The sequence below is a fragment of the Pseudomonas khavaziana genome (genome assembly GCF_036704165.1).
Taxonomy (GTDB): domain Bacteria; phylum Pseudomonadota; class Gammaproteobacteria; order Pseudomonadales; family Pseudomonadaceae; genus Aquipseudomonas; species Aquipseudomonas khavaziana.
The window spans coordinates 56,098-113,768 of the sequence record NZ_CP129946.1 but is presented as its reverse complement, the minus strand read 5'-3'; the positions used below and the strand labels follow the sequence as shown (position 1 = coordinate 113,768).

General features: G+C 60.7%; 49 protein-coding genes and 1 pseudogene (2 of these 50 only partly in view). 23 read left to right on the top strand and 27 right to left on the bottom strand.

Going from position 1 to position 57,671, the window contains the following annotated elements:
- The 7 genes from QYQ93_RS00505 to aspA form a co-directional block, all read right to left on the bottom strand.
- Positions 1–202, bottom strand: partial view of a polyamine ABC transporter substrate-binding protein gene (locus QYQ93_RS00505; RefSeq protein WP_043048152.1) — the start only. 890 nt of this gene lie to the left of the window's left edge; the window shows 202 of its 1,092 coding nt (coding positions 1–202); its start codon is at positions 200–202; the stop codon falls past the left edge of the window.
- Positions 199–1,233, bottom strand: a complete 1,035-nt coding sequence (locus QYQ93_RS00500; protein ID WP_043048150.1) for a histone deacetylase family protein — start codon at positions 1,231–1,233, stop codon at positions 199–201. Before QYQ93_RS00500 ends, QYQ93_RS00505 begins: the two co-directional genes overlap by 4 nt.
- Positions 1,234–1,359: 126 nt before the next feature.
- A complete protein-coding gene (locus QYQ93_RS00495; RefSeq protein ID WP_043048149.1) occupies positions 1,360–2,352 on the bottom strand; it encodes an AraC family transcriptional regulator in 993 nt (330 codons plus the stop codon).
- Between the two features lie 54 nt (positions 2,353–2,406).
- Entirely contained in the window at positions 2,407–6,996 is a 4,590-nt protein-coding gene (locus QYQ93_RS00490; RefSeq protein ID WP_338476021.1) for a hypothetical protein, read from the bottom strand.
- A gap of 93 nt (positions 6,997–7,089) precedes the next feature.
- Positions 7,090–8,073, bottom strand: coding sequence for an asparaginase (locus tag QYQ93_RS00485; RefSeq protein WP_338476020.1), 984 nt, complete (start codon positions 8,071–8,073; stop codon positions 7,090–7,092).
- A 77-nt stretch (positions 8,074–8,150) separates the two neighbouring features.
- Positions 8,151–9,602 carry an alanine/glycine:cation symporter family protein gene (locus tag QYQ93_RS00480; protein ID WP_043048144.1) on the bottom strand — a complete coding sequence of 484 codons (1,452 nt, stop codon included), beginning with the start codon at positions 9,600–9,602 and terminating at the stop codon, positions 8,151–8,153.
- A 415-nt stretch (positions 9,603–10,017) separates the two neighbouring features.
- Positions 10,018–11,442 (bottom strand): aspartate ammonia-lyase, encoded by a 1,425-nt coding sequence (gene aspA, locus QYQ93_RS00475; protein WP_043048143.1) that lies wholly within the window; start codon positions 11,440–11,442, stop codon positions 10,018–10,020.
- A gap of 182 nt (positions 11,443–11,624) precedes the next feature.
- Here aspA and QYQ93_RS00470 point away from each other — a divergent pair, with 182 nt between their 5' ends.
- Positions 11,625–12,533, top strand: a complete 909-nt coding sequence (locus QYQ93_RS00470) for a LysR substrate-binding domain-containing protein (RefSeq protein ID WP_057726084.1) — start codon at positions 11,625–11,627, stop codon at positions 12,531–12,533.
- Between the two features lie 175 nt (positions 12,534–12,708).
- Here QYQ93_RS00470 and QYQ93_RS00465 read toward each other — a convergent pair whose 3' ends face one another.
- The gene (locus QYQ93_RS00465; RefSeq protein WP_338476018.1) at positions 12,709–13,032 is read right to left on the bottom strand and encodes a hypothetical protein; all 324 of its coding nucleotides are present in this window, start codon (positions 13,030–13,032) and stop codon (positions 12,709–12,711) included.
- Here QYQ93_RS00465 and purE point away from each other — a divergent pair.
- The 4 genes from purE to QYQ93_RS00445 all read left to right on the top strand — a co-directional run bounded on the left by purE (position 13,007) and on the right by QYQ93_RS00445 (position 15,561).
- Entirely contained in the window at positions 13,007–13,498 is a 492-nt protein-coding gene (gene purE, locus QYQ93_RS00460; protein ID WP_003176980.1) for a 5-(carboxyamino)imidazole ribonucleotide mutase, read from the top strand. The genes QYQ93_RS00465 and purE overlap by 26 nt on opposite strands.
- A gap of 11 nt (positions 13,499–13,509) precedes the next feature.
- Positions 13,510–14,595: a 5-(carboxyamino)imidazole ribonucleotide synthase gene (locus tag QYQ93_RS00455; protein WP_338476017.1), complete on the top strand. Its 1,086-nt coding sequence runs from the start codon at positions 13,510–13,512 to the stop codon at positions 14,593–14,595.
- Positions 14,596–14,701: 106 nt separating this feature from the next.
- Positions 14,702–14,947 carry a GlsB/YeaQ/YmgE family stress response membrane protein gene (locus tag QYQ93_RS00450; protein ID WP_005792540.1) on the top strand — a complete coding sequence of 82 codons (246 nt, stop codon included), beginning with the start codon at positions 14,702–14,704 and terminating at the stop codon, positions 14,945–14,947.
- A 77-nt stretch (positions 14,948–15,024) separates the two neighbouring features.
- Positions 15,025–15,561 (top strand): DUF3299 domain-containing protein, encoded by a 537-nt coding sequence (locus QYQ93_RS00445; RefSeq protein WP_043048138.1) that lies wholly within the window; start codon positions 15,025–15,027, stop codon positions 15,559–15,561.
- A gap of 119 nt (positions 15,562–15,680) precedes the next feature.
- Here QYQ93_RS00445 and QYQ93_RS00440 read toward each other — a convergent pair whose 3' ends face one another.
- On the bottom strand, positions 15,681–16,580 hold the full coding sequence (locus tag QYQ93_RS00440) for a D-hexose-6-phosphate mutarotase (protein WP_043048137.1): 900 nt from the start codon (positions 16,578–16,580) through the stop codon (positions 15,681–15,683).
- A gap of 58 nt (positions 16,581–16,638) precedes the next feature.
- The gene (locus QYQ93_RS00435) at positions 16,639–17,043 is read right to left on the bottom strand and encodes an acyl-CoA thioesterase (RefSeq protein WP_003176975.1); all 405 of its coding nucleotides are present in this window, start codon (positions 17,041–17,043) and stop codon (positions 16,639–16,641) included.
- A gap of 458 nt (positions 17,044–17,501) precedes the next feature.
- Here QYQ93_RS00435 and QYQ93_RS00430 point away from each other — a divergent pair, with 458 nt between their 5' ends.
- The 10 genes and pseudogenes from QYQ93_RS00430 (at position 17,502) to QYQ93_RS00390 (ending at position 27,982) form a co-directional block, all read left to right on the top strand.
- Positions 17,502–18,791, top strand: a complete 1,290-nt coding sequence (locus QYQ93_RS00430) for an MFS transporter (RefSeq protein ID WP_043048136.1) — start codon at positions 17,502–17,504, stop codon at positions 18,789–18,791.
- Between the two features lie 9 nt (positions 18,792–18,800).
- Positions 18,801–18,899: pseudogene (locus QYQ93_RS28455) on the top strand (N-acetyltransferase); the annotation flags it as partial.
- A gap of 152 nt (positions 18,900–19,051) precedes the next feature.
- Positions 19,052–20,038 carry a phosphate ABC transporter substrate-binding protein PstS gene (locus tag QYQ93_RS00425; RefSeq protein ID WP_043048135.1) on the top strand — a complete coding sequence of 329 codons (987 nt, stop codon included), beginning with the start codon at positions 19,052–19,054 and terminating at the stop codon, positions 20,036–20,038.
- 483 nt (positions 20,039–20,521) lie between these two features.
- Positions 20,522–22,555 (top strand): ABC transporter permease subunit, encoded by a 2,034-nt coding sequence (locus tag QYQ93_RS00420; RefSeq protein WP_338477300.1) that lies wholly within the window; start codon positions 20,522–20,524, stop codon positions 22,553–22,555.
- A 15-nt stretch (positions 22,556–22,570) separates the two neighbouring features.
- Positions 22,571–24,241, top strand: coding sequence for a phosphate ABC transporter permease PstA (gene pstA / locus QYQ93_RS00415; RefSeq protein WP_043048129.1), 1,671 nt, complete (start codon positions 22,571–22,573; stop codon positions 24,239–24,241).
- 176 nt (positions 24,242–24,417) lie between these two features.
- Positions 24,418–25,251 (top strand): phosphate ABC transporter ATP-binding protein PstB, encoded by an 834-nt coding sequence (gene pstB, locus QYQ93_RS00410; RefSeq protein WP_034116465.1) that lies wholly within the window; start codon positions 24,418–24,420, stop codon positions 25,249–25,251.
- A 70-nt stretch (positions 25,252–25,321) separates the two neighbouring features.
- Positions 25,322–26,083: a phosphate signaling complex protein PhoU gene (gene phoU / locus QYQ93_RS00405; RefSeq protein WP_043048127.1), complete on the top strand. Its 762-nt coding sequence runs from the start codon at positions 25,322–25,324 to the stop codon at positions 26,081–26,083.
- A 181-nt stretch (positions 26,084–26,264) separates the two neighbouring features.
- On the top strand, positions 26,265–27,167 hold the full coding sequence (locus QYQ93_RS00400) for a response regulator (RefSeq protein ID WP_043048125.1): 903 nt from the start codon (positions 26,265–26,267) through the stop codon (positions 27,165–27,167).
- Between the two features lie 187 nt (positions 27,168–27,354).
- Positions 27,355–27,678, top strand: a complete 324-nt coding sequence (locus tag QYQ93_RS00395; protein ID WP_043048124.1) for a type II toxin-antitoxin system RelE/ParE family toxin — start codon at positions 27,355–27,357, stop codon at positions 27,676–27,678.
- Between the two features lie 4 nt (positions 27,679–27,682).
- On the top strand, positions 27,683–27,982 hold the full coding sequence (locus tag QYQ93_RS00390) for a helix-turn-helix domain-containing protein (protein ID WP_043048123.1): 300 nt from the start codon (positions 27,683–27,685) through the stop codon (positions 27,980–27,982).
- 63 nt (positions 27,983–28,045) lie between these two features.
- Here QYQ93_RS00390 and QYQ93_RS00385 read toward each other — a convergent pair whose 3' ends face one another.
- From QYQ93_RS00385 to phoB, 3 genes are all read right to left on the bottom strand, one after another.
- Positions 28,046–29,386, bottom strand: a complete 1,341-nt coding sequence (locus QYQ93_RS00385; RefSeq protein WP_043048122.1) for a hemolysin family protein — start codon at positions 29,384–29,386, stop codon at positions 28,046–28,048.
- 268 nt (positions 29,387–29,654) lie between these two features.
- On the bottom strand, positions 29,655–30,941 hold the full coding sequence (gene phoR / locus QYQ93_RS00380; RefSeq protein WP_235387828.1) for a phosphate regulon sensor histidine kinase PhoR: 1,287 nt from the start codon (positions 30,939–30,941) through the stop codon (positions 29,655–29,657).
- Between the two features lie 81 nt (positions 30,942–31,022).
- Positions 31,023–31,712, bottom strand: a complete 690-nt coding sequence (gene phoB / locus QYQ93_RS00375) for a phosphate regulon transcriptional regulator PhoB (RefSeq protein ID WP_016703132.1) — start codon at positions 31,710–31,712, stop codon at positions 31,023–31,025.
- A gap of 154 nt (positions 31,713–31,866) precedes the next feature.
- On the opposite strand from phoB, the gene QYQ93_RS00370 reads away from it, so the two are divergent.
- Entirely contained in the window at positions 31,867–32,244 is a 378-nt protein-coding gene (locus QYQ93_RS00370) for a hypothetical protein (protein WP_043048119.1), read from the top strand.
- 107 nt (positions 32,245–32,351) lie between these two features.
- Here QYQ93_RS00370 and ubiA read toward each other — a convergent pair whose 3' ends face one another.
- Positions 32,352–33,242, bottom strand: a complete 891-nt coding sequence (gene ubiA, locus QYQ93_RS00365) for a 4-hydroxybenzoate octaprenyltransferase (protein ID WP_043048118.1) — start codon at positions 33,240–33,242, stop codon at positions 32,352–32,354.
- Positions 33,242–33,805 carry a chorismate--pyruvate lyase family protein gene (locus QYQ93_RS00360; protein WP_043048117.1) on the bottom strand — a complete coding sequence of 188 codons (564 nt, stop codon included), beginning with the start codon at positions 33,803–33,805 and terminating at the stop codon, positions 33,242–33,244. The genes ubiA and QYQ93_RS00360 overlap by 1 nt, the downstream gene beginning before the upstream one ends.
- 195 nt (positions 33,806–34,000) lie before the next feature.
- On the opposite strand from QYQ93_RS00360, the gene QYQ93_RS00355 reads away from it, so the two are divergent.
- From QYQ93_RS00355 to QYQ93_RS00345, 3 genes are all read left to right on the top strand, one after another.
- Positions 34,001–34,168, top strand: coding sequence for a rubredoxin (locus QYQ93_RS00355; RefSeq protein ID WP_003213373.1), 168 nt, complete (start codon positions 34,001–34,003; stop codon positions 34,166–34,168).
- A gap of 36 nt (positions 34,169–34,204) precedes the next feature.
- A complete protein-coding gene (locus tag QYQ93_RS00350; RefSeq protein ID WP_043048115.1) occupies positions 34,205–35,353 on the top strand; it encodes an NAD(P)/FAD-dependent oxidoreductase in 1,149 nt (382 codons plus the stop codon).
- Positions 35,354–35,542: 189 nt separating this feature from the next.
- Positions 35,543–35,818: an HU family DNA-binding protein gene (locus QYQ93_RS00345; protein ID WP_003195589.1), complete on the top strand. Its 276-nt coding sequence runs from the start codon at positions 35,543–35,545 to the stop codon at positions 35,816–35,818.
- Positions 35,819–35,960: 142 nt separating this feature from the next.
- Here QYQ93_RS00345 and QYQ93_RS00340 read toward each other — a convergent pair whose 3' ends face one another.
- The 12 genes from QYQ93_RS00340 to tssA form a co-directional block, all read right to left on the bottom strand.
- On the bottom strand, positions 35,961–36,407 hold the full coding sequence (locus QYQ93_RS00340; protein ID WP_043048113.1) for a hypothetical protein: 447 nt from the start codon (positions 36,405–36,407) through the stop codon (positions 35,961–35,963).
- Positions 36,408–36,431: 24 nt separating this feature from the next.
- Positions 36,432–40,790 (bottom strand): RHS repeat-associated core domain-containing protein, encoded by a 4,359-nt coding sequence (locus QYQ93_RS00335; RefSeq protein ID WP_338476012.1) that lies wholly within the window; start codon positions 40,788–40,790, stop codon positions 36,432–36,434.
- 14 nt (positions 40,791–40,804) lie between these two features.
- Positions 40,805–41,239, bottom strand: coding sequence for a DcrB-related protein (locus QYQ93_RS00330; RefSeq protein ID WP_043048110.1), 435 nt, complete (start codon positions 41,237–41,239; stop codon positions 40,805–40,807).
- A gap of 15 nt (positions 41,240–41,254) precedes the next feature.
- Positions 41,255–43,201 carry a type VI secretion system Vgr family protein gene (locus QYQ93_RS00325; RefSeq protein ID WP_338476011.1) on the bottom strand — a complete coding sequence of 649 codons (1,947 nt, stop codon included), beginning with the start codon at positions 43,199–43,201 and terminating at the stop codon, positions 41,255–41,257.
- 157 nt (positions 43,202–43,358) lie between these two features.
- Positions 43,359–46,016: a type VI secretion system ATPase TssH gene (gene tssH, locus QYQ93_RS00320; protein ID WP_338476010.1), complete on the bottom strand. Its 2,658-nt coding sequence runs from the start codon at positions 46,014–46,016 to the stop codon at positions 43,359–43,361.
- Positions 46,009–47,052 carry a type VI secretion system baseplate subunit TssG gene (tssG, locus tag QYQ93_RS00315; RefSeq protein ID WP_338476009.1) on the bottom strand — a complete coding sequence of 348 codons (1,044 nt, stop codon included), beginning with the start codon at positions 47,050–47,052 and terminating at the stop codon, positions 46,009–46,011. The genes tssH and tssG overlap by 8 nt, the downstream gene beginning before the upstream one ends.
- Positions 47,016–48,875, bottom strand: coding sequence for a type VI secretion system baseplate subunit TssF (gene tssF / locus QYQ93_RS00310; protein ID WP_043048105.1), 1,860 nt, complete (start codon positions 48,873–48,875; stop codon positions 47,016–47,018). The genes tssG and tssF overlap by 37 nt, the downstream gene beginning before the upstream one ends.
- Positions 48,872–49,387 carry a type VI secretion system baseplate subunit TssE gene (gene tssE / locus QYQ93_RS00305; protein ID WP_338476008.1) on the bottom strand — a complete coding sequence of 172 codons (516 nt, stop codon included), beginning with the start codon at positions 49,385–49,387 and terminating at the stop codon, positions 48,872–48,874. The genes tssF and tssE overlap by 4 nt, the downstream gene beginning before the upstream one ends.
- Positions 49,388–49,465: 78 nt before the next feature.
- The gene (locus QYQ93_RS00300; protein WP_005792512.1) at positions 49,466–49,954 is read right to left on the bottom strand and encodes an Hcp family type VI secretion system effector; all 489 of its coding nucleotides are present in this window, start codon (positions 49,952–49,954) and stop codon (positions 49,466–49,468) included.
- Positions 49,955–50,128: 174 nt separating this feature from the next.
- The gene (gene tssC, locus QYQ93_RS00290) at positions 50,129–51,625 is read right to left on the bottom strand and encodes a type VI secretion system contractile sheath large subunit (protein ID WP_043048103.1); all 1,497 of its coding nucleotides are present in this window, start codon (positions 51,623–51,625) and stop codon (positions 50,129–50,131) included.
- Between the two features lie 2 nt (positions 51,626–51,627).
- Entirely contained in the window at positions 51,628–52,134 is a 507-nt protein-coding gene (gene tssB / locus QYQ93_RS00285) for a type VI secretion system contractile sheath small subunit (RefSeq protein ID WP_003195557.1), read from the bottom strand.
- A gap of 54 nt (positions 52,135–52,188) precedes the next feature.
- The gene (gene tssA, locus QYQ93_RS00280; protein WP_124402345.1) at positions 52,189–53,208 is read right to left on the bottom strand and encodes a type VI secretion system protein TssA; all 1,020 of its coding nucleotides are present in this window, start codon (positions 53,206–53,208) and stop codon (positions 52,189–52,191) included.
- Positions 53,209–53,602: 394 nt separating this feature from the next.
- Between tssA and tagH the strand changes: the two genes are divergently transcribed.
- The 4 genes in view from tagH to QYQ93_RS00260 are tightly spaced (at most 57 nt apart) and all read left to right on the top strand, a layout consistent with a single transcriptional unit that may run on beyond the window.
- Positions 53,603–54,937, top strand: a complete 1,335-nt coding sequence (gene tagH, locus QYQ93_RS00275) for a type VI secretion system-associated FHA domain protein TagH (RefSeq protein WP_043048100.1) — start codon at positions 53,603–53,605, stop codon at positions 54,935–54,937.
- A 57-nt stretch (positions 54,938–54,994) separates the two neighbouring features.
- Entirely contained in the window at positions 54,995–55,504 is a 510-nt protein-coding gene (tssJ, locus tag QYQ93_RS00270) for a type VI secretion system lipoprotein TssJ (protein ID WP_043048099.1), read from the top strand.
- 18 nt (positions 55,505–55,522) lie between these two features.
- On the top strand, positions 55,523–56,857 hold the full coding sequence (gene tssK / locus QYQ93_RS00265; protein WP_338476006.1) for a type VI secretion system baseplate subunit TssK: 1,335 nt from the start codon (positions 55,523–55,525) through the stop codon (positions 56,855–56,857).
- 6 nt (positions 56,858–56,863) lie between these two features.
- Positions 56,864–57,671 carry the 5' portion of a DotU family type VI secretion system protein gene (locus QYQ93_RS00260; protein WP_043048096.1) on the top strand. It continues 482 nt past the right edge of the window, so the window shows 808 of its 1,290 coding nt (coding positions 1–808); its start codon is at positions 56,864–56,866; its stop codon lies off the right edge, out of view.

The window sequence follows — 57,671 nt, the reverse complement described above, 5'->3', positions numbered from 1 at the left end:
TGAGCAGCTTGGCTTCCAGCGCCTCGTTGGTATCGAAGATGTCGTACACCAGCTTGATCTGTGGGTTCTGCGCCTTGAAGTCTTCAAGTGCCTTTGGGGTGATGTAGTCGAACCAGTTGTAGACCTTCAGGGTTTTTTCTTCGGCGTGGGCCGCGCCGCCGAGTACGGCAACACACAGGGCGAATACCTTGAACAGGTTCATTGCACACACTCCTCAAAACCTTCGAGCACATTGACGGCATTGATGCCGATCTCTTCTACGGCGTAGCCGCCTTCCATGACGAACAGCGTGGGTTTGCCCAGGTGCGCAATGCGGGCGCCCATGGCCAGGTAGTCCGGGCTGTCGAGCTTGAATTGTGAAATGGGGTCGTCCTTGAAGGTGTCCACGCCCAGGGACACCACGATCACATCGGCGCCGTAGCGTTCGATCTCCTGGCAGGCTTGTTCCAGCGCCTGGCTCCAGCGCTCCCAGCCTGAACCCGCCGGCAGCGGATAGTTGAAGTTCAAGCCAACCCCGGCGCCTTCCCCCAGCTCGTCGGCATAGCCGAGGAAGAACGGGAATTCCGCCTCCGGGTGCCCATGGATCGAGGCGAACAGCACGTCGCTGCGGGTGTAGAAAATCGATTGGGTGCCGTTGCCGTGGTGGTAATCCACATCGAGGATCGCGACCTTCGTATGGCCCTGGTCGAGAAACGCCTGGGTGGCAATGGCCGCATTGTTGAGGTAGCAATAGCCGCCCATCAAGTCGCTGGCAGCGTGATGGCCCGGTGGCCGACACAGGGCAAAGGCCGAACGCGCACCTTGCTGGATCGCCTCTTGTGCAGTGAGCGCAACCTGGGCGGCACTGTACGCAGCTTGCCAGGTGCCGGCAGTAATCGGTGCGCCGCCGTCGAAACTGTAATAACCCAACTGGCCGTGCAGGCTGGTGGGTAACACCCGGCGCAAGGTGCGCGCAGGCCAGGTGTAGGGCAACAGGTCACCGTCCTGGCCGAACTCGGTCCAGCGTTGCCAGGCGCCTTTGAAAAAATCCAGGTACTCGCGGCTGTGAATGCGTTGCAGCGGCGCCAGGCCGAAGTCCTGCGGCGCCTGCACCGGGCCCAGTTCGCGGTCCTTGACCCGTTGCAGTACGTGGTCGGCTCGCGAGGGCATTTCGAAACAGGGCATCAGCTGCCCATCCATCAGTTCACAACGGCCGTGGTGCAGATGGTGATCGTCCGAGTAGATCGTCAGCATTGTGTTGTTCTCCGCAGGCTGGGTGCAATGCTTGCAGTGTTGCGGCGAGCGGGGCGGTGGAGAACGGCAGGAGCGGCCAAAAGGGGATGAATAGGGCCAATGTTTATGTCCGTTATTCGCCCCCGGTTACGGCCTGAATTGACTGGGCGCCACGCCGCTCCAGCGCACGAAGGCATGTCGGAAACTCGCGGTTTCACTGAAGCCCAGTTGCTCGGCAATCCGGTGGATCGGCAGTTCATCGGCGCCAAGCAGCTGCTTGGCGCGTTCGAAGCGCAGTTCGTCCAACAGCTCCTGATAGCTGCAACCGAGCTCATGCAGGTGGCGGCGCAAGGTGCGCGAGGAACAGTTCATTTGCGCCGCCAACCCATCAACCCCAGGCGCGGCGTCCAACTGTGCACCGAGCAGATGGCGAACCCGGCCCAGCCAGGCCTGGCGCCCGGTGAACTCGGTATTCTGTTTGCGGCAACGCTCGGCCATGGCGCGATGGGTAATGACATCGGCCAGCGGTAGGGGTTGTTCGAGCCAGCGCCGGTCGAATGCAAAGGCGTTGGCCTGGGCGGAAAACTGCAACGAGCAGGCGAAATGCTCGGCATATCGTGCCTGGTAAGCGGGGCTTGGGTAGGCAAAGCGGGCGCCCAGCAACGGCAGGGGCTGGCCGAGTAGATCGGCGCAGATGACTTTCAGCGAAACCAGGCAAAACTCCACGTTGAATTGGGTCAGGGCTGGGTCCTCGCGGTAACCGCCAGCGGTCAACCAGATGCGTTGGCCGTCCGGCTCCAGGCTCAGCTCAAAAAGTGTTCCCAATAGCGCCGGGTAGCGCAGGGCCAGTTGCAAGGCGTCACCGAAGGTGGCACTGGTGAGCAAGGCATAACCGAGCATGCCGTAGGACGACACGTGCATGCGCTGCCCCAATTCCAGGCCCACGTCCTGGCGCAAGGCAACGGCATTGGCACACACGCGCATTTCTTGGTGGGTGGTGATATGAGTGTCGGCGCGTGCCAGGTCGGCTTCGCAAATACCGCTGCCGGCCAGCAGAATGTCATAGCTCACGCCTTCGGCCTTGAAGGTGTCCAGCACCCGCGAGACCGCATTGAGGGTAGTCAGGTGTGAATGCAGCATGGTGGGTTCCAGCCTGGGTTTAACAGGCTGGAGCAAGTTATGTGCCGTGGTCGATCAATTGCGCTCGGGTGGGAAGAAAACGCGCTTGGCCTGGGCCAGGTTAATGGTGCTGCGATAGAAATCGACCTGTTGCTGTGCGTTGAGCCCTTGAACGTCATCGGCCGCCTTGCCTTGCGCTTGCTCTTGCGGGGTCTTCAAGCGAGCGGAGAGAAAGCGGTCGAGCGGGGCATCGGAGGTCGAGTAATGGAAGTGGGCATACCAAAGCACGGTTTGCGTGGACTCATCGGTCAGGGTGTATTCGTCCAGATAATCCTTGGTAGCGCTTTTGAGGCGGCGTCGTTTGGCTGGTTTCTTGATGGTGACCAAGTTGCGGCTGGTAAGCCATTCAACCCTTGAGAACGTGGGTGGCCGTTGCTTGATCATTGTCTGCACCTGCTCGTTGGCCTGCTGGTAAAGGGCTTGCGCGGCATCATTGAGTTTTTTGCCCAATGCGGCGGCGGCGGGCTGCTCGCTTTCCGTGGCGTTGACCTGGGTCAGCGCTTCTTCGATAGCCTTTGCGGCGAGTTCCAGCAGCTGCGCATGTTGATGAAACATATGTTCGATGCCGATCGGGGTGCGGGACGGCTTGCCGGTTTGCGCCGTGGCTCGGGCCTGGAACGCCGGTAGTTGGTCGATCAGCGACTGGCCATGGGCAACGCTGGCTTCGATCGTTGGGGCTGCAGATACGGGCGGGGGAGTGCCAGGCGATAGGTGCTCGACCCAGACACCCGGGGTTTTTTCATGAAAAGTGGCGATGAGTTTATGGGTCAACGGCGACTTGATGTCGACAAGGTCAGTCTCAAGCCCTACCGCAGTCAGGCGTGGCTCGCCGATTAACGTGCCGTTGAAGCGGGTATGGATAAATTTTTTCATCGGCCTTGGCGGTGTCGGCGGCGGTGTCGGCCGGATGCGGGCATCCGCTTGTTCAAAGTGCAGGGGCGCCAGTGCGGCCTTGGCTCGATTGGCAAATGTGCTCAGCATCGTCCGCAGGTTTTCAATGGGCGTATCGAGGGCTTGTTCGGGGTAGTCATCGGAGAAATCCTGCAGGTGTTCGTCAATCAGCTGGAACTGCTCCACCAGGCTCGCCAGGGTTTCAATGCGCTCGTCCAGGCGTGATTTGCTGCGCTCTTTCAGGGCGTCCTGCAAGGTCTCCACCGCAATATCTGCTGTGTCGACAATCTTGCCGATCAGGCTCCAGGCGTCAGGCTCGGTGGTGATTGATTGCGGCTCCAGGCACAGGTTTCGCGCCAGCGTCACTTGCAGGGCCCGCAGATGATCGCTGGTATAGAGCGGCAGTTTGGCTTTGGCTGCTCGAATCAGCTGTGTGCCCGCCCGGGCCAGTTCGCGTAATTCGGTGAAGCGCGTCTGGGTGTAATCCAGGCGCTTGATCATGTCACCGCACAGGTCTGTCATCAGCTGCGCGTCAGTGATGCGGTTGGCCTGGGCCGACGTCGAGGGGGTTTCGATCTGGTCCAGCACCGTTTTGAGTTGCGGGGTGAAACGGATTTGCAGCTCCCGGATGCCTGCCTCGTTGAGGTCCAGTTGCGCCTTCACATAACCGAGGGCCTTTTGCTGGAAATCAGGAACTTGGGTGAAGACGTTCAAGGTCATCAAGTGTTGGCGTACCTCTTCGTATTCCAGGCTGTGGCTGTCGAGTTTGTTCATGTAGGCCTGGCGTTTGGACTGGGTTGAGCTGCCAGAGGCATCCTGCATCGCCTGGAACGCCTGTTGCAGGTCCCGTTGTGCCGCTTTCTTGGTTTGCTCGAAAGTCTTCAGCCTGGTAATCAGCTTCTCGGATTCGGCCTTTGCTTTGTCTGCCGCCTTTTTCTGCTTGCCTTTGCGCCCGCCGCCAGCCAGGCGCAGACGGGCGTCGATAAACCACTCGCCCCGGGCGTTGTGAATAAGCGGCAGGCCCGTGCGGCTGGTCTGCTTGGGATCGACAATGACCAAGGTTTCATCACCGACCAGTTTGACCTCGAACCAGCGTGTGCCCACCGGCGCGTAGTAATGCTGTTCAAGCCGGTAAAGATGTTGGTATGGGCCTTCATCGCTGATGGCGCTTGCCAGGCCCTTGGGTTTTTCGATTTTGAAACTGTCCAGTACCGTCGCCAGGCTGCTGGTTGTGCGTGTGAGTGCGCCTTGGGTGTTGAGTGGCAGGTCATGATCGGCAGGCGGCTGCTCCGTGGTGCGGGTGGAGAGCTGTTCCACGCTGATCGAGGTTTCAGCGCCGACGCGGGGTGTTTCAGCCTCGACCTTGGCAGCACCGGAGCCAGGGCGGGCGCCGGTGGCCACATGCAAGGTGACAGCCATGCCCAGGTTAAGCAGTACATCGGTGAGCGCCGACCATTGCGCCTGTTGCTCACCGTGTTTGTGGGCCTCGACGAAGGTTTGCACCTGGTCGAGGATCTGCCAGATCCAGGCACCGGTATTCGCGACACGGCCCATGAAGGGCAACGCTGCATTGAAGAGCAACCAACCGGCCTGCTTGAGCGTGGCCCAGCGGTTTTCCGCGTTGGACACCGATTGGCGGTCCGCCAGTTCCACCAGTGCCTTGGCGTTGGCATCAAACAGGCTGGTGAACAGGTCACCGTTGAGGGTTTGCTGGCCCAGGCTCATGGGGCCGCTGTAAGTCCATAGCTTGTCCGGTTCCACGAGGAAGTCGGCCACCGCCCAGGGTGACGGCAAGTCACCTGGAAATACATAGTTGGAGTAGTCGGTACGCACGGCGTCGGGCAGCCAGGCGACCACCGAGTCGCGCAGAGTCGGGGATTGTGCGATGGCATACAGCAGGTTCGCCGGTGACGGGTATTGCAACAGCACGGCTTCAAACAGCGGGCGATATAACAGGCAGGGTCCGGTTTCGGGATTTTGCGGGCCGATGATGTACATGTTGCTCACCACATCCTGCTCGTTGCTCTGCCGGCGCTTGGGTACCAAGGCCAGGGGGCGGATGACGATGGCTTGCCCATCGACATAACGGTCGGCGGTTTCTGCCTGCAGGGCGGCCGCCACATAGCGATAGCCACGCTCATCGATTCCACCTTCCTGGCGTATCTTGTGCTGCAAGGCCAGTAGCGGCAGCTGGATGCGCAAGTGCTGGGTGTACAGGGTTTTGCGCCGCGCCGACTCTGCGGTGTCATCAATCAACTTGCTGCGTATCAGCGCCGGGTAGGCACTGCCGATATCGACTTTGGTGATAAGGGATTTCACATAGTCGACGGTCAGCCACTGAGGCAGGGCCTTGCGCGTCTGCATGCGCAGGCTTTGATTACCCACCGGCAGCGCGATCAGGTTTTGCAGGGCCAGTTCAACCAGGCTGAAGGTGCTGGTTTCGATCTGCCCCGGTACCGCGAATGTGCCCCACACCACCTGGCTTTGCACCTGGATGGTCAGGGTGTCGAGTGCCATGTGCGCAGCCTCGGGGTGCTCTTTGATGATCTGCCCCTTGAGCGTGTCACGGGTGTACTGTTGGATGGCGGGAATGTCGTCCTGGTAGGTCTTGCCCTCGTTCTGGCTGTGCAGCGCCGCCAGGTCCTTGAGGTGCCGCGAATAAAAGCCCCGATCTGATGCAGAGGCCTGGGCGAGCCAGTCCGGCAGCACTTGTCGATACCAGCCAAGGTCCGGGCCCTTTGGGCTGACCTGCAAGGTTGTTCCCGTCAGTACGCTCAAGGGTGGTTTCTTCGATGTGGCCGATGTGTCGATGCCAACGGTGGTGAAGGCGTCGATTTGCAGGGTGATCAGGGAGAAGGCCAGCTGCTCGAAAAAGTTGCCGACGGGTTCATACAGGCGCCACTGCAAACGCTCATAGGTAATTGGCTGATACACCAGCGTCGTCAGGTACTCGCCCAATTGGTCCTGGGTAGTGAATTTTTTGTAGCCGTCGAAAGACTGGCAAAGGATGACGTCTTGTCCCTCGGACTGCCCCAACAGTACGGCTATAAATACTTGCGGGGTGTGGCTGGGCTTGCCATCGCTGACCAGATCGACGTCGACCAGGCAGGCCTGGAACTTGCCGCCAGAGCTGCGGCTCGCCGGGTCGGGCGAGTGGTACAAACGGCGGGCCAGCGCACAGTCATCGTCGGTCCAGCCGTCCACCTGCTGTACATTCCAGGTGTTGCGCAATGTGTTGGACAGTTCGTGCCAGTGCGGGCCATTGCCGTTGCTGATGTTCCAGTAATTCACCAGCTGTTCCTTGAGCGCCTCGAACACCACAGGCGCCAGGACATTGATGACGTTAGCGATTTCGACGATGCGCACCGGCAAATGCACCGCCGGTTCGGTGAGTGGCAGGGGGGTGAGAAAATGCTCGCCTTCGATGCACAAGGTCGGTGTCTTGAGCACTGCCTGCCTGGCCAGCAGGGTGCTGAGGGTTTGATAGTGCGGGGGGCTGGAGATGATCTTGTCGTCGACCAGCTCCCACACCGGCGTACCCAGCAGGGTGGTGTCCGGATTGATGTGCAGGTCGGGGTATTTTTCTTCCAGGGATTCGCGCAGCAGTTGGCCGGCCACCTCGGTGATCGAGGGGCCGACACACAGCTGGGTGATCAGTTTAAGAGGTAGGTCTTCGGGTTTGGCAGCCTGCGCGGTGGCGCTTGAAGTGGTCATGGTACATCCCTGTCTTGCCGATGGATGGGAACAACCGGAGGGTCAGTCCCGGGGTTTCCATGCTAGAAAGGCGCAAGACAGGGCAGGGGGTAGTTATCTAGGGAGGGCCTCGGTTCCCAGATCCAGCTCCACCAGGCGGCGGATCTCGTCGTTGGCCAGGCCGGCACCGAGCAGGGCGTGGAGCTTGCCGAACGCCGCTTCACGGGTCATGCCAGCACCCGACAGCACACCCGCGTCGCGCAAGCGGCTACCGGCTTCGTAGACATCCAGTTCCACACCGCCTTCATGGCACTGGGTAATGGCGACCACCACCACATCTCGGGCCTGTGCGCGCTTGAGGCTGGCGAGGAACTCGGGGTTGTCGCTGGGCCCGGTGCCGCTGCCATAGCACTCCAGGATCAGCGCCTGTACCCCGCTGTCGACCAGGCTGTCCACCAGCGCGGCACGCATGCCAGGCACCAGCGGTAATACGCCTACATCTGCCATGGTCTTGGGCTGGCGATAATCCAGCGCGGCCGGCAGTGATTCGGCGCGGGGCTGGTTGCCCATGCGCTGCAAGGCTGCAAACGGATGGCGGCCGAAGCTGCGTACCTTGGCGCAACGGGTCGGCGGTAGCAGTTGGCCGTGGAAATACAGCTGCACTCCGGATGCCAAGCCTTCGCCCAACGCGGTCAAGGCGCCGCTGACGTTTTCCCAGGCATCGCTGTCCGGCACGCCGGCGGGCAACATCGAACCGGTAAACAGCACTGGTGCGGGCAGGCCCAGCAGTTGGAAACTCATGGCTGCCGCGCTGTAGGCCAGGGTGTCGGTGCCGTGCAGGATCAGTACGGCATCGCAGCCCTCGTCCACCGCTTCAACCACGGCGCTGCGCAGACGCTGCCAATAGGCCGGGGTCATGTTGGCGCTATCGATCAGCGGTGACATCTCGCGAAAGCGCCAGGCGGGTATCGACTGATTGGCAAGCTGCTCGCGCATGCGCGCTTCAAAACCCGATGCCGGGGCCAGGCCGTTGGCGCTGGCCTGCATGCCGATGGTGCCACCGGTGTAGAGCACCATCACGTTGTTAGCTGAATGCATTGAAGAATCTCCTGAACGAAAAACGCCGCCGGGCCCAGAGCATGCCCAAGGCCGGGCGGCGTGTCATCTATCTACGCTTAGCGTTGCGCAGGGGCGGTTGATTCAGCAGTGGCTTGCACGGCAGGCTCCGGTTTTACCGGGTTGGCCGGCCACGCCTTGCGGTCCAGGTCCAGGTCAGGGAACTGGCTGGAGTCGAACACCGGGGTCTTGATACCCGCCGCGCGCTGGTTGTCGTAGTCGTTGAGGATGCGCATGGCAATCTTGAACAGGAACGCCAGGGCGAACAGGTTGACGAAGGCCAGCATGGTCATGGTGATGTCGGCGAAGGCGAACACGGTGCTCAGGTTCTCGATGGAACCCCAGAAGATCAGCACCAGCACCAAGGCGCGATAACCCATCAGCACTTTGCGGTTGTTGCCGACCAGAAAGCGCAGGTTGCTCTCGCCCAGGTAGTAGTTGTACATGATCGAGGTGAACACGAACAACGCCAGGGCCACCGAGATGAACATGCGGCCCCAGTCGCCGACCACCGCCGCCAGGGAGTTCTGGGTCAGGGCAATGCCGTCGCCTTCAAAGCCCGGGGTGTAGAAACCGGAGAGCAGGATCAGCAACGCGGTGCAGGTGCAGATGATGAACGTGTCGAGGAACACGCTGAACGCTTGCACCACACCTTGGGCAATCGGGTGTTCCACCGAGGCGACTGCCGCCACGTTAGGCGCACTGCCCAAGCCGGCTTCGTTGGCGAATACGCCGCGCTTCACACCCATGATGATTGCGCTGCCGACCAGGCCACCGAAGGCTTGGTCGAGGCCGAAGGCGCTCTTGACGATGGTCGCGAGCATGGCGGGTACGTGGTCGAATTGCAGCACGATCACGTACAGGGTCACGGCGATGTAGACCAGGGTCTTGACCGGCACCAGCAGGTCGGCGATCGAGGCGATACGCTTGATCCCGCCAATGAACACCAGGCCCAGCAACACCGCCAGTGCAAGGCCGGTGTAAGTGGTGTCGAGGCCGAAGGCATTGTTCAGCGAGTGGGTCACGGCGTGGGCTTGCAGGCCGTTGAAGGCAAAACCGAAGGTCACCAGCAGCAGGAACGCCATGACCATGCCCAGCCAGCGTTTGTGCAGGCCATGCTGGATGTAATACGCCGGGCCGCCACGGTAGGTGCCTTCGGCGTCGGTGCGCTTGTACAGCTGGCCAAGGGAGCACTCGATGAAGCTCGAGGACATGCCCACCAGTGCGGTGACCCACATCCAGAACACGGCGCCCGGGCCACCCAGGGTCACGGCAATACCTACGCCTGCAATGTTACCGGCACCCACGCGGCCCGCCAGGCTGAGCATCAGCGCCTGGAACGAGCTGAGTTGGCCGGCACTGCTCTTGAGGCTGTCTTTAAACACCGAGAACATGTGGAAAAAGTGACGCAGTTGAACGAAACGCGAGCGGATCGTGAAATAACCGCCGAGCCCGACTATGAGCACGATCAGTACTTTCCCTGAGAGGAAGTCGTTGATGACTTCGAGCATGGAGTGTTCCTCGCTGATTTTTCTGATGGCAAACGCAGGACGGTCCGACACGTCGTATGGCACCAGGCAGTGCACGACCGTTCGACCCCAATCCTTTTGCGGGTGTTGTTATTCATGCGGTGTCGCGTGGTACCCGGGCCTCGTTACCGATGGCCGCAGACGCGAGAGGGGCGGCACTATACCTAGGCGAGACTGATCCGTCTGCACGGGCTGATTAAAGGTTTGTAGGAGCGAGCTTGCTCGCGAAGGTCGTTAACGATGAAGTTGGCTGTCTGGATGATTGCGGTCTCCTTACGTTTTTCGCGAGCAAGCTCGCTCCTACAAGCAAAAAAAAGGGCCTGAAGAACGAGCCTTCAGGCCCTCAAAAGGTGAGAGGTGTCTAGTCCCTCAACCTGGTGAGCGGTGCAACAAACGCTTAGGCCTTCAACGGAACCAGGCGTGGGGCAATCATGTTTTCGGGGCGCAGGATGTCGTCGAGCATGGCGTCGTCGAGCAAGCCTTCTTCACGCACCAGTTCCAGCACGCCGCGGCCGCTTTCAAGGGCGATACGCGCGATGCGGGTGGCATTTTCATAGCCGATGTACGGGTTCAGCGCTGTGACCAGGCCGATGGAGTGCTCCACCAGTTCGCGGCAGCGGGCTTCGTTGGCGGTGATGCCGACGATGCAGTGCTCGCGCAGCATGTCCATGGCGCGTTGCAGCAGGCGGATCGAGTCGAAGATCTTGAAGGCGATCAGCGGCTCCATCACGTTCAGTTGCAGTTGGCCGCCTTCGGCTGCCATGGTCAGGGCCAGGTCGTTGCCGATGACTTGGAATGCAACCTGGTTAACGGCTTCCGGGATCACCGGGTTGACCTTGCCGGGCATGATCGAGCTGCCTGGCTGGCGCGCCGGCAGGTTGATCTCGTTGATGCCGGTACGCGGGCCGCTGGACAGCAGGCGCAGGTCGTTGCAGATCTTCGACAGCTTCACGGCAGTACGCTTGAGCATGCCGGAGAACAGCACGAAGGCGCCCATGTCGGAGGTGGCTTCGATCAGGTCGGCTGCCGGCACCAGCGGCTGGCCGCTGATGGTCGCCAGGCGTTGTACGGCGAGGGCCTGGTAGCGCGGGTCGGCGTTGATGCCGGTACCGATGGCGGTGCCGCCCAGGTTGACTTCGGTGAGCAGCTCCGGCGCCAGGGTTTTCAGGCGCGCCAGGTCTTCACCCAGGGTGGTGGCGAAGGCGCGGAATTCCTGGCCGAGGGTCATCGGCACGGCGTCTTGCAATTGGGTGCGACCCATTTTCAGCACGTGGCTGAACTCGGCGCCTTTGGCGGCGAACGCCTGGATCAGGCTATCGAGGCTGGCCAGCAGAGCGTCATGGCCCAACAGCAGACCCAGGCGGATCGCAGTCGGGTAGGCGTCGTTGGTCGACTGCGCCATGTTCACGTCGTTGTTGGGGTGCAGGTACTGGTATTCGCCCTTCTGGTGACCCATGGCCTCCAACGCGATGTTGGCGATGACTTCGTTGGCATTCATGTTGGTTGAAGTGCCGGCGCCGCCTTGAATCATGTCCACCACGAATTCTTCGTGGAAGTCGCCGCGGATCAGGCGGGCACAAGCTTCGCTGATGGCAGCGTGCTTGGCATCGCTGAGCTGGCCCAGTTCGCGGTTGGCGTCCGCCGCTGCTTGCTTGACCATCGCCAGGCCGACCACCAATTTCGGGTAATGCGAAATCGGAACGCCCGAGAGGCGGAAATTATTCACCGCTCGCAGGGTCTGGATGCCGTAATACGCTTGAGCCGGTACTTCGAGTACGCCAAGCAGGTCTTTTTCTGTACGGAAAGATGCAGCGGAGGACATGACGGAAATCATCTCGATATGGACCCGGAACTGGCCGGAACGCTGCGAATGCTAGGCTTGTAGAACTTTTTGGGCCAATGCTGTTAAACACTGGCCTATGCACAAACGGCATAATGTGGATGTGACCCAGCTATGATGGCGGGCGTGTGTGCCAAAATGGTGCATACCCTTGGGAGGAAGTGATGAACCTTGAGAGCAAATGGCTGGAAGACTTCAGCGCCCTGGCGGCCACTCGCAGTTTTTCCCAGGCTGCGGAACGGCGCTTTGTCACCCAGCCGGCGTTCAGTCGCCGTATCCGTAGCCTTGAGGCCGCGTTGGGCCTGACCCTGGTCAACCGCTCACGCACGCCTGTGGAATTGACGGCGGCGGGGCAGCTGTTCCTGGTGACGGCGCGCACGGTGGTCGAACAGCTGGGCGAAGTATTGCGCCATTTGCATCACCTGGAAGGCGGGCAGGGCGAAGTCATGCAGGTGGCCGCTGCCCACTCCCTGGCATTGGGCTTCTTCCCACGTTGGATCGCACAGTTGCGCAACGAGGGCCTGAACATCGCCACGCGACTGGTCGCCACCAACGTCGGTGATGCCGTGCATGCCCTTCGCGAAGGAGGCTGCGACCTGATGCTGGCGTTCTACGACCCGGATGCCGCGATGCAGATGGACGCCGAGATCTTCCCGTCCCTGCATCTGGGCAACACCGAGATGCTCCCGGTGTGCGCCGCCGATGCGGACGGCAAGCCGCTGTTCGACCTGGAAGGTGAGGGCAGTGTGCCGCTGCTCGCCTACAGTGCCGGCGCATTCCTGGGCCGCTCGGTGAATCTGCTGCTGCGCCAGCGCGCCCTGCGTTTCACGACCATTTATGAAACTGCCATGGCCGACAGCCTCAAGAGCATGGCCCTTGAAGGCTTGGGTATCGCCTGGGTGCCGCAGCTGAGTGTGCGTGCGGAGTTGGCACGCGGTGAACTGGTGGTGTGCGGAGGGTCGCAATGGCATGTACCGCTGGAGATTCGTTTGTATCGCTGTGCATTGGTGCGCAAGGCGAATGTGCGGTTGTTGTGGCGTAAGTTGGAAGGCGGGGCTGCGCAGAATACTTGAGCCTGACACAGATCCAATGTGGGAGGGGGCTTGCTCCCGATAGCGGTGTGTCAGGCGCTGATTAGGACACTGAAACACCGCTATCGGGAGCAAGCCCCCTCCCACAGGGTTTTGCGGTGTAGGGGACTGACTCAAGAGTCAATAAAACCGCCGGTTTGGGCGGCTAGACAGATGGTCATTCCAGGGGCTGTTTATCTGGATTATTACGGTATACTGCGCGGCCTTCGGCCGGTCCAACCGGCCGCGTTTCGAGGTCAGAACTCGCCGAGCGAAGATCAGGCAAGGCAAAAACAAGCGAGGAAGCGGAGTTGGCTTTAGCCAATGAGCATTCCGAGTTTGTTTTTAACGCAGCCTGATTGAGCGTAGGCAGTTCTGGCCCGAAACTAATTCGTACAACAAGCCACGCCGGATTTCCCGCGTGGCTTGTTGTTTTTTGACGCGCCTGCGGGCGCCCAGAGAGAAGAGGCACGACGATGAGTGCATTGGTTGGCGTGATCATGGGCTCCAAGTCCGATTGGTCCACCCTTAGCCACACCGCCGATATGCTGGAAAAACTCGGCATTCCGTATGAAGTGAAGGTGGTCTCTGCCCACCGCACCCCGGATCTGCTGTTCCAGTATGCCGATGAAGCAGAATCCCGTGGCATCGAGGTGATCATCGCCGGTGCTGGTGGTGCGGCGCACCTGCCAGGCATGTGTGCAGCCAAGACCCACCTGCCGGTGCTTGGCGTGCCGGTGCAGTCGGCGATGCTCTCGGGCGTGGACTCCCTGTTGTCCATCGTGCAGATGCCAGCCGGTATCCCGGTGGCGACCCTGGCGATCGGCAAGGCTGGCGCGATAAACGCAGCCTTGCTGTCCGCCAGCATCCTGGGCGCCAAGCACCCGCAGTTTCATGCGGTGCTGAAAAAATTCCGTGCCGAGCAGACAGACAGCGTGCTGGACAATCCAGACCCACGTATCGCCTGAGGTTGTTGACGATGAAAATCGGTGTAATCGGTGGCGGCCAACTGGGCCGCATGCTCGCCCTGGCGGGCACTCCGCTGGGAATGAATTTCGCTTTTCTGGATCCGGCGCCGGACGCCTGCGCCGCCGCCCTGGGTGAACACCTGCGTGCTGACTACAGCGACCCGGACCATCTGCGACAACTGGCCGATGAAGTCGACCTGGTGACCTTCGAGTTCGAAAGCGTCCCGGCCGAAACCGTGGCCTTCCTGTCGCAATTCGTACCGGTTTACCCGAGCGCCGAAGCCTTGCGCATCGCTCGCGACCGCTGGTTCGAGAAGAGTATGTTCAAGGACCTGGGCATCCCGACCCCGGCCTTCGCCGACATCCAGTCCCAGGCGGACCTGGACGCCGCTGTCACCAGCATCGGCCTGCCGGCCGTGTTGAAAACCCGCACTTTGGGTTACGACGGCAAGGGCCAGAAAGTCCTGCGCAGCGAAGCCGACGTGGTCGGCACTTTCGCCGAACTGGGCAGCGTTCCTTGCCTGCTGGAAGGCTTCGTGCCGTTCACCGGCGAAGTCTCGCTGATTGCCGTGCGAGCCCGCGATGGCGAGATCCGTTTCTACCCCTTGGTGCACAACACCCACGTCAACGGCATTCTCAAGGTGTCCGTGGCCAGCACCGATCACCCGTTGCAGGCCCTCGCCGAGGACTATTCCAGTCGTGTGCTCAAGCAGCTGGATTACGTCGGTGTGATGGCGTTCGAGTTCTTTGAGGTCGACGGCGGCCTCAAGGCCAACGAGATCGCGCCCCGCGTGCATAACTCCGGGCATTGGACCACCGAAGGCGCCGAGTGCAGCCAGTTCGAAAACCACCTGCGGGCGGTAGCGGGTTTGCCGTTGGGCTCTACGGCCAAGGTCGGCGAAAGCGCCATGCTCAATTTCATTGGCGTGGTACCGCCGGTTGAACGGGTAATCGCCATCGACGACTGCCACCTGCACCACTACGGCAAGGCCTTCAAGGCCGGACGCAAGGTCGGTCATGCCAACCTGCGTTGCAAGGACCGTGCGACCCTGCAAGCGCAGATCCTCAAGGTCGAAGCGTTGATCGCCGAGCAATAACCCAGCAGACGACGGGAACCATTGGTCACCGTCGTCTCTCTGATTGCAGGATGACAAAGCCTGGCTAGGCTTTGTCATGACTCATATTCAATCAGAGGGAAATGCCATGGGTATCATTGGAACCATCTTTATCGGCTTGATCGTTGGCCTGCTGGCGCGTTTCCTCAAGCCTGGCGACGACAGCATGGGCTGGATCATGACCATCCTGCTGGGTATCGCCGGCTCTCTGGCCGCGACCTACGGCGGCCAGGCACTGGGGATCTACCAGGCAGGCCAGGGTGCGGGCTTCATCGGCGCACTGGTGGGTGCCATCGTGTTGCTGGTGATCTACGGCCTGATCAAAAAGAAGTAATCAGCCGACAAAGTCCTCTGCGCTGCGCAGGCGCAGGGGGCTAGAATGCTCGGCACTTGTATTTGCCGAGCCTCTCCATGCGCCGTCTTCTATTGACCCTTCTGCTGCTGGCCCCTGGCCTGACCCATGCTGGCGAACTGCCGGAAACTGACTGGCTTGAGCTGATGCCGCTTTCGGACCAGAAAGCCCTCGAAGCCATGCCCGAGATCGACCACAATTCCCCCGAAGCCCAAGGCACGTTCACCGACAAAGGTGGGTTGAAACAGAGCAAAGGCTTGCCCGCGGTGATGTATTCCACCAAGACCGTGGCGGCCATGAACGGCAAGAACATCCGCATTGGCGGCTATCCAGTGCCGTTGGAAACCGATGCCAAAGGTCGCAGCACGCTGTTCTTCCTGGTGCCGTATCCGGGCGCCTGCATCCATGTGCCGCCACCGCCGCCTAACCAACTGGTGCTGGTGCGATATCCCAAGGGGTTGAAGCTGGATGATATCTACACGCCGCTCTGGGTGACGGGCACGTTGAAGGTGGAGAAAGTCAACAATGACTTGGCGGACGCAGCGTATGCGCTGGAGGCGGGGAAAGTGCGGGTAGTGAAGGAATCCGATCTCTAAAACCCTACACATAACCAATGTGGGAGGGGGCTTGCTCCCGATAGCGGTGCTTCAGTCACTTAAGATATTGACTGAACCAAAGCTATCGGGAGCAAGCCCCCTCCCACATTTGATCGGGTTTACAAAGTGATACTGGTGATGCTCACGCCCAAGGTGTGGCTTTCACCGGGCGCCAGGCTCACCACGTCATCCAGCACATTTGCCGTTTCGATGCACAACATGCCCTGCCAGCCGTCATCGGCCATGTCATCAAGCGCCTTGGCTCGTTCGGTCCACGGGTTCCAGACCACCGTTGAGTTCGAGCCCTGGCTGGTGAGTTGGACGCGGCGCTGCCAGTCTTGATCGACAATGCTCAACTGCGCCGGCGTATCCAGATAGATTCGATCCGTCTCGGCGGTGAACTGCAGCTGGCCGGCTTGCTGCTTCTCGGTCCAGCCGTCGGCGGTATCGATATACGCCAAGCCATCCAGGCCTTCGACCTGCACGTTGCGCACATCGCTCACGGCGAAGTAGGTGTGCAGTGCCTGGCTTAGGGTCACGGTGCCGGTGCCTAGATTGTGGCTGGTCAGTTGAATATGCAGTCGATCGTCCAACAGCAGACTTAACTTCAAGTTGACCTGATGAGGCCAGTCGGGAAAACCGCCCGCAGGCACCGGCAGCACCAACTCGATGCGCAGGGCTTCACCTTCAATTGCAGTCTCGGCCAATTCCCAAAGCGCGGTGCGCACAAAACCGTGGGCACCGGCAGGTTGCTCGCTCTTGCGCATGGCCTTGACGCTTTGCGGGTTACGGTCGAACACACCAAACCACGGCCAGCACACCGGCACGCCGGTTCGAATGCCTTTGCCCGGTTGGAACACCGCTTCTGGGTTCGGCCAGATCAGCGGCTGCTCGCCCTGACGCTGATAACTGAAAATATGCGCACCCTGCCGGGCCACCATCAGTTCGGCGCCGTTGTGGCGAATGCGCCAGCAGTCCAGCTCGTCGACTTTCACCGTTTCAACGTGGGGCGTAGGCATAACAAAGCTCTCTCAATGGCAGGCAATGGGGCAATTGACCGTCAAAACCCGGCGATGTTTAACGCGCCCGTGACGGTACCGACCGCGTGCGACCGCTGCCATCGATGGCGACGAACACAAATACCGCCTCGGTCACCTTGCGCCATTCGCTGGACAGCGGGTCATCGCTCCACACCTCGACCATCATCTGGATCGAGCTGCGGCCAATTTCCAGGGCCTGGGTATAGAAGGAAAGCTGCGCGCCCACCGCCACCGGTACCAGGAAGGCCATGCGGTCAATAGCCACAGTCGCCACTCGCCCACCGGCAACCTTGCTGGCCATTGCTGTGCCGGCCAGGTCCATCTGCGCGACCAGCCAGCCGCCGAAGATATCGCCAAAACCGTTGGTTTCACGCGGGAGTGCAGTGATTTGCAGGGCGAGATCGCCTTGCGGGATAGGATCTTCTTGTTCGAGTTCGATCATGCCGGGGGTGCCTCTGACCCGTGACGCTTCTTATAAGTGGTGCAAAGTGGATAGCCGACTATTGGAAAAACGTTTCAGCACAAACATACGCGTTCGACGCGTTTCTCGTAAGGCGTGCTAAAGGGAAACTCTGCCAAACCGGCTGGGCGGCCCCAACGGCGTTTGGCACAGCAGCCCTCAAGACCGCGGTTCTGCGCTTGCAGGGGCCGAGTATATCGAGACGCTGGCGCCGCGACGACCTCCCAAGGCTCATTTGGTCGGTAAATAGACGCTGTATCGGGGCTTTTTCCGGCAACTGTGCTCCTGGCCGAGTTGAGCGCTGGCCTGCGTCGATAAGATTGCCTGCCACTGAACTGTTAAAGGCTCGACGCTGTGCTTTTTGAAGCGATTTGCTATCTTGCCAAGCCTGCCGCAAGTCCCGGGCTTGCCGTCCTGACTACTATAAGAGAAACCTTGCCATGTCTTCCGTGCCCGCAAGCAGTGCGCAACCCTCGCGCCCGCTGACCCGCAACGACTACAAAACCCTGTCGCTGTCTGCCTTGGGCGGGGCGCTGGAGTTCTACGACTTCATCATCTTCGTGTTTTTCGCCACTGTGGTCGGGAAACTGTTCTTCCCCGTCGACATGCCCGAATGGCTGCGCATGATGCAGACCTTCGGCATCTTCGCCGCCGGCTACCTGGCGCGTCCCTTGGGCGGCATCATCATGGCGCACTTCGGTGACCTGCTGGGGCGCAAGAAGATGTTCACCCTGAGCATCTTCATGATGGCCGTGCCGACCCTGATCATGGGCCTGCTACCGACTTACGCGCAGATTGGCCTATGGGCGCCGCTCCTACTGCTGCTGATGCGCGTCATCCAGGGCGCGGCGATTGGCGGCGAGGTACCCGGCGCCTGGGTGTTTGTCTCCGAGCACGTGCCGCCGCGCCACATCGGCTACGCCTGCGGCACCCTGACCAGCGGCCTCACCGCCGGTATCTTGCTGGGCTCGCTGGTGGCCACCGCCATCAATACGGCCTATACCCCGGAGCAGGTCTCCGATTACGCCTGGCGGATCCCGTTCCTGCTCGGCGGTGTATTCGGCCTGCTGTCGGTGTACCTGCGCCGCTGGCTGCATGAAACACCTATTTTCGCCGAGATGCAGCAACGCAAGACCCTGGCTGCCGAGCTGCCATTGCGCGCAGTGCTGCGTGACCACCGCGGCGCCATCGTGTTGTCGATGCTGCTGACCTGGCTTTTGTCGGCCGGTGTCGTGGTGGTTATCCTCATGACCCCGACCGTGTTGCAAACCGTGTATCACTTCAGCCCTACGGTTGCGCTGCAAGCCAACAGCCTGGCCATCGTCACTCTGAGCCTGGGTTGCATCGCCTCGGGTGCCCTGGCCGACCGTTTTGGCGCCGGCCGCGTATTGGTCACCGGTTGCGCGCTGCTGCTGGCAACCTCCTGGACGCTCTATCACAGCCTGATGGCCCACCCGGACTGGCTGTTCCCGCTGTACGCCTTGACCGGCCTGTTTGTCGGCACCATCGGTGTGGTGCCCTACGTGATGGTCAAGGCGTTCCCGCCAGTGGTGCGTTTCAGTGGCCTGTCGTTCTCCTACAACGTCGCCTATGCCGTGTTCGGTGGGCTGACGCCATTGGCGGTGTCGCTGCTGATGAAGGAAAGCCCAATGGGCCCGGCTTACTATGTTGCTGCCCTTTGTGTGATGGGGATGCTAGTGGGCGGGTATTTGTGGAAACGCGGTCGCTAAAGCCAGCCTGATCCACTGTGGCGAGGGAGCTTGCTCCCGCTGGGGCGCGAAGCGGCCCTTAAAGATGGGACTGCTGCGCAGTCCAACGGGAGCAAGCTCCCTCGCCACAATGAAAGTGTTTGTTCGGTGTTTTACCTCGCATACCTTCGCTTCCCGATAGTGGCCTTTCATCTAATTGTCATATTTAAGACATAGAGTGTTCACACGGCCTCCCGATACTTGGCCCCGATCCAATTATCCCTATCTGCTAGGAGCAAGGCATGAAACTGAAACGTTTGATGGCGGCAATGACTTTTGTCGCTGCTGGCGTTGCGACCGCCAACGCGGTGGCCGCTGGTGTTGATCCGGCAATTCCGGCTTACGTCAAGACCACTGGTGTGTCGGGCAACCTGTCCAGCGTCGGTTCCGATACCCTGGCCAACCTGATGACCCTATGGGCCGAGGGTTACAAGAAGGAATACCCGAACGTCAACATCCAGATTCAAGCTGCCGGCTCCGCCACCGCGCCACCTGCGCTGACCGAAGGCACCTCCAACCTGGGCCCGATGAGCCGCAAGATGAAGGACACGGAGCTGGCGGCCTTCGAGCAGAAGTACGGCTACAAGCCCACCGCTATCCCGGTTGCCGTGGACGCCCTGGCGGTATTCGTGCACAAGGACAACCCGATCCAGCACCTGACCATGGAACAAGTCGACGCGATCTTCTCTTCGACTCGCCTGTGCGGTGCCAAAGCCGACGTTAAAACCTGGGGCGACCTGGGTGTGACCGGCGACCTGGCCAACAAACCAGTGCAGCTGTTCGGTCGTAACTCGGTATCCGGCACCTACGGCTACTTCAAGGAAGAAGCCCTGTGCAAAGGCGACTACAAGCCGAACGTGAACGAACAACCTGGCTCGGCTTCGGTCGTGCAGTCGATCAGCTCTTCGCTGAACGGCATCGGTTACTCGGGTATCGGTTACAAGACCGCCAGCGTGAAGACCGTGCCCCTGGCCAAGAAAGGCACCACTGAGTTCATCGAAGACAGCGAAGAAAACGCCCTGAACGGCAAATACCCGCTGTCGCGCTTCCTCTACGTTTACGTCAACAAAGCCCCGAACAAGCCTCTGGCCCCGCTGGAAGCCGAGTTCGTGAAACTGGTGCTGTCCAAGCAGGGCCAGGAAGTCGTGGTGAAAGACGGCTACATCCCACTGCCAGCCAAAGTGGCCGCCAAGGCACTGGCTGACCTGGGTCTGAAAGAAGGCAACTAAGTAGCTGGGCCGGGTAAGACCGGCCTTTCTGTAGGAGCGAGCTTGCTCGCGAAAGGCGATAGGGCACCGCGTTTATTCAGAAACGGCGCGTTATTGTTGACGATCTTCGCGAGCAAGCTCGCTCCTACAGAACCTCCTAATTTCAATCCGCTGCCAGCTTTGCTTCGCGGCGGATTTGTTGCGTCACTGCACTGTCATCTTTCTGTCATACAGGATCGCTAGGGTGTGCGCATGAATGATCTGGCCAATTCCACCATGACGACAACTTCTCCTCCCAAGCGCATTGATTTCAATACGCCTGAGCTGCAACGCAAGCGCCGCATCCGCGCGCTCAAGGATCGCTTTACCCGCTGGTATGTGCTGGTCGGCGGGCTCGCCGTGCTGGCGGCCATTACCCTGATCTTCTTCTTCCTCGCCTACGTCGTCGCGCCGCTGTTCCAGGGCGCTTCGCTGACCAAGGAAGACGCGCTGACGCCCGCCTGGATGCAGGACGCTGGCAAGCCGTTGATGATCTCTCTAGAAGAGCAGAACCAAGTTGCCATGCGGGTTTCCGACAAGGGCCAGGCATTGTTCTTTGAAGTGGACAGCGGCGCTGAACTCAAGCGTGTCGACCTGCCGCTTCCAGCCGGTACCAGCGTGGTCTCCATTGGTGAAGACCAGCCAGGCAGCCCGTTGGTGATCCTCGGCTTATCCAATGGCCAGACCCTGGTGTTTCGCCACACCTATAAAGTGTCGTACCCAGACGGCAAGAAAACCATCAGCCCGGCGATCGAATACCCCTACGGCGAGACGCCGATCGTGCTGGATGACGCCGGTCGCCCACTGGAACACGTCGCCCTCAACGCCACCGACACCTCGCTGGTGGTTGCAGGTTCAGCCGGTTCGCACCTGAACGTGCTGACCCTGAGCCGCGAAGAAAACATGATGACCGGTGAAGTCACCAGTGAGCAGAAGCGTGTCGAGCTGCCACAGATGACTGAACCGGTGAAGGCGATTTTCATCGACCCGCGCCAGCAGTGGCTGTATGTGATCAACGGTCGCGCCCTGGCCGATGTGTTCAGCCTGCGCGACAAGAGCCTCAATGGTCGCTACAAGTTGTTGGAAAACGGCGATGCTGAAATCACCGCCAGCACCCAGCTGGTGGGTGGCATTTCTCTGATCATGGGCGATTCCAAAGGTGGCCTGGCGCAGTGGTTCATGGCCCGCGACCCGGATGGCGAGCAACGCCTCAAGCAGATCCGTACCTTCCAGATGGGCACTGCGCCCATCGTCGAAATCAGTGCCGAAGAGCGCCGCAAAGGCTTCACCGCCCTCGACGCGTCTGGCCAGTTTGGCGTGTTCCACAGCACCGCCCATCGCACTCTGCTGGTCGATCCGGTGGTCGACGGCCAGGGTCTGTTCGGCATGTCGCCTAGGGCCAACCGTGTGATCGTCGAGGCCGGTGGCAAGCTGCAACCCTTGCTGCTCGACAATCCGCATCCGGAAGTCTCGTGGAGCGCGTTGTGGAGCAAGGTCTGGTACGAAAACTACGACGAGCCTAAATACGTCTGGCAGTCCACCGCCGCCAACACCGACTTCGAACCCAAGATGAGCCTGGCGCCGCTGACCTTCGGGACCTTGAAGGCCGCGTTCTACGCCATGCTGCTGGCGGCGCCACTGGCGGTTGCCGCGGCGATCTACACCGCGTACTTCATGGCCCCGAGCCTGCGCCGCAAGGTCAAGCCGGTGATCGAGCTGATGGAAGCCATGCCGACGGTGATCCTTGGCTTCTTCGCCGGCCTGTTCCTGGCGCCGTATGTGGAAGGGCATCTGCCGGGGATTTTCAGCCTGCTGATGCTGCTGCCGATTGGCATCCTGGTCGCTGGCTTCGTCTTTAGCCGCCTGCCTGAGTCGATCCGCCTGCGGGTGCCGGACGGCTGGGAAAGCGCGATCCTGATCCCGGTGATCCTGTTCGTGGGCTGGCTCTCGCTGTACATGAGCCCGTACCTGGAAACCTGGTTCTTCGGCGGCGACATGCGCATGTGGATCTCCCACGACCTGGGCATCACCTACGACCAGCGCAACGCCCTGGTGGTCGGCCTCGCCATGGGCTTTGCGGTGATCCCGAACATCTACTCCATCGCCGAAGACGCCGTGTTCAGCGTACCGCGCGGCCTGACCCTGGGCTCCCTGGCCCTGGGCGCCACGCCCTGGCAGACCATGACCCGCGTGGTCATCCTCACCGCCAGCCCAGGCATCTTCTCGGCACTGATGATCGGCATGGGCCGTGCTGTCGGCGAGACCATGATCGTGCTGATGGCTACCGGCAACACCCCGGTGATGGAGATGAACCTGTTCGAGGGCCTGCGCACGCTGGCGGCCAACGTCGCGGTGGAAATGCCCGAGTCGGAAGTCGGCGGCAGTCACTACCGCGTGTTATTCCTCTCGGCACTGGTGCTGCTGTTGTTCACCTTCATCATGAACACCCTCGCGGAGCTGATTCGTCAGCGTCTGCGCAAGAAATACTCGTCGCTTTAAGAAAGGTAGAAGTCTGTGAAACAGAACTCCCTGAATGGATGGTTCAAGAGCGGCGCTCCCGGCGTCTGGATCAGTGGTGGCGCGGTGTCCATCGCGGTCATCATGACCATTGGTCTGCTGGCTGTGATTGCGGTGCGTGGCTTGGGTCACTTCTGGCCGGCCGACCTGATCCAGGCCAACTACAACGTGCCGGGCCAGGCCAACCACATCGTCATCGGCGAAGTGGTACAGAAAGAAGAAGTGCCGCGTGAGCGCCTGAAAAGCGCTGGCCTGCCGGTGCCGGACGAAGGCCCTGAGTTCATGACCCGCGAGCTGATCAAGGTCGGCAACCGCGACCTGAACGGCAACGACTTCACCTGGATTGTCGGCGAGTGGTTGAAGGATCAGACCAAGCCGACCAACCTCATGGCCATCGAGCGGCGTGAGTGGGGCAACTTCTACGGCACCCTGGTCAACGTCAAGCAGGATGGCAAGGTCATCGCCGAAGGCGAAGCCGCGTGGCCGGAGCTGCAAGCCCGGGTCGCGCGCGTCAACCAGCTCGCCGCCCAGCTCAAGACCCTGGAAAAATCCGATATCGGCGCGATCAACGCCGGGCTCGAGCGCATCCGCCTGCACGGTCGCAAACTGGAACTGGAAGGCAAGCTCGACGCCGCCGCCCAGGCCGATATGGATGCCGACCGCGCCGAACTGAATGCCCGCTACCAGGACATCGAGGCGCGCCTTGCTGACCTGCACGCCCAGTTCAACCGCGATGCCCTGACCGCCCGCGACGGCAACGGCAAGGAAGTGGAAATCGGCATCGGCAAAGTGGTGCACGCCTACCAGCCGAACGCCATGGGCACACTGACCAAGATCGGCTTCTACTTCAGCAAAGTCTGGGAATTCCTCAGCGACGACCCACGGGAAGCCAACACCGAAGGCGGGATTTTTCCGGCCATCTTCGGCACCGTGATGATGACCCTGATCATGGCGATGATCGTGACCCCGTTCGGCGTGCTGGCGGCCGTGTACCTGCGTGAATACGCCAAGCAGAACACCCTGACGCGGATCATCCGTATTGCCGTGAACAACCTGGCTGGCGTACCGGCTATCGTCTACGGCGTGTTCGGCCTGGGTTTCTTCGTCTATGTATTGGGTGGTTCGGTTGACCGCCTGTTCTTCGCCGAAGCCTTGCCGGCGCCGACCTTCGGCACCCCGGGCTTGCTGTGGGCCTCGCTGACCCTGGCGCTGCTGGCGGTACCGGTGGTGATCGTGGCCACCGAAGAGGGCCTGGCGCGCATTCCTCGCACCGTGCGCGAGGGCTCCCTGGCATTGGGCGCGACCAAGGCGGAAACGCTGTGGAAGATCGTGCTGCCGATGGCCAGCCCGGCGATGATGACCGGCATGATCCTCGCCGTGGCCCGCGCCGCCGGTGAAGTGGCGCCGCTGATGCTGGTGGGTGTGGTGAAACTGGCGCCGTCGCTGCCATTGGACGGCAACTACCCGTACCTGCACCTGGACCAGAAGATCATGCACCTGGGCTTCCATATCTATGACGTCGGCTTCCAGAGCCCCAACGTCGAAGCCGCACGGCCGCTGGTGTACGCCACCGCGTTGCTGCTGGTGCTGGTGATCGCCACGCTCAACCTGTCGGCGGTGTGGATCCGTAACCACCTGCGCGAAAAATACAAGGCGCTGGACAGCTGATAACCCTGTAGGAGCGAGCTTGCTCGCGAGAAACGCAAGGGCACCGCGTTCATCCAGGCGCCCCGCGTTATCGTTAACGAGCTTCGCGAGCAAGCTCGCTCCTACAGAAGAATGATGTAACCGCAGGCCTATCGCCGCGGCTCACTGAAATGAATTGGTAGCACAGGGAGCATCCCATGCAACACGAAAACCATTCCCACGGCATCAACATGTCTGCCCTGGGTCGCGACAAGCAGAGCCTGAGCCTGGCCCAGGAAACCGTGGCCATCGAAGTCCCGGGCCTGAGCCTCTACTACGGCGACAAGCAGGCGCTGTTCGACGTCAGCATGAACATCCCCAAGCAGCGCGTGACGGCCTTTATCGGCCCCTCCGGTTGCGGCAAGTCCACGCTGCTGCGCACCTTCAACCGCATGAATGACCTGGTCGACGGTTGTCGCGTAGAAGGCGCCATCAACCTCTACGGCACCAACATCTATCGCAAGGGCGAAGACGTGGCTGAGCTGCGGCGCCGCGTGGGCATGGTGTTCCAGAAGCCCAACCCGTTCCCCAAGACCATCTACGAAAACGTGGTCTACGGCCTGCGCATCCAGGGCATCAACAAGAAGCGCATCCTCGACGAAGCGGTTGAATGGGCCCTCAAGGGTGCAGCCCTGTGGGACGAGGTCAAGGACCGCCTGCACGAGTCGGCTCTCGGCCTGTCCGGTGGCCAGCAGCAACGCCTGGTGATCGCCCGTACCATCGCCGTGGAGCCAGAAGTGCTGCTGCTCGACGAACCGTGTTCGGCCCTCGACCCGATCTCGACCCTGAAAGTCGAAGAGCTGATCTACGAGCTCAAGTCCAAGTTCACCATCGTCATCGTGACCCACAACATGCAACAGGCGGCGCGGGTGTCCGACTACACCGCGTTCATGTACATGGGCAAGCTGGTGGAATTCGGCGATACCGATACCCTGTTCACCAATCCGGCGAAAAAGCAGACCGAAGACTACATCACCGGTCGCTACGGCTAGGGCGCTGTGGTTCTGATTGTACTGACGCTGCGGTTCTCCGCACCTTACCGGACGCTCCAAGGACGCCAACATGATTAGCAAAGAAGGCCTTACCCATCACATCTCCGCGCAGTTCAACGCCGAGCTCGAGGAAGTGCGCAGCCACCTCCTGGCGATGGGCGGACTGGTGGAGAAGCAAGTCAACGATGCGGTCACCGCGCTGATCGAGGCCGACTCGGGCCTGGCCCAGCAGGTGCGCGAGATCGATGACCAGATCAACCAGATGGAGCGCAATATCGACGAGGAGTGCCTGCGCATTCTCGCCCGTCGCCAGCCGGCGGCCTCCGACCTGCGTTTGATCATCAGCATCTCCAAGTCGGTGATCGATCTGGAGCGTATCGGCGACGAAGCCACCAAGATCGCCCGCCGCGCCATCCAGCTGTGCGAAGAAGGTGAAGCGCCCCGCGGCTACGTGGAAGTGCGCCACATCGGCGACCAGGTGCGCAACATGGTGCGTGATGCCCTCGACGCCTTCGCCCGCTTTGACGCCGAACTGGCGTTGTCGGTGGCCCAGTACGACAAGACCATCGACCGCGAATACAAGACCGCGTTGCGCGAACTGGCCACCTACATGATGGAAGATCCGCGCTCGATCTCGCGGGTGTTGAACATCATCTGGGTGCTGCGTTCCCTGGAGCGTATCGGCGACCACGCACGCAATATCTCGGAATTGGTGATTTATCTGGTGCGCGGCACCGACGTACGGCACATGGGCCTCAAGCGCATGAAAGCCGAAGTTGAAGGCACTGCTGATCTAATCCCTAATGTTCCGGGTGAAACTGACGATAAGTAAGTTGCCCGAGAAATTAACGCCCGGCCTTTGGCCGGGCGTTTTCGTTTGTGGCACCGAATTTTTTGCGCGGGCTGAATTTGAACGCGATAGTGAAAAAAGCCCCGCTGTGACTGGCGAGTTTTGGCAAAATGCCATCAGTCAGGCGTTTTGCGTGCCGAAGTTTTTATAGGATAAAGGGTCGATGAGTAAAGTCAGTGTGTTGGTGGTGGATGACGCCTCGTTCATTCGCGACCTGGTGAAGAAGTGTCTGCGCAATTACTTCCCCGGGATCAAGATCGAAGATGCGGTGAACGGCAAAAAGGCGCAATCCATCCTGATGCGCGAGACCTTCGACTTGGTGCTGTGTGACTGGGAAATGCCGGAGATGTCCGGCCTTGAGCTCTTGACCTGGTGCCGCGGGCAAGCCCATCTGAAGGCCATGCCGTTCGTGATGGTGACCAGTCGTGGCGACAAGGAAAACGTGGTGCAGGCGATCCAGGCCGGCGTTTCTGGTTATGTGAGCAAGCCGTTCACCAACGAGCAGTTGCTGAACAAGGTCAAGCAGGCCCTGCACAAGATCGGCCGCCTCGATGCACTGATCGCCAGCGCGCCGACCAAGATGAACTCGGCTTTCGGCAACGACTCCCTGAGCGCCCTGACCGGCGGCAAGCCCGAAGCGGTCAAGTCGGCTCCCGTCGCGGTGGCCCCCAGCAAAGGCCTGCTCAACAACCCACCCGTACAAGCGCCAGCGGCAGCGTCGCCGGCTGGCGGTCGCGGCCAGGGCCAGTTGCGCCTTTCAAGTGGCACCCAGCAATGCGTGATCAAGGCCCTGAGCATCAAGGAAGCGTTGCTGGTGGTGCGGCGTGGTGAAGTGCTGCCCCAGGTCCTGGAAAGCGCGGTGCTCGACCTCGAGCAGGGTGAGAACGCCGAAGTCGCACGGCTCAATGGCTACCTGCACGCCATCGTCGCCTTCGAACCCAGGCCGGATAGTGATTGGCTGCAGCTGACCTTCCGCTTTATCGACCAGGATGCGCAGAAGCTGGACTACATCTCGCGCCTGATTGCGCGTGGTACGGCGCAGAAGCATTTTGTGCCGGGTGCTTGATCGCCTGAACAGCGGAAATTGACCGAATATCTGATTCTCGTCAGTAGGCTTGATTTATATCTGTTTCGATATAGTCTCTCGATAAGACCCCAGTGGTCTTGAGCCTTTGCTATGTCTTGAAACAAACCCCCACCGCTTTTGGCTGAATCGTCGATTACGCTTTTTCTTTCCAGGAAAGGAGAAGCCAATGCCAAGGCACAAGGATGTGGTGTTTCTAGGAAGCTCGCTCAAGGATCTCAAGGATTTTCCTCTCGACGCCCGAAGGGCAGTCGGTTTTCAGTTGGATCTATTGCAACAGGGTGAACAGCCCTTTGATTGCAAACCGATGAAAACGATCGGAAGGGGCGTCAAGGAGATCCGGATCACTGAGGAATCGGGAGCGTTTCGAGTGTTCTATGTGGTCAATCGGCCGGAAGCTGTCTACGTGCTGCACGCGTTGCGCAAGACCACACAGAAAACCGAAGGGCGGGATATCGAGCTGGCTCGCGCCAGATTGCAGGAGTTAGGTTAAGCCCATGACAAATCAAAAGTTACATACCGAGCGTTTCAACTGTGTGTGGGATGCTCTGGAAGACACGCCCGTGCAAGCAGCCAATATGCGCTTGCGCTCAAAGTTGCTGTTGGAATTGTGCAACACCATTCGCAGCTGGGAGCTTTCCCAGAAGGATGCGGCGCAAAGACTGGGTATCAGCCAACCCCGCCTGAACGATGTGCTCAACGGTAAGATCAATAAGTGTTCTCTGGATGCGTTAGTCAATCTTTCGGCTGCCGCCCAGATGAATGTGGATATCTGTTTTAACGCGCTGCCTGCTTGACGATCGTTCAGGGGCGTGACGACGCTCGGGACATTGCCCAATTTTGCATTGGGCAATCGAAGGTCAGTCCAGCAGCAACACCTTGGCCAGTACGATCTTCGGCCCTTTCATCTTCTTGATGATGATCCGCAGGCCTTCAACTTCCAGCACTTCTTCCTCTTCCGGCACGCGCTTGAGCGTGTCGTAGATCAGCCCGGCCAGGGTCTCGGCTTCGATGTGATCCAGATCGACGCCCAGCAGGCGTTCCACCTTGAACAACGGCGTGTCGCCACGCACCAGCAGTTTGCCGGGCTGGTAGGCGAGGATGCCGCGTTCGGCCTTGCGGTGTTCGTCCTGGATATCGCCCACCAGCACTTCCAGCACGTCTTCCATGGTCAGGTAGCCGATGATCTTGCCGTCGGCTTCCTCCACCAGGGCGAAGTGCGCGCCGCCTTTGCGAAACTGCTCCAGCAGTTGCGACAACGGCATATGCCGCGAGACGCGCTCCAGCGGGCGGGTCAGTTCGGCCAGGTTGAACGATTCGGGGATGTGGTCCAGAGCGGCCAGTTCCAGCAGCAAATCCTTGATATGCAACAGGCCGACGAACTCATTGCGGACCGCGTCATATACCGGGTAACGGCTGAATTTGTGGCGACGGAACAGCGCGAGGATTTCCTTGAGCGGGGCGTTGAAGTCCAGGGTGACCAGGTCTTCCCGGGAGTTGGCCCAGTCGACCACTTCCAGCTCGCCCATTTCCACTGCCGAGGCCAGTACGCGCATGCCTTGGTCGCTCGGGTCCTGGCCACGGCTGGAGTGCAGGATCAGCTTGAGTTCTTCGCGGCTGTAATGGTGTTCATGGTGCGGGCCAGGCTCGCCCTGGCCGGCGATGCGCAGGATGGCGTTGGCGCTGGCATTGAGCAGGTAGATGGCCGGGTACATTGCCCAGTAGAACAGGTACAGCGGCACCGCCGTCCACAGCGACAGCAGCTCGGGCTTGCGAATCGCCCAGGACTTGGGCGCCAGCTCACCGACCACGATGTGCAGGTAGGAAATCACGAAGAAGGCGGCAAAGAACGACACGCCCTTGATCACTTCCGGCGACTGCACGCCGATCGCGCCCAGCATAGGCTCCAGGATGTGCGCAAAAGCTGGCTCACCGACCCAGCCCAGGCCCAGGGACGCCAGGGTGATACCCAGCTGGCAGGCCGACAGGTAGGCGTCGAGCTGGCTGTGTACGGTACGCAGGATCTGCCCGCGCCAGCCGTTCTTGTGGGCGATGGCCTCGACGCGGGTAGCGCGCAGCTTGACCATGGCAAATTCCGCCGCAACGAAGAAACCGTTGAGCAGTACCAGGACCAGTGCAAAAAGAATCATGCCGAAATCGGCGAAGAGTGTCGCGAGGGTGATACCAGGGGAAGGGTCCATGATGGGGTTTTGCAGGTTCCGTGTGTTCAATAGGGGATGAAAGGTGGGCCTGAAAAGCAGGCGCAAGTCGGCCAATGTAGCGGCTGACGGCGCGCTTGCCTAGTGCCTGCTGCCGGGCGGGCTTGGAACCTGTTCTCCAAAAGCATACAAATCCGATGTGGGAGGGGGCTTGCTCCCGATAGCAGTGTGTCAATTAGCACATCTGTGTCTGGTTGACCGCTATCGGGGGCAAGCCCCCTCCCACAGTTGGTTTTGTGCAATATTTAAGTTATTCATCATTTCCGGCGAGCCGCGAACGCGTGACCTGCGTCGTCGGAAAGTGGCAGGTAAACGTACTGCCATGTCCAAGCACGCTGCTGATTTCCAAGCGTGCCCGATGGCGCAACAATACATGCTTGACGATGGCCAGGCCGAGCCCGGTGCCACCAGTGTTGGAGTTGCGGCTGGAGTCCACGCGGTAGAAACGTTCGGTCAGGCGCGGCAGGTGCTTGGCGTCGATGCCGATGCCGGAATCCTGCACACTCAGGTGCGCACCCTGTTCGTCGGCCCACCAGCGGATACGGATATTGCCCTGGTCCTGGGTGTACTTCACCGCGTTGAACACCAGGTTGGAAAACGCGCTGCGCAACTCGCCTTCGCTGCCCTTGAGCGACACCTGTGGGTCGGCTTCCAGGCTGATCTGCTGGCCGCGTTCACCGGAAAGGGCCTGGGCGTCGTTCTTGATGGTCTGCAGCAAGCTGTGTACGGCCACTGGCTGGTTATCCGAGGGGTAATCAGTGGCCTCGAGCTTGGCCAGCAACAGCAGGTCGTTGAGCAGGGTCTGCATGCGCGACCCCTGCTGCTGCATCTGCTGCAGGGCGCGGCTCCAGCGCGGGTTGATCTCGTCGACGTTGTCCAGCAGCGTCTCCAGATAACCGCAGATCACCGTCAAGGGCGTGCGCAACTCGTGGGAGACGTTAGCGACGAAGTCCTTGCGCATCTGTTCCAGCTGGTGGATGCGGGTGACGTCGCGCACCAGCATCAAGTGTTCGTTGTTGCCGTAGCGCGTCAGGTACAGCTGGATGCGTACGCGGTCATTGGTAGGCGAGGGGATTTCCAGGGCTTCTTCGTAGTTGTCCTGCTCGAAGTATTCCTTGAAGCGCGGGTGGCGCACCAGGTTGGTCACCGGCTGGCCGCTGTCCTGGGGAGTCTTGAGGCCCAGCAGGGTCTCGGCGGCGCGATTCCACCATTCCAGGTTGCCGTCGCTGTCGAGCATGATCACCGCGTCCTTGAGCGCGGCGGTAGATTCCTGCACCCGGTCGATCACCGCTTGCAAGCGCCCGCGGACCCGTTGGTCGCGGCGTTGGAGGTGGTAGATGCTGTCAAACACTTCGCCCCACAGGCCGTAGCCATCGGGCGGTGCTTCGTCGGGTTTGTGCTGGCGCAGCCATTCATGCAGGCGCAGCAATTGCTTGAGGGTCCAGCCCAGGTACAGGGCGATGCCGGCAGCCAGGCTCCAGCCGTAATAGCCGCTGACCAGGCCCACCAGCAGGCAAGCCGTGAGCAGCAGTAGCATGTGGCGGATCAGGGTGCCATGCCAGTTCTGGTTCACTTAAACATGCGTCCTTGTCAGCTGTTAAGGGAGGGGAGGGCTGGCTCAGCTTTTGGTGGAAAACCGATAGCCGGTACCGCGCACGGTTTGTACCAGATTCTCGTAGGCATCGCCCAAGGCTTTGCGCAGGCGACGGATATGCACGTCAACGGTGCGCTCTTCCACATAGACGTTGCCGCCCCACACCTGGTCCAGCAATTGGCCACGGGTGTAAGCGCGCTCTTGGTGGGTCATGAAAAATTGCAGCAGGCGGTATTCGGTCGGGCCCATCTCGGCGGGCTTGCCGTCGATGGTCACGCGGTGGCTGATCGGGTCGAGCAGCAGGCCGCCGACTTCGATTGGCGCCTCGCCATCGGTCGGGCCGGCTCGGCGCAACACGGCTTTCAGGCGTGCGACCAGTTCCCGTGGGGAAAACGGCTTGGTGATGTAGTCATCGGCGCCGACTTCCAGGCCCTGGATCTTGTTGTCCTCTTCGCCCTTGGCGGTGAGCATGATGATCGGGATATCCCCGGTCAGCTCGTCACGCTTGAGGCGCCGGGCCAGCTCGATACCCGAGGTGCCGGGCAGCATCCAGTCGAGCAGGATCAGGTCCGGCTTGCGGTCGACGATAATGGCGTGGGCCTGCTGGGAGTTCTCCGCCTCCAGGCAGTCATAGCCGGCCATTTCCAACGCAACGGCGATCATCTCGCGAATGGGCGCTTCGTCGTCAACAATCAGAATGCTCCTGCCAACCATGCCTAAAATCCTCTTGTCATTTAACTGTCTTGCGCCGCATTAGATAACGGAATTATTGCAGTCGTGTGACAGTAATTTAGTCACTTGGGCAATTCATGGCACTCTGGTCTACCCTTTGGGTCCGAATCCTGACAACCACAATAGGAAGGTTCCGATGACTTACAGCACTGTTTCCTGGAAAGCCCTGCTGGTTACGGCGGTGTTGACCCTGCCGGGCCTGGCGTTTGCGGCAGAGCCGGCGATGACCCAAGGTGGTCTGCTGGTGGATCACAAGGGCATGACGCTCTACACCTTCGATAAGGATGCTGATGGCAAGTCAGTGTGCAAGGACGAGTGCGCGACCAACTGGCCACCGTTGAAAGCTGAATCCACAGATACGAAGACCGGCGATTGGACGGTGATTACCCGTGACGATCAGACCAGCCAGTGGGCCTACAAAGGCAAGCCGGTCTACACCTACAAGGACGACAAGAAGGCCGGTGACAAGACCGGGGATGGCAAGGGTGGCGCCTGGCACATCATCAAGCCTTAAGTCTGCTGCGCTGCTGGATCCATCGGGGGCAAGCCCCCTCCCACACTTGATTGTATTCACAAATCAAAATGCGGGAGGGGCTTGCCCCCGATGGCGTCGGTCCTGCACTACCGAACTGCGTAATCCACCACAATCCCGACAAAAATCGCCAACCCCGCCCAGTGGTTGTGCAAGAACGCCTTGAAGCATTTCATCCGGTCCCGGTCTCGGGTGTACCAGAACTCCCAGGCAAAGCAGCCTGCCGCCGCCAGCAGGCCGAGGTGGAACCAGCCGCCCAGCTCGAACCGCGCGCCGGCCAGCAACAGACAGACCAGCGACAGCCCTTGCAGGGTAATAATGATCACGCGATCAGCATCGCCAAACAGAATGGCGGTGGATTTCACCCCGATCTTCAAGTCGTCATCGCGGTCGGTCATCGCGTAATAAGTGTCGTAGCCCACCGTCCACAATAGATTGGCGATATACAGCAACCATGCCGTAGCCGGCAGGTGGCCGGTTTCTGCGGTAAATGCCATCGGCATGCCCCAGGAAAACGCAGCACCCAACACCACCTGCGGGTAATAGGTGTAGCGCTTCATGAACGGGTAGCTGGCTGCCAACGCCAGGCCACCCAGGGACAGCAGGATGGTGGAGGCGTTGGTCAGCAGCACCAGCAGGAAGCTGATGCCCATCAACACGGCAAAAAATACTAATGCTTCTTTCGAACTGATCTTGCCGCTCACCAGTGGGCGTTGCTCGGTGCGCTTCACATGGCCGTCAACCTTACGGTCGGCCCAATCATTGATCACACAGCCGCCGGCGCGGGTCAGCACTACACCAAGTACAAAGATCACAATATTGAGCAGAGACGGCGAACCCTTGCCGGCGATCCACAGCGCCCATAGCGTCGGCCATAGCAGCAGATAGATGCCGATCGGCTTGTCCATGCGCGTCAACTGAATGAAATCCCAGGCCCTGGGATTCAGGCGGTTCAGGGACATGAGCAGACGTTGATACATCAGCAGTTCTCCGGATGGTCATGCAGCGCGTGCCAGAAACCCGGCAGGAAGACTTCCGCTACCAGCACGCTCAGCGATCCGCGGTCAAAGCGTGAGCGGCGCGCCCACAAGCCGTCGGTCTGGTCTGCTGTCGGCAGCCATGGTCGGGGGTAGCGACACACCTCAATGGCCTGGCGGGTAAACGCGTGGTCGCAGAACAGCAACTCGCCCAGCGAACGGCTACCCAGCTCGTCCATGTGCAGGCCGTCGCCCTGCAAGGCACTGCGCGCCGCCACGCTGCGGGCAAATACCCACGGCTGGTCATGCCCACGCAGATACACCTCACGTACCCAGCCGACACTGGCCTGGGCCAAGCCAAGGGCCGCGCATTCATCATCGCGCAATGGCTGCCAGCCTTCGAACAGCGGCGTCACGCTGAAACCGTCGTTGGACAGCCACGTCAGCCGTCGCGTCAGCGAGCCTTCGTCAAACAGCCAATTGAGGGTCAGGGGCGTGGGCAAGGGGCTCAGAAGGCTCTGGGTCAGCCATTGGCCAGCATCGGGAAGGGCGATTGAGTGCGGCACGGTGAGTCAGTATTAGCAGCAAAAGAGGCGGCGAGCTTACCATGGCACCCTGAACATTTGCCGCGCCAAACCGGCCGTTTGCGCCGATCGTGCTTGCATCTGCCGGCCCCGATCAGTACAAAACGCCCTGAGCCGTGCGGCAACGCTGGATCCACCGACCGCCGGCCAAGATGCCTGACCCTGAGGAAGCAAGTAATGAAGAAGTGGCAATGTGTAGTCTGCGGCCTGATCTATGACGAAAAAGACGGCTGGCCGGATGACGGAATCGCTCCGGGTACCCTGTGGCAGGACGTCCCGGAAGACTGGCTGTGCCCTGACTGCGGCGTGGGCAAAATGGATTTCGAAATGATCGAAATCGGCTGATTCTTAGTTTAAGACACGTACTACAAGGAGAAAGGAATGAACGCACCTGTCGTGATCATCGGCACAGGATTGGCCGGTTACAACGTGGCCCGGGAGTTTCGCAAGCTCGACAGCGAGACCCCGTTGCTGCTGATCACCGCGGATGACGGGCGCTCCTACTCCAAGCCCATGCTCTCCACCGGCTTTGGCAAGAACAAGGAAGCCGATGGCCTGAGCATGGCTGAGCCCGGCGCCATGGCCGAGCAGCTCAAGGCCCAGGTGCGCACCCACACACGTGTCAGCGGCATCGACCCAGGCCACAAGCGCCTGTGGATCGGCGAGGAAGCGGTGGCCTACCGCGACCTGATCCTGGCCTGGGGCGCAGAAACCGTACGTGTACCGGTCGAAGGCGATGCGGCTGAACTGATTTTCCCGATCAACGACCTGGAAGACTACGCACGATTCCGCGCCGCCGCTGCCGGCAAACGTCGCGTACTGCTGCTTGGCGCTGGCCTGATCGGCTGCGAATTCGCCAATGACCTGATCCTCGGCGGCTATGAAATCGACCTGGTTGCTCCGTGCGAGCAAGTCATGCCGACCTTACTGCACCCGGCGGCGGCCGCTGCGGTGCAGGCCGGGCTTGAGGGCATCGGCGCGCGCTTCCACCTGGGCCCGGTGCTCAATCGCCTGCAACGCACGGCTGATGGCCTTGAAGCGCACTTGTCGGACGGTGAAGTGATCCACTGCGACCTGGTGGTGTCCGCCATCGGCCTGCGCCCTCGCGTAGACCTGGCCGCGGCCGCCGGCCTGCAAATCAATCGCGGGATCATGGTGGACCGCCACCTCAAGACCTCCCACGCCAATATCTATGCCCTGGGCGACTGCGCCGAGGTCGATGGCCTGAACCTGCTGTACGTGATGCCACTGATGAGTTGCGCCCGCGCCTTGGCGCAAACCCTGGCCGGTAACGCCACGGCCGTGAGCTACGGGCCGATGCCGATCACGGTGAAAACCCCTATCTGCCCACTGGTCGTATCACCTGCGCCACGGGGCGCCGAAGGCGTATGGAGTGTCGAAGGGCAGGGCGGCGATATCAAAGCCCTGTGCCGCGACGCCAGCGGCCGCCTGCTGGGTTACGCACTGACCGGCAGTGCTGTCATGGAAAAACTGGCCCTGAACAAAGAACTTCCACCGTTGCTGGCGTAAATACTGGTCGTTCTGTCGGAATCAGCACGTTCTAACCTCGAGAAAGGCCGCCGCGAGACTGGCGCGGCGCCCGAGGGCATGCCATCCTCACTCCCGTCTGCCGCAGAGTAGAGCCTGCGGCGCCTTGGGCGCTGCTCCACCAGAGAGCAGCACGGACATAACAACAAAAAACCGTCAAAGAGGCTTCATATGCGTAAACCAGATCTCGCAGCCGCCATCGCTGAAAAAGCAGACCTCACCAAAGAACAGGCCAACCGCGTGCTCAACGCCGTGCTCGAAGAAATCACCGGCGCCCTGCATCGCAAGGACAGTGTCACCCTGGTTGGTTTCGGCACCTTCCTGCAACGCCACCGCGGCGCCCGTACCGGCAAGAACCCGCAAACCGGTGAACCAGTGAAAATCAAGGCCAGCAACACCGTTGCGTTCAAGCCGGGCAAGTCGCTCAAAGACAGCGTCAACCCGTAAGTTAAGCGGTACCGTCTCGAAGGGAGGCGGGGCGGTAAAGAAGATGGGCACGCCGACTGGGTCGGGTGCCCATTTTTTGTAGCATTGCGCCAATCAATTTGCCCGGATTAGCCTTGTTCCCTTTGTCTATGGAATGAACAAACTACTTGAAGATTTCCGTCGTTGTTTCCCCTTCGTAAGTTTGAACAGCCATTCGATAGATGTCGGTCCATATATCCCCTGTTGGCCTTTTAACAAGGTGTTTTGAACCAAATACATAAACAGTCTCACCTAGAGATATCTCTTCTTTGATGTGCTGCGCTGTAGGTAATACTAAGAATTGATGCAAAAAGACCATAGGGTGACCCTGATGATACAGCCAGGCAGGTTCGCCTACCCATACGGGTTTATCCTTCATGCAAAGGTATTCGTTATCGAGTCGCTCCGTTAGCCATTTTTTTTTATTTTTTGGTGCGCCTTGCGCTACATATTCTTCGTAAAGCTTGCGAGCAAAATCCTCCGCGCTTTCACCTTCCATCGAGGCAGATTTTTTTTCCGCGACAGTCATTGCCGTGCCCCAGAAAAGGTGAAAATCAGTCAACTCACTCATGTCCGCTGCTCCTGAAAGGGTTTTCTAAAATTGCCCTGTGGTTTTTACAATTCTCACCAAATCCCAGCCGGTATGGCGATACTTGTCCATTGACTCATGTCCCCAAGGCGTCGCCTTGGTCAAGTTCCAATCTTCATGAGCCACTTTTGATCCGGCGCGTTGTGGAATGTATTGATGATTCAGTTCCATCGATACTGTGATTTCCTTGGTCTTGCCAACACGTCCCTTTAGTCGGCTTCTCGGAGTATTACGATAACGAACCTCTATTCTCATCTGCGGTGCCTTGCCCAGGGCCATTCGAGCCAGGTTACTAGTTGAGTACTGGCCTGGCCGGGCATTGGCACCCGCGGCTTTCCAAACGTCTTTCCTTGCTGTGCTCCAACATTTCCAGCCCCACGGGTCGATCCAGGTGATCGGGTTCGGCCCATATTGATAGAGATTGATCCCTCCCGCCAACCCAAGAGGATCCGGTGTGGTAAACCGCCCGATATCCGGGTCGTAAAACCGGAATGTATTAAAATGCAGTCCCGTTTCTCGATCTAGATATTGCCCCTGAAACCGTAAGTTTTGCTCTTCGATGTAGGTAGGCTCGCGCACTTCCTCCACCGTACCGCCCCAGATTCGATAACGGGTCCGCCAGATAACTTCGCCGTCTTCTTCGGTTAGCTGCTCCGGCTGGCTGTTGAGGTCGTTATGGTAGTGACGGATTTTTTGCAGAGGCCCCGTGCCGTCGACCCGGGCAACGGGCTTGTAGCCTTCATCTTCATAGATATAAAGGCTGGACTGACTATGCTTGGATTCCTGCAAGAGACGCAGCTCGTCCCAGAGGAAGCGTGTCATCCCCAACTGATAGCCATCGCTGCCATACTCGGCTTTTTCAATGCGACGCCCCAGGGGGTCATAGGTCATCCTTATCCTGTTGCCGTTATCGTTTCGTACTTCAACCAGACGACTTTCCGCATCGTAGACAAAGCGCTGTAAACCGCGAGAGGCACTGCGTTTTTCGACCATGCGACCCAAGGCGTCGTACCGGTAACGCTTATCTTGATAGGTCAGCAGCCGGTTATGTTTTACCAGGCCACCTTGATGTGAACTATCGAGCAGGTTGGCTGCGGCATCATAGGCGCAGGTTTCGCTCCGTCCTGCCTGGTGGCTGACAAGAATCCGTTCGGTACTGTCGTAACCCAGATGCTCTTGATGATCGTGCACGCGATCGACGCGATGACGTCCAATCACGTTGTCGCTGGGATCGTAGCTGTAATCGGTCTCGACCAATGGTGGCAGCTGCCAGGGCTGGTCGATGCTGCGACGCTGTCGGGACCGAACCCTTCCGGTCCGGTCGTAAGCACTACTCGTCTTGAGTTGACCCTGAGTACGCTGCACTTCGCGATGCAAGCGATCACGCTCGAAGTCGCTGATAACATTTCCATCCAGATTCAACTGATGCAGGTGGCCACTGCCGTAATACAGGCGGTTCAGCCATCGACCGTCGGGCAAGCCGGTTTGAATCAGATTTCCCAGTTCGTCGTAACGATGCTGCACAGACCCTGCCGAGCTTTTCTCCTCAAGGAGCTGACCCATGGCGTCATAGCTGAAGCCAAGTGATTGCTCACTACCATCAGGCGCCGTGAAAGTAACACCGACCAATTGGTCGTTGAGGTCGTGCTCGTAGCTGGTGGTACCGTCCGCCGTTATTTTGCTGATCAGGCGTCCCACGGGATCTCGCTGAAGCTGATGTGACAGCGGCGCTACCGGCTCCCCTTCCGTCCCCGGCAGGTAGTCAACGGCGACGACATCATCCAGCGGATCATAGGTGTAGCAGCGCCGGCTTTTATCCAGGTCCTGCTGCTGCACCATGCGGTCGGCTGCGTCCCACTCAAAGCGATAACTCTCACCGTTCTCGTTGGTCAGCTTGCTCAGTCGTCCGTAGGCATCATGATCGAACATGACCGTGCGGTTATGCGCATCCCAGCGTTGCTTGACCAGGCCGCGTACGTCATAGGCATAGCGCGTGGTGCTACCGGCCGGGTCGATGTAAGCCGTCAGATAACCAATGGGGCTACGTTGAAATTGCTCCAGGCGACCATCTGGAAGCTGGCATTCCAGCAATAGTCCTTGAGGTCCGTATCGGTAGCGCACCGACTCACCTTCGGCATTGGTCTGCACCATCAGATTGCCAAATGCATCGTATTGATAACGGGTCGGATAACCCGAACAATCCACTTCTTCGACCAGTTGGCTCCACTCGTTCCAATGCAACGTTTTGGTCTTTTCCGTGGCGTCGATGATTTGCACCGGCTGACCGAAACCGTCATAGACGTAACGCGTACGGTTTCCCAGGGGGTCGATTTCTTCGATGCAGTTGCCACGCTGGTCGTAGCGATAATGCCAACTGTTGCCCGCCGGATCGGTTTCCACCTGGGGCAATGCCCAGTGCGCCAGCCACTGCGTGCCACGGGTTCTGGACAGTGGATCGATGACGGCGCTCAGATTGCCGGACGCGTCATAGTTGAAACGCCACTGGCCGTTTTGCGGGTCAATCGCGCCGAGCAACTGGCGATCTTCGCTCCATTCAAACTGCCACGTATGGCCCAGGTTATCGACGTAGCGAGTGATCTGGAACTGCGGGTTCCAATGCCGCGTGCTGACCCGCATCAGGCCATCGGTCACGCGGGTAATGCCAGCGTCCAGATCGTAATCGAAGCTGTACTCATTGCCCGCATCGGTCCAGTGCCGACTGACGCGCCATTCCGGGCCGTGTGGCCCAGGTACTTCAGCCCATTGGTAGAAGCAGCGCAAACCACTCGGCAATTGGTGCTCGGCCATGCGCCTGCCGCTGTCGTAGGCAAAGCGTCTAAGGGTTGTGCCTTGTGCGTCCAGGACTTCGGCAAGATCGCCATTGCTGTCATATCGATAACTGACGAGCACGTCGCTGCGCGCATCGAAATGGTCCTGGCGCAGATAACGCCGTTCGATGTGGCTCACGCGCCTTGGGTGTTCAGCCGAGTAGTTCAGTTCAACATGCATCAAGTCATGGGTGTCGCGCAGGCGATACAGTCGCCCCTGACTGTCATAGTCGAGGAAGATCCGCCCCTCATTGCGATCACCCAGCAGCTGCAAACGCATCCGCGAGCTGTTCAGCGGATCGGGCTCGAACAGGCGATACAGTCCGTCGATACTCTCGATCAATACCGCGCCGTCGCCGCTGCGTCTCACCGCAAGGCCTTCGCCCGGGTCGAACGCTCCGCCAGACAAGGGAATGTAGCCAATGTCCAGGCGGCGCCCTTGTTCATCGATGTAGAACAGGTTTTCGTCTGCCTCTATCTCGATCGACACCTCGTACGCAACGCTCCAGCCGGCGCCAAAGAGGCCACCGCGACGTGTATCGAGACTGTTGTAGAAACGTTGCCAATCAATCGCAAGCAGGCCCGGCAGTACAAAATCCAGCTCCTCCTCTTCGCCCAGGACCTTGGCCCCCGTCGCGCTGTGCACCGGATTGGGCGAACCATTCATGGCGCTCTTGAGCGCCGAGGTGACCTTGGCAGTCCCATAAGAGATCGCCCCGCCCACCAGCGCACTTCCGATCATGCACGGCAGCTTGGTCCAGAAACACTTCACATTGCCCCGCAACGCCATCACCACGGCAATGGCCAGCCCCACCCCCGGCGTTTTCCCGCTACGAATCTCCTGTACCACAATGGTCTCGCCACCAATGCGCACATCCGGCGAAATCAGGCCCTCAGCCGTGCCGATCTTCGCATCACAGGTACTGCGATCCCCGCTGCGCGCCGCCGGCTGACCATTGATGAATACCGAGCTGGAACCCTCGGCAATGAATTGCAGCGGCATCGGCGGGTGCTTGTTGCACCCCACGGTATCCAACTGACAAGGCTCGGTGCCGGGGGCGGGCGAGGCGACGGTCGGGCGCCACATCTGCGAGAAAAACTCACCTGCCATGTCCAGGAAGCTGGGGGCCGGCGATTCGCTGGGCGCGACGGGCACAGCCGTCATCTTGCCGGCGGCGCGGGCAGCCTTTTTGCCGTTGATGAAGACGTTATGCGAACCGCTGGTGATGAAGGCGTCGATCACGGGTGGGGATACCCAGTTGGCCGCAGACTCGCACCAACTGGATATTTTCAGGTCGGCCCCTGTAAGCCCCGCGGTGATCCCGACGACGGCCCCCACGACCAATACCAATGCAACGCCGCCTGTGGCGATGGTTGCCCCGGTCGCGAGGAACACCGCCCCTGCAACGGCCAGGCAGCCCACAGTGGTGAGTGCTGCATAGGCGGCCACTTCCAGCACACCGCCGAGAATGTCGGCCATCACCGAGGTGTGCAGCAGTGCGTCGCCTTCGCGGGCAGCCCAGAGGTCTTCACTCATGGCTCAGGCTCGACTCAAGGCGTAGCGCAAAAGGTGAGCGTGTTTTTCAGCGTTGCCCAATGCGCCGCCTCGGCAGGCCCCAGGGGCTGGGTCTTGACGTAACTCAGGGCGACCAGGTTGCGTGTGCCGGGTATCTGCATTGCCAACTGATATTGGTAAATGTTGTCGCTGCCCTTGTTGAAACGGTTCTGTACTTCAAAGGCGTCGATGTCCTGCATCGGCCCGACCTTGACCGCTTGTGCAGGGGAATAGCGAAGGTCCTTGACCTGCTGTTCGAGTTTTTTCAACTGGCCTTCGAAATTGCTTTGCAGGCTTTCGCCGTCCGCCAACGGACTGCGGCTCACCACCAGGGTGGTACCCAGCTTGGCGAACTTGAGGATATTGATCGAGGTGTCTTGTACCTCAGCGTCGGGCAGGGTGAACTGGGCTTCGTTGATCAGGTAATTCATGGTGAAGAAATCTCGTTATTGACCAGCGCCGGGCTTGCCGGGGAATTTTGATTCGACGGCGGACTTGATCGTGTCTTGCACGCCTTGGGCGCCGGGCGATGTGCCTTTGTCGCTGCCCAGGTTGATATCCAGCTTGCCCTTCGTCTGGATCTTGCTGCTGCCGGTGGAAAACAGGTTGAACGAGCCACAGGTCAGGTTGATGTCCCCGCCTGCCTTGAGCTCGATGACACTGTCCCCGCACACCAAGCGAAGACACTCTCCGGCTTCGATGGTGTAGTGCGTGGCGGCGCTGTCCGACTTGGCCCCACCCACGATCACGGTGTCGTTGTTGCGCACCACCCGCAGGCGGTTATTCCCGATGGTCACCGTCTCGTTGTGGCCAATACTCTTGTTGCGGTCATGCCCTACCGAATGGCTTTCATCCACCTCCACGACGATGTCCTGATTGCGCTCGGCATGGATGTACAACTGTTCCAGCCCTTTCTTGTCCTCCATGCGGATTTCATTGAAGTTGGCCGGCGTGCCGCCCTTGCTCGAACGGCTTTTCATGCCGCTCTGGGTCGCGTTTTCCGGCAGGTCGTAGGGCACGGTCTGCTCGGCGTTGTAGACGCGGCCGGTGATGATCGGACGGTCGGGGTCGCCTTCGAGGAAGCTGACGATCACTTCCTGGCCGATCCGTGGAATCTGCATCGAACCCCAGTTCTTGCCGGCCCAGGATTGCGACACACGAATCCAGCACGAGCTGTTCTCGTTGGACTGGTCGTGACGGTCCCAGTAGAAGTGCACCTTCACGCGGCCGTATTGGTCGGTCCAGATTTCTTCGCCTTTGGGGCCGACCACCAAGGCGGTTTGCGGGCCTTTGACGATAGGGCGGTGGGTGTTGGCCAACGGGCGGAAACTCTGTTGGGCGTCGATGCAGGTCAGGCTGCTTTCGAACTGCGCCGAGCCCGAGCCACCGCCGCTTTCCAGGCTTTCCTGGACGATGTAGTAGCGGCAGCCGACGATCAGGTATTCGCGGTTCTGGTCCTGGCGGCTGAAGCCGGTGAGGCTGAACAGATGGCCGGAGCCCAGGCCCCGCGCATTGCCGGCGAACTCGATCTGCTCATGCAGGGTTTGCAGTGCTTCGATGCGGGTGCGTGCGTAGTGTTCGCCATCTGCGCTTTGCACGTAGGTGCCGGGGTAGTCGTACAGCGGGTAGTCGCCGGCGGTGTGCGGGCGCGGCATGGCCGAGCGCACGTCGATGCTGGCGCCGGGGCGCTGGAAGTCGTAGTCGTTGAGCTCCAGTGAGCCCGGCTGCACCTCCTGCGCCAAATGCCAATTGTGCATATGGTCGCGTTCGCGCTGTTGCTCGTCCTTGGGGTAGTAGGGGATCGACGCGTAGCCTGGCACCGTGGTGTGGGCGCCGTAGGCGTCGGCCAGCACCAGTACATGGCGGTCCTGTTCGTGGCGGAAGAAGTAGTAGATGCCTTCCTGTTCCATCAGGCGGCTGACGAAATCGAAACTGGTCTCGCGGTACTGCACGCAGTATTCCCACTCGCGATACGGTCGGCTCAGGGCGTCTTCGAAGTCGGAAAAACCCAGGTCGCGGAACACCTGCTTGATGATCTGCGGGATGCTCAGGTTCTGGAAAATCCGGCAGTCTGAGGTGCGGCTGAGCAACCACAGCCATGGGCGCAAGGTCACCTGGTAACTGGCGAACTGGCCTTGGTCGATATTCTGGCTGCAACGGGCGACGATGCCGTGGAAATGCCGCTCGCCGCCGTCTGCCAGTTGCAGGCCCACGCTCATGGGCTTGCCGAGCAACTGGTTGAGGTCGATGTTGGCGTCCAGGGACGTCAGTTGCAGCTCATAGTTGAACAGCCTGCCCAGCTCTTCACCGCCGCCCATTTCATTGAGCAACAGCACATCCGGCCCGAGGGGGCTGGTGATCTTGGCCAGGCGTGAGGCTTGGTTGAATAGCATCGGTTAACCCGTAAGTGTCGTAATAACTGAAGAAACCGAGTCCAAGTGTGGGAGGGGGCTTGCTCCCGATAGCAGTGTGTCAGTTATGCATTGGGTGACTGATTCACCGCTATCGGGAGCAAGCCCCCTCCCACAATTTTTATCGCATTCCGTCAGGTCAATCGCTGAAGTCGTAGTGCAATTCATTATCCCGGCTGCTGATCCGCACCCCCGCCAGCGCCTTGCCTTCGAGCATGCGCGTGAGGAACTCGCGGCTCATGTCCGGCAGCAGGCTGTTGGTGAGGATGGTGTCGATCATGCGCCCACCGCTTTCGGTTTCGGTGCAGCGCGAGACAATCAGGTCGACTACTGCGTCGTCGTAGTCGAACGCGACTTTGTGGGTGCTCTCCACGCGCTTCTTGATGCGGTTCAGTTGCAGGCGGGTGATCGCCTTGAGCATCTCGTCGCTCAGCGGGTAGTACGGAATGGTCACCAGGCGCCCGAGCAGGGCCGGCGGGAAAATCTCCAGCAGTGGCTGGCGCAGGGCTTTGGCGATCTCTTCCGGCTCAGGGATGTTCGCCGGGTCTTTGCACACCTGGGAGATCAGCTCTGTCCCGGCGTTGGTGGTCAGCAGGATCAGGGTGTTCTTGAAGTCGATCACCCGGCCTTCGCCGTCTTCCATCACGCCCTTGTCGAACACCTGGAAGAAAATCTCGTGCACGTCCGGGTGGGCTTTTTCCACCTCGTCCAGCAGCACCACGCTGTAGGGTTTGCGCCGTACCGCTTCAGTCAGCACACCGCCTTCGCCGTAGCCGATGTAGCCCGGTGGCGCACCCTTGAGAGTGGACACCGTATGGGCTTCCTGGAACTCGCTCATGTTGATGGTGATCACGTTCTGCTCGCCGCCGTACATGGCTTCGGCCAGGGCCAGGGCGGTTTCGGTCTTGCCCACCCCCGAGGTGCCGGCGAGCATGAACACGCCAATCGGCTTGCTCGGGTTGTCGAGGCCGGCGCGGGAGGTCTGGATGCGCTTGGCGATCATCTGCAGGGCGTGGTCCTGGCCGATGATGCGTTTTTTCAGGTGCTGGTCGAGGTTGAGCACGGTCTCCAATTCGTTGCGGGCCATGCGGCCCACCGGGATGCCGGTCCAGTCGGCGACCACTGAGGCCACCGCCTGGTAATCCACGGTCGGCAGGATCAGTGGGGTTTCACCTTGCAGGGTGGTGAGGCGCTGTTGCAGGTCGACCAGTTGCGCGCGCAGTTCATCGTTGCCGCTGTCCACCACGCCGGCCTTTTCGCGCAGCGTCGCACGGGTAGCGAGCAGTTCATCCACCAGGGCTTTCTCTTCGGCCCAACGGCTTTCCAGGGTCGCCAGGCGTTCACGTTCGGCGCTTAACAGGGCTTCGCTGTTGTTCTGGCGCGCACCAATGGCAATGCCGATGGCATGTTCGCGGGCGATGATCTGCAGCTCGGTTTCCAGCGCTTCGATACGGCGGCGGCTGTCGTCCACTTCGGCGGGCACCGCGTGCAGGCTGATGGCGACGCGGGCGCAGGCGGTGTCCAGCAGGCTCACGGATTTGTCCGGCAACTGGCGCGCCGGGATGTAGCGGTGCGACAGCTTCACGGAGGCTTCCAGGGCTTCATCGAGGATCTGCACCTGGTGGTGTTTTTCCATGGTCGAGGCCACGCCGCGCATCATCAGCAGCGCCTTGTCTTCCGACGGCTCGGCAACCTGCACCACCTGGAAGCGGCGGGTCAGGGCCGGGTCTTTCTCGATGTGCTTCTTGTACTCGGCCCAGGTGGTGGCGGCCACGGTACGCAAGGTGCCACGGGCGAGGGCGGGCTTGAGCAGGTTGGCCGCGTCGCCGGTGCCGGCAGCACCACCAGCACCCACCAGGGTGTGGGCTTCGTCGATAAACAGGATGATCGGCTTGGGCGACGCCTGTACGTCTTCGATGACCTGGCGCAGGCGCTGTTCGAACTCGCCTTTCATGCTGGCGCCGGCTTGCAGCAGGCCCACGTCGAGGCTGCGCAGTTCTACATCCTTCAGGGCCGGTGGTACGTCACCGGCGACAATGCGCAGGGCGAAACCCTCAACCACGGCAGTCTTGCCCACCCCGGCTTCACCGGTGAGGATCGGGTTGTTCTGGCGCCGACGCATGAGGATATCCACCAGTTGGCGGATCTCTTCGTCACGGCCGACGATAGGGTCGAGCTTGCCGCTGCGGGCCTGTTCGGTCAGGTCGACAGTGAAGCGCTTGAGCGCTTCCTGCTTGCCCATCGCACTTGGCGCCATCGCGCCACTGGCTTCGCCCGGCACGGCGCCGGCATTGAAACCGTCGCTCGCCGTCAGTGCATTTTCCGGGGAATCACCGACGTATTCGTCAAAGCGCTCGCTCAAGGCTTCGGCCTTGATCTTGTCGAACTCGGCCGACAACCCCAGCAGCGCATGGCGCAGGCTCGGCGTCTTGAGAATACCCAGCACCAGGTAGCCGGTGCGCACCTGGCTTTCACCGAACATCAGGCTGCCATACACCCAGCCGCGCTCCACGGCTTCTTCCACATGGGAGGACAGGTCGGTGATCGAGGTCGAGCCGCGTGGCAGGCGGTCCAGGGCTTCGGTCAGGTCTCGGGCCAGGCGCGCCGGTTCGACGTTGAACTGGCGGATGATGCGGTGCAGGTCCGAGTCCTGCAGTTGCAGCAACTGGTGAAACCAATGGGCCAGTTCCACATACGGATTACCGCGCAACTTGCAGAACACGGTGGCGGCTTCGATGGCCTTGTAGGCCACGCTGTTGAGTTTGCCGAACAGTGCGGCGCGACTGATTTCACCCATGCTCTGGATTCCTTGAGGTGGTGGCGCGATCGGCGTAATGCCGGGCCAGGATTAGGTCGTTGGCGTCATGCGCAGGGCGGCCGAGCCAGGTGTTGAAGCCCAGGCGGAACTGGCCGTTGAGTTGCAGCGCCGGTACTTCGGGTTGTTGCAAAACCAGGTTCAAGTCCCAGTCCAATTCATGGCCCAGGTACTCCGCCACCCACGCCACCAGCTCGTTGAACGGCCGGCTGCCGGGCAGCATGCCCATGTAGTCATTGAGTTTCAGCGGGCCGAGGCGAATACGGAACTTGTGCTGGCGGTCCCACACAAAGCGGCCCAGGCAAAAGTCCACGCCCAGCCTATTGGCGCTCACGCCCACGCGACTACGTTCGGGCAGCTCCAGCCATTGGCCGACGTACTCTTCGATCTCCACCGGCAGGCCGAAGTATTCGCTGAGAATGGCTTTCAAGCCATCCGGGTAGCGGGTCTGTGCCGACAGGTGGCCGCTGTAGTGCAGCTTGGCGGTATCCGGGATAAGCCCCTGATTCTGCAGGCTTGGCATGCCACGGCCACTCAAGGCGGCGAGGCGTGCAGACCAGTAGTCATCATCCGGGCGGTCGTGGCTGACCGTCGGCCGCGCCTCGGCCCAGGCGCGGTAGAACAGGCTCAGCAAGCGGTGGTGGAACACATCCAGGAATTGCTTGCTGGTGCTGTCGGCGTTGTTGCGCTGACGTTCGCGTACGTATTCGGTGATGTGCAACGGCAGCGGGCCGTTGGGGCCGCCCAGGCCGAAGAAGAATTGCTCGAGCCGCGCCGGCTTGCCGTCGCCACCGGGATCGACTGACGCCAGCGTGGCCGGGGCAAAGGTGCAATCGGCTTGTTGCCCCAGGCGCAACGGGTCATCCGCCAGGCGCAGGGAATGGCCCAGGCGCGGCAGGTCCGGCGATTCGCACTCGATACGCCGCAACGCCTGGAAGAAGTCATATTCCCAGGGCTCTTGATGCATCGCATCCAGGGTATTCACAGGGTCGGACGCCGTCCGGGCTTGGCTTTCCATCGCATGATCTCGCCGCGTTCGGTGGTACGGATCACCGTTTCGGTAAAACTGTTGATCGACACATAACGTGCCAGGAAGCGCTCCAGCACCGCGCCGAGCAGGAACACACCGGTGCCGCGAAACGCGTTTTCATCGAATTCCAAGGTGATTTCCAAGCCACGGCCGAACACAATCGGGCCAGGCATCGGCAGGCGTCGGGTCACGGCCTTGCTGCTGACTTCGCGCAGGCCCTCGATCTGCAATTGCAGGGCGGCATCGTTGCTGTCGCCGTACAGGCGCAGCAGTTCACGCAAGGCCCCGGCCCCCTGGCCCTGTTCGCTCAACGACAGGTAGTTGAGTGACAACTGGCTGATCAGGCGCCAGGCCTTGGCGTCATGGGCATGGCTGGCGCGCGGCCGGCTTGGCCCGGCGACGCAGCGCACAGACAGCACCGGGGCGCTGTCGGCCAGGGTGAAGTCGGTCTTGCCGTTACCCACACTCATGAACAGCGGCAAGTCGCGGTTGGTGCACAACGCGGTGACACCCAACTGGCGCAGGTCATGGCCGTAGGGCGCCTGGCGGCTGTCCACCAGGCTGACGAAGGTTTCGCTGCCCACATAGGTGGAGCGCGGGCCGTTGCGGCGCTGGTCGCTGGATAACACCCGTGGCTCGCGGCGCACGGTGTAGTAAGCCAGGTCACGGCCATAGCGCGACGGGTCACGCACTGCGTAGAACGGCAAGAACGGCTGCTCCGGCCCAGTGCCATGGCCGGTGATGCCGCTCAATGAGTGAATCTCGAAATCCATTGGCCGTGTGCGGTCGGCGATCACATGGTGTTCGTTGACCCGGTCGGACAAGTGGATGCGGTCCACGCGCTTGGGGAACAGGTTGATCGCCGGGGTGCAGAACGGCAGGAACTGTGCCGCACCGACGCTGCCTTCCAGGCTCGGCTCATGACGGTCGAACAGCACGATCAGCTCCAGCTCCTGGCCGTCGCAACGCTTGACTGCACGGCTCAGTTCGGCGAACTCGACGAACAGGAAGCGATGGGGCAGGGCGAAGTATTCCTGCAACAAGCGATAGCCCTGGAATGCCCGCGCCACCACCGGCATGGCTGCGTCGGCATCGTCGAACCCTCGCGAGCGCAACGCGCCCTGGGGCAGGCGCTCGACCCAATCGCCACCGGGCTGGCGCGCAAATACCGCGCAGGCATTGCCCAGCAGTTGTTCGTAGAGGCGAAACGGTTGTTCATCAGCGCCGCTCAGGTACAGCGGCAAGGTATCCAGGTCGAGGCTGTTGAACGGCAGCTCGGCACCGGTGCGCAGGGTCAGACGCAGGCCGGCCTTGGCTTTCGGTTCGCTGGCGGCCAGGCGCCCGAGCACGGCGGCGGGGTTGCCGAAATATTCGGCGTTGCTGACCTGCAACGGCCACAGCGTCACCGGGTGCGCGGTGCGGTACTCGCAGCAGGTCTGGGTTTCACGGCCCAGGGCGGCACGCAGCACCGTGTCACGGGGCAGCGGGAAACCGCCGGCCAGGGAGCCTTCATCCGGGTCGGTCTGCAACTGCACCACGGTCATCGACGGCGTCGGCGCCAGGTAGTGCGGGTAGGCGATTTCCAGCAGGTTATGAGTAAAGGTCGGGTACTCGGCGTCGAGCTTGAGCTGCACCCGGGCAGTCAAGTAGGCAAAACCCTCCAGCAAACGTTCGACGTAGGGGTCGGCGCAGTCCATGCCGGACAGGGTCAGCCGACTGGCGATCTTCGGGTATTCCTTGGCGAACTCGGCGGCGCTTTCGCGCACATGGTGCAGTTCCTGGTTGTACAGCTCCAGCAGGCGCGGGTTCATGGGCGTCTCCGCTGGTCGGCATTGAGCACGCGCACATGGCCCGACTCCAAGTCCACATCGGTCTGCAACAGCAAACGCAACGGCACCGGCTGTGCCCACAGGTCGCCTTCAATCTCGAAACTCAGGGCGTTGTGATTCATCTCGCCATGGCTCATGCGCGCCTTGACCCGCAAGGTGTGGCGTAAAATTCGCGGCTCGAAGGTGGCAATGGCCTGGTAAATCAAGGCTTCCAGGGCTTTGATATCAACGCTCGAAGCGCTGTTGCCCGCCAATGCCGGCAGGCCGTAATTGACCACCGAGGTACCGGCAGGGGTGTGCAGCGTGGCATCGGCATCGAGTAACGAGGTGGTGTTGAGCAGCCACGCCAGGTCACGCAGCACCGAGGCTTTCAATTGGGTCAGGGACAGCACGCGTTTGTCGGCGCTTTCCTTGGGATTGGTCGGGTCGTCGTCGGTCAACCGGTCCAGCAGGGACGGTTGCAGACGGTCGCGGGAAGCGATTTCAGTTACCACCAAAGCAGCTCCACGGACGGGTTGCGAGAGGGACAAGGTATCTGTGGCCGTGGCGCAGGGCCACGGCCACAGGGGCTATCAGCGCTTGGTGTTAGAACGGATGTTCCAGCCAAACTTGATCGCGCCGCCGTCTTTGGTGCCGTCGGCTTTCTGCGGCTGGTAGTCGACCATCACCTGGGCGAAGTTGAGGGTGACGTTTTCGGTCAGGCGATCATCGGTGCCCGAGCCGCCGGTGCTCAGGGACGTGACCAGCACTTCTTCCAGGTTGATCACCATGTACTCGACCTGGCTTTCGCCACCGGCCTTGCGCACGGTCAGCTTGACCTTGTCGATGTGCTTGCCGCTGGCGCAGTGCATCATCAGGTTGGGCGAAGCCTTGTCGACGTACTTGGTCAGCGACAGGTCCTGGATATTCACCTTGCCCGCACCGCCGCCACCGCCGACGTGCATGTTGCCGGACTGGGCCATGCCCCAGCTCCAGTTCAATACGTCGATTTCGTCCTTGTGGGCCTTGTCCATGGACTCGCCCTTGATGTCGCCGATCTTGATGAAAATATCAACAGCCATGTTTTCTCCCTGTGTGGACTCAGCCACTGAATGTATTAACGCCACCGACCTCTGTAGGAGCGAGCTTGCTCGCGAAGGTCGTTAACGATGACGCTGGCATCCTGAATGAACGCGGCGTCTTTAAGTTTTTCGCGAGCAAGCTCGCTCCTACAGAAAGCGAGCCGGTCCGGTTAATTACGCGCTTTTTGCCGAAGGCAGCTTCGATACCAAACGCAACGACACCGTCAGCCCTTCAAGCTGGTAGTGCGGGCGCAGATAGAACTTGGAGTTGTAATACCCCGGGTTGCCTTCGACCTCTTCCACGATCACTTCGGCAGCCGCCAACGGGTGCTGGGCCTTGGTGGTTTCGGTGGAGTGGGCCGGGTCGCCGTCGACGTAGTTGAGGATCCAGTCCTGCAACCAGCGCTGCATCTCGTCCTTCTCTTTGAAGGAACCGATCTTGTCGCGCACGATGCACTTCAAGTAGTGGGCGAAACGGCAGGTGGCGAACAGGTACGGCAGGCGTGCGGCCAGGTTGGCGTTGGCGGTGGCGTCCGGATCGTCGTATTCGGCCGGTTTCTGCAACGACTGCGCACCGATGAAGGCGGCGAAGTCGGTGTTTTTCTTGTGCAGCAGCGGCATGAAACCGTTCTTCGCCAGCTCCGCTTCACGGCGGTCGCTGATGGCGATTTCGGTCGGACACTTCATGTCCACGCCGCCGTCATCGGTCGGGAAGGTGTGGGCCGGCAGGTTTTCCACTTCACCGCCGGACTCGATGCCACGGATGCGCGAGCACCAGCCGTAGTGCTTGAACGATCGGTTGATGTTCACTGCCATCGCGTACGCGGCGTTGGCCCAGGTGTACTTGGAGCTGTCGGCGCCGTCGGTGTTTTCTTCGAAGGCAAAGGCTTCCACCGGATCGGTCTTGGCGCCATACGGCAGGCGCGCCAGGAAGCGCGGCATGGTCAGGCCGATGTAGCGCGAATCTTCGGATTCACGCAGCGAGCGCCAGCCGGCGTATTCCGGCGTAGTGAAGATCTTGGTCAGGTCGCGTGGGTTCGACAGCTCCTGCCAGGAGCCCATGCCCATTACGGTCGGCGAGGCGGCAGCGATAAATGGCGAGTGCATGGCGGCGCAGACTTTCGACAGCTCGCCCAGCAGTTCCACATCGGGTGGCGACTGGTCGAAGTAGTAATCGCCTACCAGGCAACCATAAGGTTCGCCGCCGAACTGGCCGTATTCTTCTTCGTACATCTTCTTGAAGATCGGGCTCTGGTCCCATGCGGTGCCCTTGAATTTCTTCAAGGTTTTGTGCAGGTCCGGCTTGGAGATGTTGAGCACGCGAATCTTCAGCTGCTCATCGCTCTCGGTGTTGTTGACCAGGTAGTGCAGGCCACGCCAGGCGCTTTCCAGCTGCTGGAAATCCTGGTGGTGGATGATCTGGTTGACCTGGGCGGTGAGCTTGGCGTCGATGGCGGCGATGATCGATTCGATCGACTTGATCGCGTCGTTGGACACCAGGTCGGTTTGCGCCAGGGCCTGTTCGGCGAGGGTGCGTACCGCGGTTTCCACGGCTTCGCGGGCACGCTCGGTCTTGGGCTTGAACTCTTGCATCAACAGCGAGGCGAACTCGCTGGTTTCTTCGGTGGCGCCCAGGCTGGATGCGCCTTCGCGTACGGTATTGTCAGTCATGCTTACTGCTCCCCTGCAGGCTTGGGCGCGCTGGCAAGTGCCTGAAGCAGTGCCGGGTCCTTGATCGCCTTCATGATGATTTCTTCAGCGCCGGTCTTGCCGTCCATGTAGGTCAGCAGGTTGGCCAACTGGGTGCGGGCTTCGAGCAGCTGGTTCAGGGAATCGACCTTGCGCGCCACGGCGGCCGGGCTGAAGTCGTCCATGCTTTCGAAGGTGATGTCCAGGCTCAGGTTGCCTTCGCCTGTCAATTCGTTGGGTACGTGGAACGCCACGCGCGGCTGCATGGCCTTGAGGCGCGAGTCGAAGTTATCGACATCCACTTCAAGGAACTTGCGGTCGGCCACGGGAGCCAGAGGCTCGGCGGGTTTGCCGGCGAGGTCGGCCATCACACCCATCACGAAGGGCAACTGGACCTTTTTCTCGGCGCCGTAAAGCTCGACGTCGTACTCGATCTGCACTCGAGGCGCACGGTTGCGCGCGATGAATTTCTGAGAACTTTGCTTCGCCACGTTGCTGCTCCTGGTCGCTTGAGCGACGGTGTTGTTACTGCACGGTCCGGCGGCTTAGTCGCTGTCCGGGCCGCGCAGGTTTTCAAATTGGGACATGCCGTCGGGAATCAGATTGCGCACGATGGCCGCGAAGTCGGCGTGCACCAGGTTCTTGGCCCGGTTCAACAACACCGGCAGCGGGCTCGATGGCTCGTGCCGGGTGTAGTACGCAAGGATTTTGTCGAGGCTGCGCAGCACGTCATCGCGGGTGGCGATATCGCCCGTCGGGCGTGGGGCTGCGGGCGCAGCGGCGTAATCGACCGAGGGGGCATTGTCGTCACTGACGGCCTCGGGATCGCTGCTGCTGTCGGTGCCGGGCACCGCTTGATTGAGGATTTGCAGGGCCTGCTTGAGCGGCTGCTTCAAGGCGCTGAGGTCCACGCCCTGGGCGGAACCGACCTGGTCATTGACCTGTTGTTCGATGGCTTCACAGGCCGTACGTGCTGCGCTCAAGGCGTCACGGGTGGCTTGCAGGAGTTCGGGGTCGCTGTCGAGGAACGCGGCATTGAGCTGCTGGCTGCCCAGTTGCTCATCGGGGAAGCTCAGCAGGCCGCTGGCGTTGAGCGCGGCGCGCAAACTCACGGGGCCGAAGGTGCGCGAGCGCGTGAGAATACTCTCGCGCAGCAGGCGAATCGTCGTGTCGCTGGTCAAGCCGGACAGGGCATTGATGCGCACGGTGGGGTCGTTATCGTCGTCGGCATCCAGGCGCGGATGCAGGTCGGCCCAGTATTCGCGCAGCAGGGCGTTGATCAGCGTAAGAACTTCGGCCAGCCCGGCCACACCCTGGAGGGCGAGGGAGCTTTGCAGCAGGAAGTGGGTGATGCGCAGGTCTTTGCTGCGCTGCAACAGGTCGAGACTTTGCTGCTGGATGCTGCGCCATTCCGGCGGTTCAGCGGGCAGGATCGAGTCGCCCATGCTGCGCTCGGGCTGGCCCTTGGCATCACGCTCCAGTTGCAAGAATTGCGCGTCATACTCCATGTCTTCGCCACAAGGCGAAGTCGCAGAAACGGCGGTGAGCAACAACGGCACATCCACTGAATTCGATCTCCTTATCAGCCCGCTGAACGGCGAGCAACGCATGCATGAGTTACGCGATGAACTTTGCATGTTTTCTTGGTCATAACATCAGGGTGCCACTAGTGCGCCATCACTGATGTTCAAGAAGTTGTGCATTTTTGGTGTAGTACTTATGCCTTGTCAAGGTAAGCTATTCGCCCTCTGTGACAGATGTGCGGTGTTTAACAACCTGCGCGACTGACGGGTCGAAAGGCGTGCCCGTAGAGGATTTTTGTCATGCAAGCCAGTTAAGATCATCGATCATGCTGGTAAAGGCAGTTTTGGCGGTCGTTTTTGCGCGACCGTGGGCAAGTCTTCAGGGAAGCGTGTCCCTTTGGATAGACCGCGCGCGATGTATCAGCAAGGAGGCAAGATGGCGCTGTGTTTGACTATCACTAGTTATCACAAGATTACCCCTGGGCAGTGCCCCGAGAAGTCCATGGATCAGGGCGTGATGGCTATCGGCCGCAGTTCGGAGAATGACTGGGTATTGCCTGACCCGGAACGTCTCGTCTCCTCCCAACATTGCGTTATTCAATACAAAGATGGTCGTTATTACTTAACTGATAACAGTACCAACGGTGTGGAACTGGTTAACGCCGGTATTCGTTTGCGCAGGGGTAATAGCGAGCCGCTGCAAGATGGCGAGCTGATCCGCATTGGCGATTATGAAATCCAGGCGCGTATCGACTTCAACGTGCAGGCCGTTGGCAGCCAGCCGTTTGCCGGTGATTCGCCGAACAGCTTTGAAGCGCTGATGGGCGCTGTGGCGAGCCCGCCCGCGCCAACGCCGATGATTGCACCGCAGTTCCACGGCGCCTCGTCGATGGAAACCTTGCCCGACCTGTTCGACTTCCTCAGCCCCACCGCCGTGCCGCCGCCCACCGTGGCCGACCATGTGCCGTCCGAGCAGCACGATTTCCGCCCGCCGGCGCCGGTTGCTGTGCCTGCGCCCGAGCCTGAAAAAGCTCAGGTGCAAGGCTCGGTTATTCCCGAAGACTGGGACCTGTTCGGTGACGCACCCGCGCCGGTCGTCAATACTGCGCCGCCTCCTGCCCCTATTGCCCCACCGCCACCTGTGGTCGAGCCTGTTGCGCTCCCCGTGGCCGGCACCGAGCCACATCCCGACCTGTTGCAAGCCTTCCTGCGCGGTGCCGGCCTTGATCAGCTGCGCCTGGATAAAACCGACGCCTGCGCCCAGATGGAAAACATTGGCCGCAGCTACCGGCTGATGGTCGAGGGCCTGATTGACGTATTGCGCGCCCGGGCCAGCCTCAAGGGCGAGTTCCGCATGCAGCAGACGATGATCCGTCCTGCCGAAAACAACCCGTTGAAATTCGCCCCGAATGCCGATGAAGCCTTACTGCTGTTGCTTCGTCACGGCAACCAAGCGTTCATGGCGCCGGACGTTGCGGTGCGTGACAGCTTCGACGACTTGCGCGCTCACCAATTGGCGGTGATGGCCGGGGTGGAAGCGGCGATCAAGCACCTGCTCATGCGCTTTGAACCGGCGCAGCTGGAAGAGCGCATGGGCAAGCCCGGTGGCCTTTCGAGTATTTTCAACGGTTCTCGCCAGGCCCAGTACTGGCAGCAGTTCACCGAGCTCTACAGCAATATTTCCCGCGAGGCCCAGGAGGATTTCCAGGACCTGTTCGGCCGCGAATTCAGCCGGGCCTACGAAGAACACAGCGCACGACAGCGACGCTAAAAGCGCGTTGTACGAATGGATATAACGGATAGCTAAGTACGTCATTGAGGACGCAGGATGATTCCCAGGTTTTTACTCGCAGCCGCTACCGCGCTGCTGCTGTCGGCGTGTGCCAATGACACGGTCAAACCCGAAGCGGCTGCCGGCGCGCAACCCAGCACCACCGCCGTAGAGCTGCACTTTCACGCGATTGCCGGGCTTAACCCCGGTGCCAACGGCCAGGCCGCGCCGGTGCGGGTGCGCATTTTCGAACTGAAAAACGCTGCGACCTTTTCCCGCTCCGATTACTTCGCCCTGGCGGACCGTGCGCAATCCACCCTCGGCCTCGACCTGTTGGACCAGGATGAAGTGATGGTGCAACCCGGCCAGCAACTGAGCATCCAGCGCGACCTTGACCCGGCCACGCGCCAGATCGGCGTGCTGGTGGGCTATCGCGAGCTGGACCGTGCGCAATGGCGCGCCGTCATCAACGTGCCGCCGCGCCAATCCAGTGAATACCAGATCAGCCTCGATGTGCGTGCCGTGCGCGCCGATGTCGTGGCTCCACCATCCAGTCCTGCCCAATAACAAGCAATCGGAGCCCCCATGTCCTGGAACAATCGCGTGGTCTGGTCGGAAGGCATGTTCATCGGAACGCAGCACTTCCAGCAGCATGACCGTTACCTGGAAAACCTGATCGACGCCCGCAGCCGCCCGTTGTCGGCCGGGGCCTGGGGCTTTTCCGAATTGCTGATCGATCAGGGCCTGCTGGCCCAGGGCAAACTGGCGATTGTGTCGGCCCGTGGCCTGTTGCCGGACGGCACGCCGTTCAATATCCCCCAGGATGACCTGGCGCCGAGCCCGTTGAATATCGACGATAATCTGCGCGACGGCCTGGTGTACCTGGCGCTGCCGCTCAAGCGTGCGGGGGCCCGCGACACCGTCGACGAGGGCGAAGCCCTGGAGGCCGCACGTTATGTGAGCCAGGTGCGTGAGGTGCGCGACGACAACGCACCGTTCGAAAACCGCGCACCAGTGGCCGTGGGCTCGCGGGCGTTGCGCCTGCTGACGGCGCAGGACGGCATCAGCGACTACGCCGCCATCGGCCTGGTACGCATCAAGGAAAAACGTGCCGACCGCGCGTTGGTGCTTGATGACACCTATATCCCGCCGGTGCTGGATGTGGCCGCAAGCAAACCGTTGACGGCCTTTCGCAGCGAACTGCTCGGCCTGTTGCACCAGCGTGGCGAAGCCCTGGCTGGCCGCGTTGTGGCTTCCGGCGCGGGCGGCGCCTCGGAGATTGCCGACTTCATGCTGCTGCAACTGGTCAATCGCGCCCAGCCACTGATCCAGCACTTCAGCCAGTTGAGCCCGCTGCACCCGGAACGCTTCTTCAGTGAATTGGTGAGCCTGGCCGGTGAGTTTTCCACCTTTTCAACTTCAGGTCGGCGCCCCCAGGAATACCCGCAGTACCAGCATGACGACCTGGCCCTGAGCTTCATGCCGGTCATGGCCGCCTTGCGTGAGGCGCTGTCGATGCTGATTGACAGCAAGGCCACGCCGATCCCGATTGTGGAGAAAGCCTACGGCATCCACGTGGCCATGTTGGCCGACAAGACCTTGCTCGACAACGCCAGTTTCATCCTTGTGGTGCGTGCCGATGTGCCTGGCGAAACCCTGCGTGCGCGCTTCGGCCAGCAGAGCAAGGTCGGCTCGGTGGAGCACATCCGCGACATGGTCAACCTGCAACTGCCGGGCATTGGCCTGCTGCCGTTGCCGGTGGCGCCGCGCCAACTGCCGTACCACGCCGGCAGCACCTACTACGAGCTGGACCGGGGCAGCGAGCACTGGCAGCAGTTGAGCAATTCCGGCGGTTTTGCCTTCCATATCGCCGGGCAGTTCCCGGGCTTGAACCTGGCCTTCTGGGCGATCCGAGGATAATCCGCGATGCATCCCAATGATGATGACCGCACCCAGTTCATGCCGCGCCCGGGAGGCCGTGCGCCAGAACCTGCACGTGCAGAGCCGGCACCTTTGTCGATGCCGGCCGCGCCGATTCTTACCGGCAAAAGCCAAGGCCTGAACCCGCTGGAAAGCGCCGCCGGCCCGCTGTTGGCACTGCTCACGCGGCTGCGCAACACCATCGCCCACCCGGCGCCAGCCAGCCTGCGTGCGCAGCTGCTGGCCTACCTGCGCCAGTTCGAAGAGCGCGCCGAAGCCGCCGGCGTAGCGCGCAATGAAGTGCTGCTGGCCCGTTACGCGCTGTGCACTGCATTGGACGAAGCGGTACTGAGTACACCGTGGGGCAGCACCAGCGACTGGGGTAAACAAAGCCTGCTGATCACTGTGCACAACGAAGCCTGGGGCGGCGAAAAGGTCTTCCAGCTGCTCGACCATTGCCTGCAAAGCCCACGGGAACGCCTGTACCTGCTGGAGTTGCTGTACCTGTGCATGTGCCTGGGTTTCGAAGGCCGCTACCGCGTGATGACCGATGGGCGCAGCCAATTGGAAGCCTTGCGCGAGCGCACCGCCGCAGCGATTCGCAGTGCCCGTGGCGAACACGAGCGTGAGCTGTCGCCGCACTGGCGCGGCGTGACCGTGGCCCGTGACCGCCTGGCGCAATTCATGCCGCCGTGGATCGCCGTGGCGATTGGCCTGGCGCTATTGCTGGTGTTGCTGTTCGGCCTGCGCATGAAGCTGGCCTCGGATGCCGAGCCGGTATTCAAGAATATCCATGCCCTGGGTGAGATCCCGG

Coding starts and splice junctions, on each gene's coding strand:
- QYQ93_RS00425 (WP_043048135.1), top strand. CDS start 19,052: ATGAAACTGAAACGTTTGATGGCGGCAATGACTTTTGTCGCTGCTGGC.
- phoU (WP_043048127.1), top strand. CDS start 25,322: ATGATTAGCAAAGAAGGCCTTACCCATCACATCTCCGCGCAGTTCAAC.
- ubiA (WP_043048118.1), bottom strand. CDS start 33,242: ATGTATCAACGTCTGCTCATGTCCCTGAACCGCCTGAATCCCAGGGCC.
- tssF (WP_043048105.1), bottom strand. CDS start 48,875: ATGAACCCGCGCCTGCTGGAGCTGTACAACCAGGAACTGCACCATGTG.
- QYQ93_RS00435 (WP_003176975.1), bottom strand. CDS start 17,043: ATGATCGAACTCGAACAAGAAGATCCTATCCCGCAAGGCGATCTCGCC.
- QYQ93_RS00490 (WP_338476021.1), bottom strand. CDS start 6,996: ATGACCACTTCAAGCGCCACCGCGCAGGCTGCCAAACCCGAAGACCTA.
- QYQ93_RS00500 (WP_043048150.1), bottom strand. CDS start 1,233: ATGCTGACGATCTACTCGGACGATCACCATCTGCACCACGGCCGTTGT.
- QYQ93_RS00445 (WP_043048138.1), top strand. CDS start 15,025: ATGCGCCGTCTTCTATTGACCCTTCTGCTGCTGGCCCCTGGCCTGACC.
- pstB (WP_034116465.1), top strand. CDS start 24,418: ATGCAACACGAAAACCATTCCCACGGCATCAACATGTCTGCCCTGGGT.
- tssK (WP_338476006.1), top strand. CDS start 55,523: ATGTCCTGGAACAATCGCGTGGTCTGGTCGGAAGGCATGTTCATCGGA.
- tagH (WP_043048100.1), top strand. CDS start 53,603: ATGGCGCTGTGTTTGACTATCACTAGTTATCACAAGATTACCCCTGGG.
- QYQ93_RS00350 (WP_043048115.1), top strand. CDS start 34,205: ATGAACGCACCTGTCGTGATCATCGGCACAGGATTGGCCGGTTACAAC.
- QYQ93_RS00430 (WP_043048136.1), top strand. CDS start 17,502: ATGTCTTCCGTGCCCGCAAGCAGTGCGCAACCCTCGCGCCCGCTGACC.
- QYQ93_RS00470 (WP_057726084.1), top strand. CDS start 11,625: ATGAACCTTGAGAGCAAATGGCTGGAAGACTTCAGCGCCCTGGCGGCC.
- QYQ93_RS00395 (WP_043048124.1), top strand. CDS start 27,355: ATGCCAAGGCACAAGGATGTGGTGTTTCTAGGAAGCTCGCTCAAGGAT.
- QYQ93_RS00345 (WP_003195589.1), top strand. CDS start 35,543: ATGCGTAAACCAGATCTCGCAGCCGCCATCGCTGAAAAAGCAGACCTC.
- QYQ93_RS00300 (WP_005792512.1), bottom strand. CDS start 49,954: ATGGCTGTTGATATTTTCATCAAGATCGGCGACATCAAGGGCGAGTCC.
- phoR (WP_235387828.1), bottom strand. CDS start 30,941: ATGCTACTGCTGCTCACGGCTTGCCTGCTGGTGGGCCTGGTCAGCGGC.
- QYQ93_RS00400 (WP_043048125.1), top strand. CDS start 26,265: ATGAGTAAAGTCAGTGTGTTGGTGGTGGATGACGCCTCGTTCATTCGC.
- tssC (WP_043048103.1), bottom strand. CDS start 51,625: ATGACTGACAATACCGTACGCGAAGGCGCATCCAGCCTGGGCGCCACC.
- tssH (WP_338476010.1), bottom strand. CDS start 46,016: ATGGGTGAAATCAGTCGCGCCGCACTGTTCGGCAAACTCAACAGCGTG.
- aspA (WP_043048143.1), bottom strand. CDS start 11,442: ATGTCCTCCGCTGCATCTTTCCGTACAGAAAAAGACCTGCTTGGCGTA.
- purE (WP_003176980.1), top strand. CDS start 13,007: ATGAGTGCATTGGTTGGCGTGATCATGGGCTCCAAGTCCGATTGGTCC.
- QYQ93_RS00495 (WP_043048149.1), bottom strand. CDS start 2,352: ATGCTGCATTCACACCTGACTACCCTCAATGCGGTCTCGCGGGTGCTG.
- QYQ93_RS00355 (WP_003213373.1), top strand. CDS start 34,001: ATGAAGAAGTGGCAATGTGTAGTCTGCGGCCTGATCTATGACGAAAAA.
- phoB (WP_016703132.1), bottom strand. CDS start 31,712: ATGGTTGGCAGGAGCATTCTGATTGTTGACGACGAAGCGCCCATTCGC.
- QYQ93_RS00465 (WP_338476018.1), bottom strand. CDS start 13,032: ATGATCACGCCAACCAATGCACTCATCGTCGTGCCTCTTCTCTCTGGG.
- QYQ93_RS00340 (WP_043048113.1), bottom strand. CDS start 36,407: ATGAGTGAGTTGACTGATTTTCACCTTTTCTGGGGCACGGCAATGACT.
- QYQ93_RS00455 (WP_338476017.1), top strand. CDS start 13,510: ATGAAAATCGGTGTAATCGGTGGCGGCCAACTGGGCCGCATGCTCGCC.
- QYQ93_RS00385 (WP_043048122.1), bottom strand. CDS start 29,386: ATGGACCCTTCCCCTGGTATCACCCTCGCGACACTCTTCGCCGATTTC.
- QYQ93_RS00390 (WP_043048123.1), top strand. CDS start 27,683: ATGACAAATCAAAAGTTACATACCGAGCGTTTCAACTGTGTGTGGGAT.
- QYQ93_RS00325 (WP_338476011.1), bottom strand. CDS start 43,201: ATGCTATTCAACCAAGCCTCACGCCTGGCCAAGATCACCAGCCCCCTC.
- tssJ (WP_043048099.1), top strand. CDS start 54,995: ATGATTCCCAGGTTTTTACTCGCAGCCGCTACCGCGCTGCTGCTGTCG.
- QYQ93_RS00440 (WP_043048137.1), bottom strand. CDS start 16,580: ATGCCTACGCCCCACGTTGAAACGGTGAAAGTCGACGAGCTGGACTGC.
- QYQ93_RS00370 (WP_043048119.1), top strand. CDS start 31,867: ATGACTTACAGCACTGTTTCCTGGAAAGCCCTGCTGGTTACGGCGGTG.
- QYQ93_RS00450 (WP_005792540.1), top strand. CDS start 14,702: ATGGGTATCATTGGAACCATCTTTATCGGCTTGATCGTTGGCCTGCTG.
- QYQ93_RS00335 (WP_338476012.1), bottom strand. CDS start 40,790: ATGAGTGAAGACCTCTGGGCTGCCCGCGAAGGCGACGCACTGCTGCAC.
- tssG (WP_338476009.1), bottom strand. CDS start 47,052: ATGGAAAGCCAAGCCCGGACGGCGTCCGACCCTGTGAATACCCTGGAT.
- QYQ93_RS00420 (WP_338477300.1), top strand. CDS start 20,522: ATGCAGGACGCTGGCAAGCCGTTGATGATCTCTCTAGAAGAGCAGAAC.
- QYQ93_RS00480 (WP_043048144.1), bottom strand. CDS start 9,602: ATGCTCGAAGTCATCAACGACTTCCTCTCAGGGAAAGTACTGATCGTG.
- QYQ93_RS00330 (WP_043048110.1), bottom strand. CDS start 41,239: ATGAATTACCTGATCAACGAAGCCCAGTTCACCCTGCCCGACGCTGAG.
- QYQ93_RS00485 (WP_338476020.1), bottom strand. CDS start 8,073: ATGCATTCAGCTAACAACGTGATGGTGCTCTACACCGGTGGCACCATC.